The 56,548-nt window shown below is 71.1% G+C and carries 40 protein-coding genes and 1 pseudogene; 19 read left to right on the top strand and 22 right to left on the bottom strand.

Going from position 1 to position 56,548, the window contains the following annotated elements; genetic code table 11:
* The coding region (locus AB0M35_RS27390) for a non-reducing end alpha-L-arabinofuranosidase family hydrolase (RefSeq protein WP_363748893.1) at positions 1–477 on the top strand (477 nt) is incomplete at its 5' end.
* Positions 478–586: 109 nt separating this feature from the next.
* On the opposite strand, the gene AB0M35_RS27385 is transcribed toward AB0M35_RS27390, so the two are convergent.
* The 6 genes from AB0M35_RS27385 to AB0M35_RS27360 all read right to left on the bottom strand — a co-directional run bounded on the left by AB0M35_RS27385 (position 587) and on the right by AB0M35_RS27360 (position 7,633).
* Positions 587–1,456: a manganese catalase family protein gene (locus AB0M35_RS27385; protein WP_363748891.1), complete on the bottom strand. Its 870-nt coding sequence runs from the start codon at positions 1,454–1,456 to the stop codon at positions 587–589.
* Between the two features lie 94 nt (positions 1,457–1,550).
* Positions 1,551–2,678, bottom strand: a complete 1,128-nt coding sequence (locus tag AB0M35_RS27380) for a glutamate--cysteine ligase (protein ID WP_363748889.1) — start codon at positions 2,676–2,678, stop codon at positions 1,551–1,553.
* The gene (locus AB0M35_RS27375) at positions 2,665–4,449 is read right to left on the bottom strand and encodes an N-acetylglutaminylglutamine amidotransferase (RefSeq protein ID WP_363748887.1); all 1,785 of its coding nucleotides are present in this window, start codon (positions 4,447–4,449) and stop codon (positions 2,665–2,667) included. The genes AB0M35_RS27380 and AB0M35_RS27375 overlap by 14 nt, the downstream gene beginning before the upstream one ends.
* Positions 4,450–4,552: 103 nt before the next feature.
* A complete protein-coding gene (locus AB0M35_RS27370; RefSeq protein WP_363748885.1) occupies positions 4,553–4,897 on the bottom strand; it encodes a hypothetical protein in 345 nt (114 codons plus the stop codon).
* A gap of 1 nt (position 4,898) precedes the next feature.
* A complete protein-coding gene (locus tag AB0M35_RS27365) occupies positions 4,899–5,981 on the bottom strand; it encodes a hypothetical protein (RefSeq protein ID WP_363748884.1) in 1,083 nt (360 codons plus the stop codon).
* The gene (locus tag AB0M35_RS27360) at positions 5,978–7,633 is read right to left on the bottom strand and encodes a hypothetical protein (protein WP_363748882.1); all 1,656 of its coding nucleotides are present in this window, start codon (positions 7,631–7,633) and stop codon (positions 5,978–5,980) included. Before AB0M35_RS27360 ends, AB0M35_RS27365 begins: the two co-directional genes overlap by 4 nt.
* Positions 7,634–7,892: 259 nt before the next feature.
* Between AB0M35_RS27360 and AB0M35_RS27355 the strand changes: the two genes are divergently transcribed.
* Together AB0M35_RS27355 and AB0M35_RS27350 are read left to right on the top strand one after the other, a co-directional pair.
* Positions 7,893–8,636 (top strand): hypothetical protein, encoded by a 744-nt coding sequence (locus tag AB0M35_RS27355; RefSeq protein ID WP_363748880.1) that lies wholly within the window; start codon positions 7,893–7,895, stop codon positions 8,634–8,636.
* Positions 8,637–8,705: 69 nt separating this feature from the next.
* Complete coding sequence (locus AB0M35_RS27350) at positions 8,706–9,179, top strand: DUF4913 domain-containing protein (RefSeq protein ID WP_363748878.1); 474 nt, start codon at positions 8,706–8,708, stop codon at positions 9,177–9,179.
* A gap of 111 nt (positions 9,180–9,290) precedes the next feature.
* On the opposite strand, the gene AB0M35_RS27345 is transcribed toward AB0M35_RS27350, so the two are convergent.
* Complete coding sequence (locus AB0M35_RS27345; RefSeq protein WP_363748876.1) at positions 9,291–9,806, bottom strand: hypothetical protein; 516 nt, start codon at positions 9,804–9,806, stop codon at positions 9,291–9,293.
* A 238-nt stretch (positions 9,807–10,044) separates the two neighbouring features.
* Between AB0M35_RS27345 and AB0M35_RS27340 the strand changes: the two genes are divergently transcribed.
* A complete protein-coding gene (locus AB0M35_RS27340) occupies positions 10,045–10,560 on the top strand; it encodes a fibronectin type III domain-containing protein (protein ID WP_363748874.1) in 516 nt (171 codons plus the stop codon).
* Between the two features lie 79 nt (positions 10,561–10,639).
* Positions 10,640–11,218 carry a hypothetical protein gene (locus AB0M35_RS27335; RefSeq protein WP_363748872.1) on the top strand — a complete coding sequence of 193 codons (579 nt, stop codon included), beginning with the start codon at positions 10,640–10,642 and terminating at the stop codon, positions 11,216–11,218.
* Between the two features lie 8 nt (positions 11,219–11,226).
* Here AB0M35_RS27335 and AB0M35_RS27330 read toward each other — a convergent pair whose 3' ends face one another.
* The 6 genes from AB0M35_RS27330 to AB0M35_RS27305 all read right to left on the bottom strand — a co-directional run bounded on the left by AB0M35_RS27330 (position 11,227) and on the right by AB0M35_RS27305 (position 21,302).
* On the bottom strand, positions 11,227–12,270 hold the full coding sequence (locus AB0M35_RS27330; protein ID WP_363748871.1) for a DUF916 domain-containing protein: 1,044 nt from the start codon (positions 12,268–12,270) through the stop codon (positions 11,227–11,229).
* Between the two features lie 65 nt (positions 12,271–12,335).
* Positions 12,336–12,968, bottom strand: a complete 633-nt coding sequence (locus tag AB0M35_RS27325; RefSeq protein ID WP_363748869.1) for a hypothetical protein — start codon at positions 12,966–12,968, stop codon at positions 12,336–12,338.
* A 76-nt stretch (positions 12,969–13,044) separates the two neighbouring features.
* Positions 13,045–17,220 (bottom strand): ExeM/NucH family extracellular endonuclease, encoded by a 4,176-nt coding sequence (locus tag AB0M35_RS27320; RefSeq protein ID WP_363748867.1) that lies wholly within the window; start codon positions 17,218–17,220, stop codon positions 13,045–13,047.
* Positions 17,221–17,411: 191 nt separating this feature from the next.
* Positions 17,412–18,104, bottom strand: a complete 693-nt coding sequence (locus AB0M35_RS27315) for a hypothetical protein (RefSeq protein WP_363748865.1) — start codon at positions 18,102–18,104, stop codon at positions 17,412–17,414.
* Positions 18,101–19,591 carry a type VII secretion protein EccE gene (gene eccE / locus AB0M35_RS27310; protein WP_363748863.1) on the bottom strand — a complete coding sequence of 497 codons (1,491 nt, stop codon included), beginning with the start codon at positions 19,589–19,591 and terminating at the stop codon, positions 18,101–18,103. The genes AB0M35_RS27315 and eccE overlap by 4 nt, the downstream gene beginning before the upstream one ends.
* Positions 19,592–19,622: 31 nt before the next feature.
* A complete protein-coding gene (locus AB0M35_RS27305; protein ID WP_363748862.1) occupies positions 19,623–21,302 on the bottom strand; it encodes a right-handed parallel beta-helix repeat-containing protein in 1,680 nt (559 codons plus the stop codon).
* A 172-nt stretch (positions 21,303–21,474) separates the two neighbouring features.
* On the opposite strand from AB0M35_RS27305, the gene AB0M35_RS27300 reads away from it, so the two are divergent.
* From AB0M35_RS27300 to AB0M35_RS27290, 3 genes are read left to right on the top strand one after another with little or no spacing between them, the layout of a single operon-like run.
* The gene (locus AB0M35_RS27300) at positions 21,475–21,858 is read left to right on the top strand and encodes a YwqJ-related putative deaminase (protein ID WP_363748861.1); all 384 of its coding nucleotides are present in this window, start codon (positions 21,475–21,477) and stop codon (positions 21,856–21,858) included.
* Positions 21,855–22,340 (top strand): SUKH-3 domain-containing protein, encoded by a 486-nt coding sequence (locus AB0M35_RS27295; protein WP_363748859.1) that lies wholly within the window; start codon positions 21,855–21,857, stop codon positions 22,338–22,340. Before AB0M35_RS27300 ends, AB0M35_RS27295 begins: the two co-directional genes overlap by 4 nt.
* Positions 22,337–23,620 (top strand): SseB family protein, encoded by a 1,284-nt coding sequence (locus AB0M35_RS27290; RefSeq protein ID WP_363748857.1) that lies wholly within the window; start codon positions 22,337–22,339, stop codon positions 23,618–23,620. Before AB0M35_RS27295 ends, AB0M35_RS27290 begins: the two co-directional genes overlap by 4 nt.
* Before the next feature lie 45 nt (positions 23,621–23,665).
* On the opposite strand, the gene AB0M35_RS27285 is transcribed toward AB0M35_RS27290, so the two are convergent.
* The 5 genes from AB0M35_RS27285 to eccCa form a co-directional block, all read right to left on the bottom strand.
* Positions 23,666–24,121, bottom strand: a complete 456-nt coding sequence (locus tag AB0M35_RS27285; RefSeq protein WP_363748856.1) for a hypothetical protein — start codon at positions 24,119–24,121, stop codon at positions 23,666–23,668.
* Between the two features lie 24 nt (positions 24,122–24,145).
* The gene (mycP, locus tag AB0M35_RS27280; protein ID WP_363748855.1) at positions 24,146–25,414 is read right to left on the bottom strand and encodes a type VII secretion-associated serine protease mycosin; all 1,269 of its coding nucleotides are present in this window, start codon (positions 25,412–25,414) and stop codon (positions 24,146–24,148) included.
* A gap of 108 nt (positions 25,415–25,522) precedes the next feature.
* Positions 25,523–27,250 carry a hypothetical protein gene (locus AB0M35_RS27275; RefSeq protein ID WP_363748853.1) on the bottom strand — a complete coding sequence of 576 codons (1,728 nt, stop codon included), beginning with the start codon at positions 27,248–27,250 and terminating at the stop codon, positions 25,523–25,525.
* A 36-nt stretch (positions 27,251–27,286) separates the two neighbouring features.
* Positions 27,287–27,904 (bottom strand): hypothetical protein, encoded by a 618-nt coding sequence (locus tag AB0M35_RS27270; RefSeq protein ID WP_363748852.1) that lies wholly within the window; start codon positions 27,902–27,904, stop codon positions 27,287–27,289.
* A gap of 130 nt (positions 27,905–28,034) precedes the next feature.
* A complete protein-coding gene (gene eccCa, locus AB0M35_RS27265) occupies positions 28,035–31,997 on the bottom strand; it encodes a type VII secretion protein EccCa (RefSeq protein ID WP_363748851.1) in 3,963 nt (1,320 codons plus the stop codon).
* A 170-nt stretch (positions 31,998–32,167) separates the two neighbouring features.
* On the opposite strand from eccCa, the gene eccD reads away from it, so the two are divergent.
* Complete coding sequence (eccD, locus tag AB0M35_RS27260; RefSeq protein ID WP_363748850.1) at positions 32,168–33,556, top strand: type VII secretion integral membrane protein EccD; 1,389 nt, start codon at positions 32,168–32,170, stop codon at positions 33,554–33,556.
* A 6-nt stretch (positions 33,557–33,562) separates the two neighbouring features.
* Here the strand turns inward: eccD and AB0M35_RS27255 are convergent, their stop codons facing one another.
* A complete protein-coding gene (locus AB0M35_RS27255) occupies positions 33,563–34,309 on the bottom strand; it encodes an SUKH-3 domain-containing protein (RefSeq protein ID WP_363748849.1) in 747 nt (248 codons plus the stop codon).
* A 141-nt stretch (positions 34,310–34,450) separates the two neighbouring features.
* Here AB0M35_RS27255 and eccB point away from each other — a divergent pair, with 141 nt between their 5' ends.
* From eccB to AB0M35_RS27240, 3 genes are all read left to right on the top strand, one after another.
* Positions 34,451–35,878 carry a type VII secretion protein EccB gene (gene eccB, locus AB0M35_RS27250; RefSeq protein ID WP_363748848.1) on the top strand — a complete coding sequence of 476 codons (1,428 nt, stop codon included), beginning with the start codon at positions 34,451–34,453 and terminating at the stop codon, positions 35,876–35,878.
* 159 nt (positions 35,879–36,037) lie between these two features.
* The gene (locus tag AB0M35_RS27245; RefSeq protein WP_013736416.1) at positions 36,038–36,367 is read left to right on the top strand and encodes a WXG100 family type VII secretion target; all 330 of its coding nucleotides are present in this window, start codon (positions 36,038–36,040) and stop codon (positions 36,365–36,367) included.
* A gap of 14 nt (positions 36,368–36,381) precedes the next feature.
* Positions 36,382–36,669 (top strand): WXG100 family type VII secretion target, encoded by a 288-nt coding sequence (locus AB0M35_RS27240; protein WP_363748847.1) that lies wholly within the window; start codon positions 36,382–36,384, stop codon positions 36,667–36,669.
* A gap of 153 nt (positions 36,670–36,822) precedes the next feature.
* Here AB0M35_RS27240 and mycP (AB0M35_RS27235) read toward each other — a convergent pair whose 3' ends face one another.
* The gene (gene mycP / locus AB0M35_RS27235) at positions 36,823–38,103 is read right to left on the bottom strand and encodes a type VII secretion-associated serine protease mycosin (RefSeq protein ID WP_363748845.1); all 1,281 of its coding nucleotides are present in this window, start codon (positions 38,101–38,103) and stop codon (positions 36,823–36,825) included.
* A 96-nt stretch (positions 38,104–38,199) separates the two neighbouring features.
* Here mycP (AB0M35_RS27235) and AB0M35_RS27230 point away from each other — a divergent pair, with 96 nt between their 5' ends.
* From AB0M35_RS27230 to AB0M35_RS27220, 3 genes and pseudogenes are all read left to right on the top strand, one after another.
* Entirely contained in the window at positions 38,200–38,637 is a 438-nt protein-coding gene (locus AB0M35_RS27230; protein WP_363748843.1) for a YbaB/EbfC family nucleoid-associated protein, read from the top strand.
* Complete coding sequence (locus tag AB0M35_RS27225) at positions 38,634–38,972, top strand: hypothetical protein (protein WP_363748842.1); 339 nt, start codon at positions 38,634–38,636, stop codon at positions 38,970–38,972. The genes AB0M35_RS27230 and AB0M35_RS27225 overlap by 4 nt, the downstream gene beginning before the upstream one ends.
* Positions 38,973–39,125: 153 nt before the next feature.
* Positions 39,126–44,978 (top strand): annotated as a pseudogene (locus tag AB0M35_RS27220) (toxin glutamine deamidase domain-containing protein); the annotation flags it as partial.
* Positions 44,979–47,783: 2,805 nt separating this feature from the next.
* On the opposite strand, the gene AB0M35_RS27215 reads toward AB0M35_RS27220, so the two are convergent.
* On the bottom strand, positions 47,784–48,179 hold the full coding sequence (locus tag AB0M35_RS27215) for a hypothetical protein (RefSeq protein WP_363748896.1): 396 nt from the start codon (positions 48,177–48,179) through the stop codon (positions 47,784–47,786).
* Between the two features lie 42 nt (positions 48,180–48,221).
* On the opposite strand from AB0M35_RS27215, the gene AB0M35_RS27210 reads away from it, so the two are divergent.
* From AB0M35_RS27210 to AB0M35_RS27200, 3 genes are read left to right on the top strand one after another with little or no spacing between them, the layout of a single operon-like run.
* The gene (locus tag AB0M35_RS27210; protein ID WP_363748894.1) at positions 48,222–53,285 is read left to right on the top strand and encodes a C2 family cysteine protease; all 5,064 of its coding nucleotides are present in this window, start codon (positions 48,222–48,224) and stop codon (positions 53,283–53,285) included.
* Between the two features lie 33 nt (positions 53,286–53,318).
* Positions 53,319–54,161, top strand: a complete 843-nt coding sequence (locus AB0M35_RS27205) for a DUF6406 domain-containing protein (RefSeq protein WP_363748841.1) — start codon at positions 53,319–53,321, stop codon at positions 54,159–54,161.
* Positions 54,162–54,206: 45 nt separating this feature from the next.
* Positions 54,207–55,043 (top strand): DUF6406 domain-containing protein, encoded by an 837-nt coding sequence (locus AB0M35_RS27200; RefSeq protein ID WP_363748839.1) that lies wholly within the window; start codon positions 54,207–54,209, stop codon positions 55,041–55,043.
* A 61-nt stretch (positions 55,044–55,104) separates the two neighbouring features.
* On the opposite strand, the gene AB0M35_RS27195 is transcribed toward AB0M35_RS27200, so the two are convergent.
* Positions 55,105–55,641 (bottom strand): hypothetical protein, encoded by a 537-nt coding sequence (locus AB0M35_RS27195; RefSeq protein WP_363748837.1) that lies wholly within the window; start codon positions 55,639–55,641, stop codon positions 55,105–55,107.
* Positions 55,642–55,682: 41 nt separating this feature from the next.
* On the opposite strand from AB0M35_RS27195, the gene AB0M35_RS27190 reads away from it, so the two are divergent.
* Positions 55,683–55,961 carry a hypothetical protein gene (locus AB0M35_RS27190; protein ID WP_363748835.1) on the top strand — a complete coding sequence of 93 codons (279 nt, stop codon included), beginning with the start codon at positions 55,683–55,685 and terminating at the stop codon, positions 55,959–55,961.
* Positions 55,962–56,548: the final 587 nt, after the last annotated feature.

Raw genomic sequence — 56,548 nt, 5'->3', positions numbered from 1 at the left:
AACATGTACCTGTTCTTCGCCGGGGACAACGGTCGGATCTATCGGGCGAGTATGCCGATCGGGAACTTCCCGGGCAGTTTCGGGTCGAACTACACGACGATCATGACGGACACCACGAACAATCTGTTCGAGGGTGTGCAGGTGTACAAGCTTCAGGGTCAGAACCGGTACCTGATGCTGGTCGAGGCGATCGGTTCGCAGGGCCGCTACTTCCGGTCGTTCACGGCGACGAGTCTGGGTGGGACGTGGACGCCGCAGGCGGCCACCGAGAGCAACCCGTTCGCGGGTAAGGCCAACAGCAACGCGACCTGGACCAACGACATCAGCCACGGCGAGTTGATCCGTAGCAACGCCGACCAGACGATGACCGTCGACCCCTGCAACCTGCAACTGCTGTACCAGGGCCGGTCCCCCAACTCGGGCGGCGACTACGGCCTGCTGCCCTACCGCCCGGGCGTACTCACCCTGCAACGCTAGGCGGCGATGACGCAGTCCCGCGCACCCTTCTCGGGCAACGGTCCGAAATCAGGAATGGCGTGAAGTGGGAGCGGGCGGGCTCGGCGCAGGCCGAGCCCGCCCGACGCGGTCAGGTGACCTCGCTTTTGACCTTGTTCATCACGCCCTGCACGATCCCCGGATCGGTGCCGTACAGGCGCGGGTCGCCCGGAGGCAGGACGGGTTCCGGCGCGTGCGCGCGGGGACTCTGGTCGTAACGGAACTCCCCCTTGCCGTCCGGTGCCGGTCCGGAGGCCCAGCGCCCCTGTGCGGCGTCCCCGTGCGGGGAGAAGTCGAGGTACGTGTAGCTGAACTCCCCGGTGAGGTCCGGCGAGTCGGGGAAGGCATCCGGCACCGGCATACCCTCCAGGCCGTCCTCCTTGAGCTGCTCGATGGCCGCCATCCACATGTTCTGGTGCATCGTGTCGCGGGCCAGCAGGAACCGCAGCATCTGCTTTACGCCGGGGTCGTCGGTCATGTTGAACAGGCGGGACACCTGAAGCCGGCCCTGAGCCTCGGCGGTGACGTTGAGCTGGAAATCGGCCATCAGGTTGCCGCTCGCGGTGACGTAGTTGCCGTTCCACGGCATCCCGACGCTGTCTACCGGCATCGCGCCACCGCCACCGTGGATGAAGTGCGCCGGGTTCGAGCCGCCGTAGATCGCCCCCACCATCGGGTTGCCCTCGGCAGCCTCCTGTAGGGACAGCGGCGCGTGTTCCAGCAGCCGGGTGATCATCGTGGCGATCATCTCGACGTGGCCCATCTCCTCGGTGCCGACGTCGAGCAGCAGGTCCTTGTACTTACCGGGGAGTCGACAGTTCCAGCCCTGGTAGAGGTACTGGTTGGCGACGGTCATCTCGCCCCACTTGCCGCCCAGGACCTCCTGCAGCCGGCAGGCGAAAGCGGCGTCCGGCCCGTCCGGTTTGGCCTCGAACTGAAGGTTCTTGATGTGGCTGAACACGCGGCCTCCTCGTCGTCGAAACGCTGTCGAGGTGCCTTCCCGCCCCGGTGGCATCGGTGGGCCAACCGGTGGCCCGTCGGGGCCAACCTGCAGGTCAACCTGCGACGGTCTGGGTGATCAGGTGGTGCAGCACCGCCTGGACGTCGCCGTCGGTGCCGGCCATGACCCGACGTTGCCGGGTGGCTCCGGTGCCCTCCCGGCGCAGTCGGTCGACCTGTCGCAGCACCAGGTCGAGGTCGTCGTAGCGGGTCAGGGCGGGTGCGACGGTGTCGAGCAGGTCGTGGACAAGATCCCAGGCGGGCCGGGCACCACCGCCACACAGGTCGACCAGCACCCCGTCGAGCCCGTCATGGGCGGCCCGCCAGTGCGCGGCCGAGACCAGACAGTCGCGGATCGGAACGGGTCGCACGCCGTCGCGTACCCGGTCGATCATCGTGGCGACGAGCGCCCGGACCAGTGCGGCGACCAGGACGGTGTCGTCAACGGACGGGCAGACGTCGCCGACCCGCACCTCGACGGTGGGGTACGTGGCCGACGGGCGGGCGTACCAGTAGACCATCCCGGCATCGAGCATGATTCCGGCCGTGATCAACTCTTGGACCGTGGCGTCGTAGTCGGCGACCGACTCGAAGTGCGGGGTGGGCCCGATGCTCGGCCACCGTTCCAGTTGCATGGACCGCCAGCTGTTGTGGCCGGTGTCCCGACCGTCGTACAGCGGCGAGTTGGCGGTGAGTGCCTGCACCACCGGCAGCCAGGGACGCAGGTGGTTGCACACCTGCACGGCCAGTTCCCGGTCCGGCACCCCGACGTGCACGTGGCAGCCACAGACCGCCGGGTCGTGCGCGACCGGCCCGAAGCGGCGGGACATCGCGTGGTACCGCTGTTCGTCCGGCACCGTGAGATGGGCTTCGCACACCGGTGTGGCACCCACCGCCACCAGCCGGGCTCCGACCGTCGATGCGGCGTCGGCGGCGGCGCGACGCAGGGCGATCAGGTGCTCGCGCAGTTGCGTCAGGTCGGCGCAGATCGGGGTGACCATCTCCAGCATGCTGTGCCGGAACTCCTGCCGGCTCTGCCGCCGAGCGGTGCCGGACAGAGCGGCGAGCACCTGCTCGGCGACGGGCATGCTCTCCCCGGTCTGCGGATCCAGCAGCAGGAACTCCTCCTCCACACCCAGGGTGAGGGCCTTGCCCCGTGCACCGCCGCGACTACCGGACGCCATGGGTCTGGAGCCAGAGTTCGAGTAGCCCGAGTTGCCACAGTTTGTTGCTGCCGGCAGCCGCCTGCGCCGCCTGCGGGTCGGCGAGTAACCGCTGCACGTACTCGGGTCGGAACAGGGCGCGTTGCCGTGCGGCCGATGCCCGGAGCGCCTCGACGACCAGCTCACGCACGGGCCCGTCGACGTTGCGCAACGCGGGCACCGGGAAGTAACCCTTCGGTCGGTCGATCACCTCTGCCGGCAGGACCTGGCGGGCCACCTCCTTGAGTACGCCCTTGCCGCCCTGGGCGACCTTGTGCTCCGGCGGGCAGGCGGCGGCGAGCGTGACGAGGTCCTGGTCGAGGAAGGGCGTACGCACCTCCAGCCCCCAGGCCATGCTCATGCTGTCGACCCGCTTCACCGGATCGTCGGGCAGCATGAGATGGGTGTCCAGGCGTAGGACGGCGTCCAGCGCGGTGTCCGCGCCGGGCACGGTCAGGTCCGCGCCGACCAGGTCGCCGCTGGCATCACCGGGCAGGGCGTACGCGGGGCCGACGACCCCGTCCAACTCGGCGTGCTCGTGGTCGAAGAACACCTCCGCGAACGCCTCTGCGGCCCGGTGGCGGGGTACCTCGACGAAGGGCTGGTGATAGCCGTACCCGGCGAACACCTCGTCCGCGCCCTGCCCGGACTGCGCCACCTTGACGTGCCGCGCGACCTGCTCGGAGAGCAGGTGGAAGGCGACCACGTCGTGACTGCCCATCGGCTCGGTCATCGCCGCGACCGTCCGGCGTACGGCGGGGACCAGATCGTCGTCGGCGAGCTGAATGCGTTGATGGTCGGTGTCGAACGCGCGGGCCACCAAGTCGGAGTAGTGGAACTCGTCGCCGACCTCGCCGCCCCGGCTGTCGAAGCCGATGCTGAAGGTGCGCAGGTGTTCCTGCCCCGCCTCGGCCAGCAGCGCCACGATGAGACTGGAGTCGAGCCCACCCGAGAGCAGCACACCGACCGGCACGTCGGCGACCAGTCGCCGGGCCACCGCCGTACGCAGCGCGTCGCCGATCGCGGCCTGCCAGTCCCGGGCGTCCCAGCCGGTGTGGGCAGGCTGCCGGACGTAGTCGGGCCGCCAGTAGACGCGATCCCGGCTGCGCCCGTCGGCCTCGACGACCCGTACGGTCGCCGGTGGCAGCTTCCGCACCCCCCGCAGGATGGTCCGGGGAGCGGGCACGATCGAGTGCCAGGACAGGTAGTGGTGCAACGCCACCGGGTCGACGTCGGTGTCCACCTCACCGGCGGCGAGCAGCGCCGGAAGGGTCGACGCGAACCGTAGTCGGCCCGCCGTCTCGGCCAGGTAGAGGGGTTTGATGCCGAGCCGGTCACGGGCCAGCACGAGCCGTCGCCGGGCCCGGTCGACCAGGCCGACGGCGAACATGCCGACCAGATGGTCGATGAAGTCCTCACCCCACTGCGCGTACGCCACCAGGATCACCTCGGTGTCGCTGGTGGAGTGGAACGTGTGCCCGGCGGCCCGCAACTCCTCGCGTAACTGCGGGTAGTTGTAGATGCAGCCGTTGAACACCAGGGCGAGCCCGAGGTCCTCCCGCACCATCGGCTGGCTACCGGCCTCGGACAGGTCGATGATGGTCAGCCGCCGGTGCCCGAGGGCCACCCAGCCGTCGCTCCACCGGCCCGTGCCGTCCGGTCCCCGGGACCGCATCGCCTCGGTCATCCGGGTCACCGCGGCGGCGTCCGGGGTCGTACCGTCGAACCTCGCCTCCCCACTGATCCCGCACATCAGCGGCGCGAGGTGTGGCGTCCGGCGGCGAGGGACCTTCGACGGGCGGGACGGGAAGGCCGTGGTCGACAGCTTCGATGCGGCGTCATGCCTCCCCCTCGCCTCAGGCCAGCGAACAAGCACTCGCGGAACAACGGCTGACCTCGACCGTATGTCGGCGGGAGGTGCGGCCGAGACTAGATCGGTGAGGAGGAATGTCGCCGGCGGACGAGGTCAGCCAGGTTCGTACCTGGCCGTTCTGTTGCGGCGCACCGGCGAGGGTCCAGCCCGGACCGACGATGAGGCCACCGTCGAGCGGAAAGGTGCCGGCCGGCAGGTGCAGCGTCCCGCCCGCCGCGCCGGCCAGGAGGCGTTCGATCGCCCGCCGATTGGCCGCCGCATCGGCGGTGAGCGGCACGGCCGCCGCATCGGCGGTGAGCGGAATGTCGTGGCGGTTCGGTGCGGTCATGTCAGGATTCCAGCTCGACGACCTGGCAGGCGATGTCCGACACGCGACGTCGGGCCCGCTCGGCGGTCGGGTCGGCCAGCCCGAGCAGTACCGGTCCGTCGCCGGCCCGCTCGACCAGCACGTCGAGCAGGTCCGGTCCGGCTGGGGTGGTACGCAGCGGGCAGTCCGTTCCGTCGACCAGGTGCGTGGCGCGTACGACCAGACGGTCGGCGTCCGGTGGTCGGGTGAACGGCGACGCCTCGAACAGCGCGTACCCCGCGCCCCGCTTGGCTACCCGGACGGCTTTCAGCACGGTCTGGCCCTGCTGGCGGCGTAGCCAGGGCTGGGTGGGATGACGAAACGCCTCCGGTGGCACCGAGGCGACCGTGGTGCGCAGTCGGCAACGTACGGTCGATCCGGCCGCGTTGAGCACCACGAACCGGGACCGGGCGGGGCCCTCGGTGCGTCCCCGGGCCCCGACCAGTCCACCGGCGCTGACCAGGCCGGCGAGCTGTGCGGACGCCCCGTCCAGAGGAGGCCCGCCGAGGTTGTCGGCGGGGCCCTCGACCGCGGTCACCTCGACCCGGTTGATCCGTACGCCGACCGCCGCCAGCGGGCTGAGCGCCGACGCCGCCCACGGCGGCAGGCCGGCATCCGCCAGCTCGATGATCAGCAGTTCGTCGGCGCCCATCTCCTGCGCGCCCAGGTCGAACTCCACCCAGGCGTGGGCCTCCACCATCCGCAGTCGTCCGCGCCGGCGACTGAGCAGAGCGGCGGCCCGGGCGGTGCCCTGGGCCCGGACCATGATCAGCCGGGGCAGCTCCCGTACGCCCCGGCCCGGTATGACGGCTCGGGACCAGGCCGCCTGGGTGGCGGCGTCCACATGCAGATTGACCCGTACCCGGACCGGCCGGCCGCCGGTGCGTATCTTGAGCATGACCGCGCCGGAAGCGCCCTGGACCCGTCCGACGATGGCCGCACCTCGTGCCGTCTGGTCGGCGACCAGCACCTCGGGGTCACCGCCGCTGGTGAACACGGCGGGCAGTTCACGCGGCGGAGCCGGCTCGTCGAACTCGGTGGCGAACAGCGCCCCGGTAGCCGTCACCAGGCACCTCCGGGCCGGTGCAGATCCGTCCGGGTCAACACCGGCTCGCGGCGGTTCCACATCCGCTCGACGGCCTCGAACAGCGGATCGGCGTCGCTCTCGATGTGCCGGAACGCGACCTGCACGGATTTGAGCAGGTAGTCGGCGGGCCAGACCTCCCACTGCGGCACCTGCGGGGTGAACAGGTCGGTGGCGCTGCGGTAGAACCACAACCACAACCGGGCCCGCTCGACCTGCTCGGCGGAGATCAGCTCCTCCCCGCTGCCGAGGGCGCCGATCGCCGAGTCGAGAGCCTTCCAGTACGTCTCCGGGTCGTGCACGACGGTGGACAGCCCGCACTCGCTCCACTCGGACCAACCCGCCTGGATCACCGGGATGCCGTACGCGGGCAGCTCGTTGCTCACGCTCCCGCGCACGGTCACGCCGAGGTCGACGAGGCTCCACAGGCCGTTCTTGCTGAGATCCTTACTGGGCTGGAACACCATGTGCCGATGCCGGCCGTACCGGGCGGCCACCGATTCGAAGAAGCCGGTGCTGTCGTACCGGAACTGGCTCGGATGGTCCTGGAACAGCCACTGCACCTGCGACGCGGTGCTCGCGAACTGCGCTGTCTGCTCGAACCAGTCGGCCAGCGTGGGGAAGGACTGGTGATTGGTGCCCGGGGCGTCCGACACGGCATGGTTGAACACCGCCACCACCGGACGCGCCGGGTCGAAACCCAGCTGTGCCGCGAAATGGGTACGCAGCCGTGCCCGCTCTGCGCTGTTGTTGATGTCGACCGAGGCGCTGGCGCCGCCCCGCCACCAGCTCGGGCGACCCAGGTTGACCTTCGACCGCCAGGCGACCAACTCCGCGTTGCGGCGTACCTCCTCGCGCCGTGACCAGACCCGTTCGGCGAAGAAGGCGCCGATCTGCTGGGTGAGTTCGCCACGGAAGGTGTGCTTGCCGGTGTCGGTCTCGGGAAACAGGGCGTACGCCTTCAGGCACCCGGTCTGCTGGGTGTGCACGACCGGTACGCCGGCGCGCCGGGCGGAGTCCACCGCCAGGCCCCAGTGGTCGTAGTCGACGTGGCTGGTCACCAGGGCCACCGCCGACCCGTTCCCCAGCAGGGCGTCGTACGCCGACGAGATGGCCTGGGCCAGCGCCTGCCGCCGCTGGTAGCGCGGGTCGGCGGTGGGATCCTCGGGCGCCCGGGGGCGCTTGGTCACCCGGCAGTAGGTGGCGCTGACGAACTCCGCCAGGGTCTGCTCGCTGATCGGCGGACCCGGCACCAACGGCCTGCCGAACAGCTCCAGCCGTACGCCGCTCGGGTTGGCGGAGCGGGCCGGCCCCTCGACAAGACGGTAGAGGTCGATGACCTCGCTCGCGCCGTACGCTTCGGCGAGCCGTCGGACCAGTTGCACGTCGAACTCGGTCCAGAGCGCCTCGTGCCACATCTGCTCGACCCCGGTGACGACGACGAGCTGCGCGGGCACGATCCGACGGATGGCGTTGGCGACTGCCAGGTTCCGCAGGGCCACCCGGATGTCCTGGTGGAACACCTCGACCACCAGGTAATGCTGAGAGGGTGTGGCTCCCAGGTTCTTGCGCCAGTAAACAGAAGCGGCGTCGAGGAACCCCTCGAACGCCTTCTTGTCAGCCGTGAGCCACACCCGAAATCCGTCCTCACCCCGTATCGGCAACCAGCGTCGGGACTGTACGGCCTGGTTACGCACGGCACCCGAACAGCCGATGGCCAGCCGGTGAAGACGAACCTTTCGAATCGGGCCTGGTGTCCATCAGTGAGGGTGTCTGCGCGCACAAACCGGCAAAAAGTCTATAACGGGCACTCCTGAACCGTGGGCATGGGGGATCCGTTGAAGCGGCTAGCCGGCGGCCAATCGCGGACCGCCCTTCCGCAAGGTGGGGAACATGGATCAAGACGGGCACAGAAGGCATCGGACCGAGCGGGCCGTCCAGGATGCGGGCGGGCGTTACTCGCCCAACAGTTCCGCGAGCAGTGGCCTGGAGGACGAGCGGGATTTCGTCGAGGCCTCGCTCGCCCATCTGACCTTCGAGGAGACCAGCGACCTTCAGGCGCCCCAGACGGGCCCTGAGGGCGACGGCTACCACACCAGCTACAACGCCCAGTGGCTGGTCGACAACGACATGACGCCCGAGGAGATGGTCGCTCACGAGGGCACCCACGCGGGCAACGACATGTCTTACTCGAACGACGGCATGAGTATGTGGAATCTCAACATTCCGAATGACACGCCGGAGGTCCAGGGCGAGTCGGTAAATGGGCAACGAGCAACAATGGAATCAAACATGCATAAGCTGCGGAAGGAGGCCGATCGTGACCTGGAAAAGAAGAGGATCACCCCTAAAATGCATGGGAAGATCGCGGAAAGGGTGGATTACGCCCTAGGGCAGGGCGTGGTCATCGAATATTCCACAGTCGTCAACGAGCTTGCCGAAAGATTCAACAAGAAGATGAGCAAGGAAGATCGCGACAAGACGCGGTCGTACAAATTCCTGAGAAATTTGCGAGACGAGATCAGGGGGCCGCGCGTCTCGGGAACCTCGGAACACCGCAGCGTCGATCGCTCGTATCGCGGTCCGGTGCACCGTACGCAGGACGCTGTGAAAGATGCTGTGAAGAAGCGCCGATAACCGCCAACCGGCCAACCGGAGCCGCGCCCCGGCCGGCAAGTGATTGAAAGTGGAGAGGTTAATCTCAGGATGATCGTGGCTGGAAAATCGGACGAGGTCATGCCGGAGTTCGAAACGGACGACGACGAGCCACCGCTGGAAACTCCTCTTCCTGTCTTTGTCGACGAGCCGAGCGCTCCGGAATTCATGCCCTACCTGCAGGGGCGCCGACGGTTGGAGGCCCAGCGCGCCCTGACGCAGTGGGTGCATCAGTTGCTGGTTCCGGTCTACTTGAGAGAGGTGACGTCGGCGGCGCCCTGGTGCACCCGGTGGTGGCTGCATCCTGAGGCGGTCATGCAGTTGCATGGGCTTCATCTGGCCTGGCGCGAGCTGACCGGCCCGGGAAGCGCCCTTAGCGGCCCGGCCCACTGGCATCGCGATTATCTGGGCCCGACCTTGGCCTCCCTGCGTGACCCGGCCGGCACATTCGCCGGCTGCAAGCCCGGCCGGCACCGCGACAAGCCGCCACCAGGCGCGGTCGGTGGCCAGCCGGATGCCCCGTGAACGGCAAGTTCCACCGACGCGGGATCGATGGCGTCTGACCTGCTGAAACGCTGGTCAGGCGCCATCGCGTCTCGTCCTGGGAGCGCCGTGCGGGGCGTCAGCGGGCATCCGTCACCAGCTGGGCAGCATCGAGCCGGTCAGTCGACCGCCGAAGCGGTAGACGACACACATCACGTCTCGGTCGCCGTCGGCCCAGGTCTCCACCGTCGGCATGACCGGGTAGAAGCGCAGCCCTTCGCCGAGGTCGTCCGGCCAGATCCGGGTGAACAGTTGCCGGCAGGCGTCCCAGGCGAACTCGCGCAGCGCCGCCGGATTCCAGTCGGCGTCGTCGTCGGCGTGCACGAAGCCGTACGCCTGGTTGTCTGCACTCAGTGCGCAGGGCCGGTAGATGACGACGCCGCCGCCCGCCTCCGGCAGGTCGGTCGGATCATCGAAGCACTCGCCGCCTTCGATGTTGAGAATGCCTGGTGTCTGCGCGGTGATGAAGTTCTCGTCCTTGGCCACCGCAGGGGCCGGTGTGGCACTGCCGGCCAGGGTGGCGAGAAGTGCCGCCGTGCAGAGCAGGGCGGCGGGCCCGCGCATCGGACGGCGCGGGACCTGGTCAGTGGCGGTGTCCTGGTTGGTCATAACGCGCCGATCGTACGAACGCGATTCCTGCGGGCGAGCTATCCACAGGTGTCGGCCAGGTGACGCGATGGCCAACACCGGCTGGTCGGGCCAGCGACATGGCGAGTGTTCATGTTCCGGAAAGGATCTTGTAGCTGTCCGGTTGAGCGGGACTGGGCCAATGACGACGGCGCCCCGACCGCACAACCAGTGGTCATGGGCGCGCTGTCCACCTCCTTATTGAAGGGTGACCAGAGTCGTGACCGACCAGAAGCTCCCCTGGCGCATCGGGGCCCGACGGGCGAAGATCGTGGCGATCGGCGCCGCGGCACTGCTCGTCGGGGGCGTGGCCCTCAGCCCCGCCGCCTTCGGTGATGCTCCGCCAGCCAAGTTCCCGGCCGCCGAGATTCATAAGCCGTCGCCGGTGCCGGACCGGATCATGCTGACCCCCACCGCCACCCCGTCCACCTCGCAGCGGGTGACCTGGCGGGCCGAGGCCCCAGCCGAGTGGGCACGGGCCGAGATCCTTGAGGCCCCCCGGGCCCTCGTCGGTGGTGTGCCGTCGTCCACCAGCGTGGTGACCCGCCTCGCCGCTCTCTCCAGCACCCCGGTCAACACCACGCTCGGGTACGCCTCGACCTACCACACGGTCGAGTTCACCAACCTGAAGCCGGACACCCGGTACACGTACCGGGTCGGCGACGGCACCAACTGGAGCGAGTGGATCGACTTCGCCGCCACCCTGGTCGACAACCTGATGCGTGGCCTGCGCTGACCCTCGTCGGGAGTGACTGGTCGACCGGGCCGTGCGCCACGGGGCAGCGGAAACGCCGACGGCGGTCGATACTGCGGAGATGACGCGGCTGGTTCGGATGCTGACCATTGTGGCGCTGGGGGCGGCGCTGGCCGCCTGTGACCGCGCCCCTGCGGACACCCCGTCGGCCGCACCGACGGCACCCTCACCGTCGGCATCGCCCGGCGACCTCGCGGTCCCACCTCTGCGACTGCCCAGCATGACCCCCGACGGCACCTGCCCGGCCGCCGAACCGCAGCGCTGGACCAACCCGGGCCAGGCCCAGCGGGTGCTGGGGCCGGGACCGGTTTACCCGATCGCCGACTACTTCTCCGGCGGAGCCCTGCCGCTGCGCCCCAGCGGCCGGCAGGCCGACGGCAGCTACACGGCGAAGGTGCGCTGGCTGGCCGCCGGCTACACCGGCCCGGTGCTGGTACGCGCGGGGCGCATCGACGCACCCGGTGCCGCCTCGGCCGAGTTCTCCTACCTCGGCGAGCCTCGCGACGACGGCCACCACGCCGTGCTGACCAGGCCGGAGACCGACCTGCCGGGCACTACCACGGTCGACGGTCCGGGCTGCTACGCGTACCAGGTCGACGGCACGTCGTTCAGCTACACCATCGTGTTCCGCGCCGGCTGAGGCGCAGCTCAGCCGACCGGGGTGGTCCGGCGGCCCTCGGCCCGGCCCTCTTCCCGCGCGCTGGCGAGCAGCTGAGCCAGCCGCCGCCGACGGCGCCGGGTGATGACCCGGTAGGCGAGGACGAGCAGGCCGATCAGGAGCAGCAGCGCCAGTTGCGGCCAAGGGACGATCCAGGTGGTGACGGTCGCGGTGCCGGGCCGAATCTCGGCGCCGGTCGGGTCGCCACCCTGAACGGCGGGCGTGACCGAGACGGTGGTCTTGAGCCGGCCGAGCCCCCAGACCCCGTCGACCTGGGTGTCCACCACCTGTACGCCGCCGGGCAGCGTTTCGGTGACCTGGGTCAGGTCCTCCTGCTTGACCAGGCCGAACAGTTCGCCGACGGACACCTTTCCACTGCCGGTCAGCGCGACGTTGCCGTCGTTCTTCGCGGTGTAGCCGACCTTGAGGGTGCCGGCGGAGAACGGGTTCCACGAGGGCGTGTAGGTGGTGCTGAGGTCACTGATCGCCACACTGGCGGTGACCGTGCCGCTGGCCCGCAGCATGACCCGGAAACCGACCCGGCTCTCCACGGCGACAGTGCCGCCGGTGCTGGTGACGGTGGCCGCGATGCCCGCCGGGTGGTCGCCGGGGGTGGCGTCCGCCGGCACGGTGATGGTGAACGGCACCACCTTCGTACCGCCGGCCTCGACGGTCACCTTCTCCTGCACGGTGATCCAGGTGCCACCGTCCACCGACTTCTCGTTCGAGGGCAGCATGTTGAAGCGGCCCTTGTCGGTGAGGTATCCGTCGGCCGCCTTGAGGGAGAAGACCACCGCCGAGTCGCTGAAGTTGCGGACCGCGAGGTGCTCGGTCACGACCTGGCCGGGGTCGAGGGTCCGTTCGATGAACCGGCGGCCGTCCGGGCCGTTGCGGTCGGCCGGCTGGACCGCCCAGGTGACCGTGGGACTGGTCGGTTCCGCCATTGCGCCGGCTGACGAGATCGGCACGATGGCCAGCACCACGGCCAGCACGGCGAGCATCCGGGTCAGTGCTCGCAGCAGGGTTCGGATCATGGCGGTTTTCCTTTGCGGGAGGAGCGGGGTGGGGGAGCCACGCCAGGTGGCTCCCCCCGATGGATCTACTCGAACAGGGACAGGGTCAGCGTCGAGGTGTACTTGCCGGCGGCGACATCCGCCGGGGTGCGCAGGAACAGGTTCGCGTTGACGGTGTACTCGCCACCGGCGACCGCTCCGGAGTCGAAGGTGGAGACCAGCAGTTCCTGGTCGACCAGACCCACGTTGTTGCCCGGCTGGGTCGGCTCGTCCACCACCGTCACGACCTCTTCACCCTCGCTGACCAGACCGGTGTCACCACCGTCGATCAGCTTCGGCTTCCAACCCAGGTGCCCCGCGCCGATCGGCGCCTGCTCGGCGTCACCGACGAAGTCGGAAGCGCTGCCCAGCACGGCCCACGCGGCACCCTCGGGCACCTCGTCGGCCGTGCGGGTGTCGGTGACCGTCACCGTCGGCAGGGTGCCGACGAACTGACGGACCAGCAGCGTCGACCCGTCCTCGGACAACGCCACCGAGTCGGCGGCGACGGTCATCGCCAGCACACCCGGCTCGCGGATCTCCTCGATGTCGACGGTCACCCGTACGTCGCTGCTGTCGACCGGCTCGGCCGAGGCCGGTCCGGCGAGCGCCACCGACCCGGCGAAAATGGCGCTGGCCGCGGCGGCCGCGAACAGTCGCCGGTGGTTCCTTCTGTGCATCCGTTGCTCCGTTGTGCGTGTCTGTTCAATTGGGGGTGGTGGCGGCGCCCGTTGGACGCCGCCACCTGTGGTCGAACTAGCCGCAGGTGATCGCGGCGTACGCCGACTCGACCTGCGCCGTCACCGGCTGGCCGTTGACGGTACCGGTGATCTTCACCGTCGAGGTGCCGGCCGACACGGTCTTCGCCCGGCTGTTGAACGCCTGGTACGCCGTCTTGCCCGGGGCGAGATCGGCGACGATGCGCGACCCGTACGACGTGACCAGTTCGATGCTCAGCGCCACGTCGTCGGCATTGCGGGCGCTGACCGAGACGTACGCGTTGCTGCCGATGCACTGGGTGCGGGCCTGCACCTCGACGTCCCACGCCGGACCGCCCTGGCCGATGCCGGAACGGGGGGTGGTGTCGGCGGTGACCGGCGAGTTGGCGGCGAGGTAGTCCACCAGCATGGTGAGGTCGTTGTCGCCGGTGGTCACCCGGTTGGTGCCGCCACCGAGGGTGGTGAAGTTGTCCCCACCGGCGGCGAGGAACGAGTTCACCGTCACCCGGTAGGTGGCCGCCGGGTCGATCGGTGCGCCGTCGAGCTGAATCGAGGTGATCCGCGAACCCCGTTCGGCCTGCGGATCGTAGGTGTAACTGAAGCCCTCCGACACACCCAGCCACAGCACCGGGCGGGACGCGCCCGTCGGCTGCCACTGCTGCTCCAACACCTGCTTGATCTCCGCGCCCGTGTAGGACTTGGTGACCACGTCGTTGGAGAACGGCTGGACGGCGAAGGCGTCGGCGTAGGTCACCGTACCGTCGGTCCGGTACAGCAGGTCGGCCCGCAGACCGCCCGGGTTCATGAAGGCGATCTGCGCCCCACCCCGGCCGGCGGCGGAGGTGCCCGCGAGCTGCACGTCGGCGATGAAGTTGCCCAGCGCCGACTCCTTGCCCCGGTCCTCGTTGCCGTCGGTGTAGGCCCGGCGGATGTCCGCGGTGATCTCGCCCAGCTTCCGCTGGCCCAGCTCCTGCGCCCGCACCTTGGCGGCGGCCACGATGTCGGCCACCGCCGGGTCCTGCGGCGCACCGACCACGTCCACCAGCGCCGCGTCGGCGGCGGTGACCGAGTTCGACTCCGGGTCGAAGGTCAGCGTGACCTTGCCCAGCCGCTTGCCGTAGTCCTCGGCCTGCACCACCGGACGCAGCTTGTCGGTACCCGGCACCGGGACCTCGAAGGCGTACGGCTGGTGGGTGTGACCGCTGAAGATGGCGTCGATGGTGGCGTCGACCCGGGTGAACTTGCCGAAGACCGGGTCGTTGGCCAGCGCCTCGGCGGAGTCGATGTTCTCCGTCGCGGCACCCTCATGGGCGAGCAGCACCACCACGTCGGCCTCACCGTTGGCGGGGTTGCCGTCCTTGAGCTGACCGGCGACGAGGTTGGCCTCGACGACCGGGTCGCGGAAGGTGATGCCGACGATGCCGTCCGGGCTGACCAGCGAGCCGGTCTGCTCGGTGACCACGCCGACGAAGCCGACCCGTACGCCACCGATGCTGCTGACCGAGTACGCCGGCAGCGCCCGGGTGTCGTCCCGGTACACGTTGGCACCCAGCAGCGGGAAGTCCGCCCGCTCGGTGACCCGACCGGTGAGGTCGGCCATGCCCTTGTCGAACTCGTGGTTACCGACCGCCGAGGCGATCAGACCGGCCGCGTTCAACGCGTCGATCGTCGGGTTGTCGTCGTCGATCGCCGAGATGAAGGTGGACGCGCCGATGTTGTCGCCCGCCGACACGAACGCCGTGTTCGGGTTCTGCGTACGCAGCTGGTTCACCAGACCGGCGAGCTGAGCCGCCCCACCGGCCGGCTGACCGCCCACGGTGGCCGGTGATTCCAGCCGGCCGTGGAAGTCGTTGATGCTCAGCAGTTGCAGGTCGACCGGGTTGGCCCCGGTGTTGATCCCGACGACCAGCGGGTTGTGGTCGCTGGCCCGGTACGGGTCCGGCGCGTAGAAGGCGGCCAGCCCGTCGTACTGGAAGGCGTACGACTCGACCGCGTTGATCTGCCACACGTCCACGCCGGTGACCCGGTCGGCCAGCGACGGCGAGGCCAGCGCGTGGTCGAGCGAGCCGGACTCACCGTTGAAGACGTAGCTGGTCTTCCCGGTGTTGTTGAGGTTGCGGTAGTCCCGGCCGTAGAGGACCTGCATCGGGTCCTCCTGGGTGTACGCGTTGAAGTCACCCAGCAGCAGTACGTTGTCGGTGTCGCTGTCGGCCTTGACCTGGTCCACGAAGGTGGCCAGCGCGGTGGCCTGCCGGACCCGGTCGCCGTTCCAACCACCCTGACCGTCACCGGAGTCGGCGTTGTCGCCGGCACCGGCACCGCTCTTGGACTTGAAGTGGTTGGCCACCACCACGAAGTCGAGCGGCCCGGAGGTGAAGGTCTGCGCGATCGGCTCGCGGGCGTTGAACCAGACGCTCTCGTCGTTCACCGACCGCGACGCCCCCTTGGGCTGCGCCTTCGCCGGCTTGAAGATGATCGCGGTGGTGATGAAGTCCTGCTGGGCGGCGCCCGGCAGCTCGGTCGGGGTGCGAACGTAGTCCCAGGTACCCGCGCCGTCGGCAGTGTTCAGGGCGGCGACCAGGCGCTTGAGCGCCCGCTGCGGGTCCGAGGCGCTGAACCGGACCGAGTTCTCGATCTCCTCCAGTGCGACCACGTCGGCATCCAGCGCGCTGATCGCCGAGACGATCTTCGCCTCCTGCTTGGCCAGCGCGGCCTCGTTGGCGGCACCACGCGCGTCGCCACCGAAGTGCACGAAGTAGTTCAACACGTTGAAGCTGGCCACCCGCAGGTCGCCGCCGACGTTGACCGGGGCGGCGGTACGCGGGTTGGTGATCTTGAAGGTGGTCCGGTCCGCAGGCCGGGTGTCCGCGTCGACCGGCCGAGTGGGCTGAAGGCGCCACTCGTTGAAGCCGTACGACAGCACCGACGGCCCGAACGCCTCGACCGAGTCGCCGACCCGCAGCGGGCTGTCCATCGACACGTACGGCGGCAGCAGCCCGGCGGTGGCCAGGTTGGTGGTCCGGCCGTCGTCGAGCAGGACCCGGCGGGCCTTGTTGTCGGCGGCGATCTGGCGGGCCGCCGCCGAGTTGGGCCGCGCGACGTCGGTCGGCGTCAGCGCCGGCTTGTCACCGGCGGCGAGGGCCACCTCGCCGTAGCGGTTGGTGTTGTAGACCTCGGAGACGGCGTACGCGCCTACCGGGGCGACCAGCATCGACTCGACCGACTCGCGGGCGTCATCGGTGAGCGGAAACTCCACCGGCACCGGAGTGGGCAGCGGCGCGCCCTGCTCGCACACCTGCACGTCGCCCCTGGCGGCGATGGTGAGCTGGGTGAGCCCGTTGAACTCGTTCGCCGTACCGCTGACCCGGACCCGGTCACCGATGGTGACCGCCGGGTGGTTGGCGGTGTTCGTGGTCAGGTAGACGAAGATGCCGTCCGAGGCGGTGTCGGCGGCGACGGGACGCTCCCCGCCGCTGCCCGCCGTCTGCACGTACACGCCGTTGTAGCCACCGGTGCGGTGGTCGGCGGTGACGATGCCCTCGACGGTGACCCGGGTGCCCGGCACCGGTGTGGCGGCGCCGGTGCCCTGGACCTGGGCGATGGTGTGGCTGACCGCGACGTCACAGCCGACGGGCGGGTCGCCCGGCCCCGGGTCGCCCCCGGCGGTGTTGCGGACGCCGAAGCTGTTCGGTGCGGGCGCCTTCCAGACGCCGTCGATCTTCTGGAGCGAGTGCCCGACGGGGGTGTTGCTCGACTCCTTGACTCCGATGTCGGTGCCGGCCAGACCGTTCGCCGGCCCGCCGACCGCGGTGAAGGTGCCGCCGTAGGTGATGAACTCGGTTACCGAGTTGCTGGGCGAGACCAGTGCGACACCGTCGGGATCGCCGTTCTGGATGCCGTTGACCGGGTAGTCGGCGACGACCACACCGGACTCCGGCACCATGCCGGTCAACGTCCTGGTGTTGTACGCCGTGCCGTTTCCGCCGTTGTAGAGGACGATCTGCCAGCCGCTCAGGTCGAAGCCGGCCGGCGCCTCGATTTCGATCGCCTCGCCGACGTCGGTGCCGGCGTTGTCGTAGTGGATCTCGCTGAGGAACGGTGTGGCTGACGCGGGCGCGGCGAAAGCGGTGGTGCCACTGCCCAAGAAGAGCGCAGTGGCGGTGACCAGTACGCCCGGAATTGTGAGTTGCCGCCTGCTTTTTCGTAGCTGCATCTGCTGGGCCTCCGCGGGGCCTCCGAGGGTGTTAGACCGGTGGAGGATAAGCGGCGCAAGTGTCCGCGCGGGAGCCACCAGATGTACTTATTCGCGAAAACAAGGTGGTCACTGGCCTGCGTGATTGTGCTCGATTCGCGGAATGTGGACACCGGGCCCGGCGGGGGCGGCGACCGGACGGCGTCGGCGGCTCAACTACCCCGGGCGACCGGCCCGATGAGCTGACGTTCGGTGCCGGTCATGCTGAGCATGACCCACTGCACCTTGCCCTTGGTGATCAGGCCGACCATTTCCGGATGGAGCTGGGTGAACCAGCTCTGCACGCTGGCCAGGCCGAGGGCGTTCGCCGCCGTGGCCGCCTCCGGCTCGGTGAGCCGCTGGAGCACCACGATGTCACTGCGTACCAGCAACTCGACGTCCCAGCCGGCCAGATCGTCGCGGACCACGAGGGTCGCCCGCCAGGGCGCGCTGAGGTTGGTGTCCGGCCCGGTCACCGGCCCGGTGTCGATCACGACGAGCTGCGGTTCGGTCGGCGTCGCCGGCAGCGGTGGAGGCACCCCCGGCGGAAGGAACGAGGCGATCTCCCGGCCGATGACGCAGCGGCGCAGGAAGGCGTCCCACTCCTGCTCCCGGGCGGTCTGGATGAACAGTCGAGCGCCGAGCGCCAGGGCCCGGAAGGCGAGCAGTTCCGCGACACGTACCCCGCCGGTCAGCATCAGCCGGGTCGGCTCGGCCCGGAACACCCGCAGACCCACCGGCTCCTGCTGGCGATTGCGGCCCACCACCAGGCCACCGCCACCGGCGACCAGGCGCAGACCGGCCACGGTGGGACCGTCGGTGACGTGCAGCCCGATCCGGCTGCCGGGGAAGGCGACGTTGTTCACCGCAGGAAGCCTCCGAGCGGCAGGGTGGCGGCCACGCCCCGGGCGTGCTCGCCGTCGAGTCGTTGCAGCCGACCACCATGACCACGGATCGCCTCGTGCAATGCGGTGTCGGCGGCGGTCAGGGCGGCGGCGTCCGTACCGATCAGCCGGAAGGCCACCTCGACCACGGCTTCGTCGGCACCGTGGCGACCGGGCTCCCGGGCCAGCGCGATCGACACCACGCCGGCTGCGGCGGGCAGCCCGCGTAGCAGCGGGTCCACGTCCCAGGCATGGTCGGGCCAGTCGAGCAGCCGGTGGCAACTCTGCGGGGTGCCCTGTGCCGACCAGCTGCGCCAATTCTCCCGGGCCAGCGGGCGATCCCCGCCCACCGGCTCACCGGTGAGGTGGGTCAGGTTGGCGACGGCGGCCAGCACCTCGTCACGGTTGAGCAGCCGGGCGGTAACCCGCTCCTGGCGAAGCTGGCGCCGGGTCCGGCGGATCGCCGCGGTCAGCGCCGGACGCAGGTCACGGTCGGCGTGGAAGTCCGGGGTACGGGGTGCCTGGAGCACCACCCAGGCCTGCCGGCTGGCAGGCACGTTCCCCTCGGTCAGCTCGCGGTACGCCCGCTCCACCGCCGCCGCGCGGACCCGGGGCGCCGGGGTGACCTGGATCAGCACCTGCACCGTCACCGGCGGAGTCTTGGGGTCGGCCGCCGGAAGCAGGGACACCGGCGACGGCAGCGCCTGCGGCGCGCCCACGAGCAGCGCACCCTCGGTCGGGTCGACCTCCAGCACGGCACTGAGCCCACCCCGATGGGTCAGCAGCACCGCCGGCTGGTCGTCGATCTCGACCTGTTCCAGCTCCACGCTGCCTTCCAGGTGGGTCAGCAGCTGCCATCTGGTGTCCGGTCCCGTTGCGTTGAGCTGCCGGCGCCGACCCCGGTAACTCCACCAGACCGCCAACCACTGGTAGATCCACCGGCCGCGGTACCGCAGCACGGTCGGCGAGAGCAGCAGCAACACGGCAGCGGTCACCCCGACGGCCAGCGGGGCGCCGTGCCCGGTGGCCGCCAGCACCGCCGCCCCACCGGCCTGCCAGGCCACCAACTGGGCGACGTGGATGCCGGCTACCCGAAGCGGCCGCCGGTACGGGCGTACCACCGGGGCGGGCGCTGCCGTGGGCTGCGGGCCGCTCACCGCCTCCGCCGCCGTCGGTGCGGTGGCGGCGGTCGCCCGCCGGGCGGCGGGCGCGGCCTGGACCGCCGCAGCGGTCTGTGCGGTCGCAGTGGCCTGCGCGGCGGTGGCGGCCTGGCTGCTGTACGCGGTGCCGGCGGTCGCCCGTCCCTGCCCTCGTTGGGTGGCCCAGCTGTGCACCGACCCGGTCCCGCCGACCGTCGGTGCCGGTGCACCGGCCTGCTGCGGCGGTGTCGTCTGCTGCTGCGGTGCCGTTGCTCCCGGGTGATGCTGCCAACCCGGATCGCCCGGCCGTGCCGCGCCCGGATGAGTCACCGCGCGCCCCTCCCTGACCGGCCCGGCATGATCAGCGCCCGATCGCGGCACGCACGTCGGCGACGGTCACGGTACGCAGTTCATCGAGGCTGGGCCGCTGCCCGGACTGGCGCAGCCGCTGCGCCTGCGCCTTGCGGACGCCCTCGAACAGCTTTCGGGCCTCGCGGGCGTTGCCGAAGTTCTGGTCCCGCTCGATCGTGCCGAAATGCTCCCCGAGCACGTCGGTGACCCCCTCGGCGAGCAGGTACTCGTCGCCGCCGGCCATCCGCTCCACGATGACCACGAGCTGCTCCGGCGTGTAGTTGCCGAACTCGATGGTCTTGGCGAAACGGGAAGCCAGACCGGGGTTGGCGTCGAGGAACTGGAGCATCTCCCCGGTGTAGCCGGCCGCGATCACCGCGATCTCGTCGCGGTGATCCTCCATCAGCTTGACCAGCGTGTCGATGGCCTCCTGCCCGAAGTCGCCGCCACTGCCGGAGGACCGGGACAGGGTGTACGCCTCGTCGACGAACAGCACGCCGCCGCGCGCCTGCTCGAACGCGGCGGCGGTCTTCTCGGCGGTGTGACCGATGTACTGGCCGACCAGGTCTCGCCGGGACACCTCGCGAAACGCGCCACCGGGCAGCGCACCCAACGCGGCGAGCAGGTCACCGTAGATGCGAGCCACGGTGGTCTTACCGGTACCGGGTGCCCCCGCGAAGATGAGGTGATGGCTGACCGCACCGACCGGCAGCCCCGCGCTGCGTCGCCACTCGTTGACCTGGATCTCGTCGATGAGGGCCCGAACCTCTTCCTTCACCGACTCCAGCCCGACCATCTGTTCCAGTTCGGCCAGCAGCTTGTCGACCCGGGCGGTGTCCTGCTGGGTGACAGCACGGGCGGCGTCCGCGCCGTAGGCCGCCTTCCGGCTCGCCGTACCGTGCACGATGGTCGGTGCGGCCCCGTCGGCGACCTCGATCGCCGGCTGTGCGGTGTTCTCGGTGGTGCACTCCTCGACCGTGCCGTGGCAGCCGCGGGCGAAGGAGATCGCCGGACCGCGTGTGTCCCGGATCCGGCAGCGCCGCAGCACCGGAGCACTCTGATGCACCACCGCCACCCCGGCATGACCGGTCTGCGAGATGTCGCAGGCCTCGATCGTCGGCCGGCCGTACTGGTAGATGTAGATGCCCCGGTTACCGCAGCGAGTCACGGTGCTGGTACGAATCGTCGGGGCGGCGCCGATCCGTACGATGATGCCGTCCTCGCTGAGGTCGGTGAACTCGCAGCCCTCGACGGTGCCGTCGGAGTCCTCGACCACCAGGCCGTACCGTCCGCCGGTGACCCGGCAACGGGTCAGGGTGAACTCGGACCGGCCGGCCACCTGGATCGCCGCACCGAAGCCGGCGCTCAGTGCACAGCCGCTCATGGTGAGGGTGGCCCGGTCGCCGACCACCACCGGCGCGTCGCCCGCCTTGAGCACCAGGTCGCGCAGCTCCAACCGACCCGAGTTGCAGGACACCGTCGGGTACGCCCCGGAGGATGCGTCGATGGTGACCGTCCCCGCGCCCTGCGCGGCGACGACGGTGACCGCCCGGTCGTTGACGAACAGCGCCTCGTAGTAGGTGCCGGGACTGACCGAGACGACAGTGTCGTCGCTGGCCACCGCCAGGGCCTCCCCAATGGAGGGGTAGGCGCCGGGCTGATCCGGGGAGACGAGAAGGGTGCGCGTCATGACTCCGGGCTTCGTACGGCGATGAGGGCTGGGCCGACGATATCCCAGGCGGCCCATGCCATGGAGCCCCGGACCGAGTCACCGGTCGACGGTGCACCCTGCTCGCTAGGCTGCGTTCGGGCGTGCCCGGCCGACTCCTGGCGCCGGGTCCCCGTCGACTGCGGGAGGACCGATGTCCCAGCTGCGGATGCTGCCGCTGATGGCGGGCGCGATGCTGGTCGACGGCACCGTCCACACCCACACGTCGGTGCGTGGCGGAGTGGCACCGGAGTTGCATCCGATCGTCCGGCGGTTCCTGCACGGGCTGCCGGTCGAGCAGCGGGAGCGGTTCGCCGGCTGGTGTGCCGAACCGGTGCTGATCTCCGACCGGCTGTACGCCGCAGAGGCCGACGGCCCGCCACTCGACTCCGCCCGGGCCCGCGCACTGCTGTGGGGCGCGAAGGTGCGCCTCACCCGGGTACGGGAAGAGGGCGACCCGCGGCACGGCGAGGTCCAACCGCCCTGCCGATCGTGCGCGGCCCTGCTGGACTGGTTCGGTATGGAGGCGTTGACATGACCGAGCGCTTTCCGCCCCTGGTGGCCGAGATCCTTGCCGCGGCCGGCTGGTCACCCGGGCTGCGCGACGACGGCCGAGCTCGCGAGTGGGCGCTGCGCCTCGCCGCCGACGCCACCCCCGACGGCCGCCAACACGCCATGACAGCTGCCGCCGTGCAGGCGTACGCCGAGTTCGGGGGATTGCGGCTACGCCCGCAGGGTGCGGGTGAGCAGATCGCGCCGAGTGAGGTCCACCTCGATCCGTTCCGGGTACGACACACGGTGGCCACGCTGGCGGAGTTGGCCACGGTCATCGGGGTGCCGCTCAGCCCGCTCGGTGAGGAGGGCGGCGGCACCGGCATCCTCGCCGTCGACGAGCAGGGCCGGGTGTTCGTACTGGACCACACCGGTGACTGGTTCCTCGGCGCGAGTGTCGACGCGGCGCTGAGCACGTTGCTGCTCGGCCGCCAGCCGGCGCGGGTCCGCGAGGACGGCAGCTGGTGACCGGCCCGCAGCCGACCACCGTCACCGGCTGGCAACCGACCACCGTCACCGAGCGTGCGCTGCTGACCGCCGTCGAGAACGACGACGACCCGGCTTTCCTCGCCGCGCTCGCCAGCGGCCCGCTGCTGCTGCCGGTGCCGGCGGCGGCGACCGCCGGCGAGCCGCCCGCCTGGCCGACGGGTCATCACGAGGGCGTTACCCACGTGATGGCCTACACCTCCCCGGCGGCGATCGCCGCCGGTCTGCCCGGTCAGGCCGTCACCTACCGGGTGTCGGTGCTGACCGACCTTGCCGTCGACTGGCCCGACGAGCGTTGGGTGCTGGCCGTGGACGCCGGGTTGCCCATCGGCGTACGACTGACCGCCGACGAACTCGCCGCGCTCGCCGCCGCCGGGGTCGAGGCGGAACTGCCGTTACGCGAGGCGGTCCAGCGCCAGGATCCGGACGCCCTGATGTCCGCGCTGCTGCGAGCCGAGCTGGTGCTCCCCCTGCGGCCGGACGGCCCGACGACCCGTGACCTCGGCGATCCGGAGTTCCCCTGGTGGTGCCTGCCGGATGAGCAGGGGCGGCCGGCCGTGCCGGTGTTCACTTCCGAGGCCCGGCTGCGGCAGGCACTCGGTGATCATGACCTGGTGGTGGTCAGCAGTCTCCAGCTCACCGAGCACTGGCCGGACGCATCCTGGCAGTTGTCGCTCAACCCGGAGACCCCGCTGGCCGCGGCGCTGCCCGGCGAGGCGCTGTTGACGCTGCGTGACTGGCTCAGCGAGTTGCGTGACGTCCTCGATGATGCCGCCGAGCAGGAGCGGAGCCGCCGCGTGAGCGCTGCGTACGCGGACCCGTCGACGGTGGGCGTACCGGTGCCGCGATCAGCTGCGGAGCCGACGACTGACGTCGACGAGGGACCCGATCCGGACATCCCGGTGCGGCTGCAACTGGTCATCCCGCACCGGTATCTCGCCTCCTATCTCGACGACGGGTACGACCGGGCGGCCGGTCTGGTGCACGCCTGGCACGGCCCGGGCCGGGACACCCCGGTCCGGCTCTACCGACGGCTGGGACTGCTCGGTACGGGCTCGCCCTTCGAGGAGTCGGACGAGTGGGTGGCTGTGCTGCGCTGGCCGCCGACCGACGGTACGCAACAGGAGTGGGCGCAGGGTCAGCCCCGGATGGAGTCGTTGGTCGTTCCGGACGACACCGAGCTGCACTGCCTGCATCAGGACGGCCGCGACGAGATCCTGGCCCGATTCGACGCGACCGCCCGCCGTTGGACGCCTGCCTGACCGGTGCCGCTACGGCATCGACCGTCGCCTGGGCCGGGCGACGGTTCAGCGACGGCGGCTGGCGAACCAGGCGCGCGCCGGCCGACTCTTGATCAGGGCGAGTGCCACACCGGCCAGCCCACCCACGACCAGCGGTGTGACCATCGTCGGCTCGAAGCTCAGCTTGCCCTGCACCAGCAGGACGACGATGACGACGACGAACAGCCCGAAGGTGAAGCCCGCCGGTACGGCCAGCCCCTGCGCGCTGTCGCCGGTCCACGCCATCAGCGTCCCGAGCGCGGCGAGCAGCACCACCAGCAGTGCTATCGCGAGCACCCCCGCGCCGATGCCCACCACCAGGACGCGACCCAACCCGTCGCCTTCGGCGCCCAGCATGGCGCGGAAGAAGGCGATGCCGGCGATCAGCCAGGTCACGATCGACGGCAGCATCAGCAGGGCCGCCAGCGTCACGACCACCGGCCGCCGAACTGGCGGCTTCGCCCCGGCTGGGATGGTCGACATGGACGTCTCCTCAGGTCCGAGCGCTCAGCCGGGCGGCCGGCGCCACACGTCGTCGGAGGCTTCCGCAGGCTGAGCCGGGTCGTTCGACGGCCCCGCACCGGGCGTGAAGTTCGCTCCCACGGATGCTGGTTGATCCTCGTCCATGAGTTCGGCCTGCCGACGCCGTGACCGGTTGCGCAGCATCCAGACGGTGGCGACGGCCCCTCCGACGATCAGGACGAACGCGGCGATGATGGCCGCCCACACGAAGATCAGAATGCCGTCCTCGCGCTCACGCGGGTTGGCCTGCCACGGTTCGAGCTGGGCCGACGGCGGGGCGCTGGCGCGCGGGCTGGCCCGGCCGTCGGGCTCGCCCGTCAACGCCGTCCGCAGGTCGAGCACGCCCCACCCGTACTCCAGGTCCCGACCGGGCGCACCGGCGTCGCGGGCGGTCTCCAGCAGCCGCTCGAACATCTGGTACGCGGTCAAGTTCGGGTACTTGGCCTTGACCAGGGCCAGCGCGCCCGAGACGAGCGCGGCGCTGCTGCTGTTGCCGAGCGAGGTGACGTACTTGTCGCCGGGCGCGGCCCGGACGATGTCCTCGCCTGGCGCGGCGATGCTTACCTCCTCGGCCGGCAGGGCGGCCTCCTTGCTGATGACGCCCCTGCGGTCGGTGCCGTTGACGGCGATCGTGGCCGGGTGGCGGGCCGGGTTACTGATGATCAAGTCCTCGCGGTTGCCCACGGCGGCGACCACCACGATGTTCTGCTGGTACGCCCGGGCGACCGCGCGGTCCAGTTCCTCGTTGAAGCTGCTGCCGAGCGACACGTTGATGATGTCCGCGCCGTTGTCGATCGCCCAGTTGATCCCGGCGGCGACCGCCGTGGGCGCGATCAACGGGCTTCGTTCGCTCTTGATGGTCACCGGCAGGATCTTGGCCTTCGGTGCGACCCCGAGCACCCCGTCGCCGTTGCCCGGTCCGTGCCCGTGCCCGGCGATCAGCGACGCCATCCCGGTGCCGTGGCCCACCCGGTCGACACCACCCTTGGTGTCGTCGTCGTAGAGATCCATGCCGGGCAGGACGTTGCCCTTCAGGTCCCGGTGTTTCGCGTCGACCCCGGTGTCCACCACCGCCACCACGACTCCCTCACCCTGGGTGATTTTGTGGAGTTCGGGGAGTTCCAGGGCCTTGACGTGCCAGGAGTTGTCTCTGGTGGAGTCCGCCATGGCCGGTATTCCGGGCAGGGCCAGCGTCGCCAGGACACTCACGGTGCTGAGCGCCATGACGGCAGCCGGTCGGGTGAGGACACGCATGCCCGTACACCATCCTTTGTGCTTCGTCACGAATCGGCCGAGATCGGGGTGTTCACCGCATGGTACGGGCCGGCCACCCCATGCTGCGGTGACCTGGCCCGTCCGTGTTCAGCTCTGGCCGAGCGCTTTGCCCTGCTCCCGGGGGCGGTGCTCCACCGGTGCCTCGACGGCACCGACGGCGGAGGACTCGGTGACCCACAGTTCGTCGTCGCCGTCGCCGTACTCCCAGGTCTCCTGCTCCAGGCCAGGCTGGGTGCCCTTGCGTGGGCCCGGCACGGCCGGTCCACCGCGTCGACCGCCGAGTGACGGTGCCGGGCCGGCGGTCGGTGCCGGCCGCGCGGCACCGGTACGACCGTTCAGATCGGGCCGACCAGCACTGCCCGGAGCACCCGGCCCGCTGGTCCGGCCACCGGCCGGTGTGGCGGGCCGACCGCCCGGGGTGCTCGCCCGGGGCGGGGTACCCGGAGCCGCACCGCGCTGACCACCGAGGCTCGGCGGTGGCGATGCGGGACGCCCGGACGGGGCGCCACGCTGGCCGGGGCGTGCCGTGGAACCTGGCAGGCGCGGACTTGACGGCGGGGTCGCCGATGGTGCCGGTCGAGCCGACCCGGTACCGGGACGCCCCGGGGCTCCGGTGTTACCCGGCAACGTCGGCCGGTTCGGCGCGGGACCGCGCCGGCCGCTGCCCGGCGCTCCGGAGCCGCTGCCCGAACCGCCCGCGCCGGGCAACGTCGGCCGGTTCGGCGCCGGGCCGCGACCGCCGCCCGGCCCGGGAGGGCCACCCGAGCCCGGCAGGGTGGTCCGGGGGGCGTTCGGTCGGGTGCCCGGGTTCGGCGAGGCCGGGCCGGGGGCACCCGGCCGCTGCCCCGGCGGCACCACCGGCGGTACGGGTGGGCCGGGTGTCACGGGCGCGTTCGGCGTGGCGGTGACCGGCGGCGGGGTGGGCGCCGGCCCGGGCGGCGGGACGGTTGCGGTGCCACCGGCGAGGTCGACGCCGTCGGGCAGCTTCGGCACAGCCGGCTGGGACGGTCGATCGCCGACCCCCGGCTGGTTCGGCGTGTCCGGGCGGTTCGGCATGTCCGGACGAACGTTCCTGACGCTCGGGGGAGGGCCGGAGCCGGGCCGGGGCGGCCCGCCGGGACGCCCCGGCCCGCCCGGTAGGCCCTTACCGTCGAAGAGAGCCGCCTCGGTCGGGCCCTTGAACTTGCCGCCGCGCGAGATGTTCGAGATGTACACGTCGATGTACATGTCGGCCAACGGCTTGGCGATGTTCTTGGCGCGCTGGTGGAACTCCCGCTGGACCTCCTCGTACGTCTTGTGCTTGTCGCCGAAGATGTCGCTGATCGTGATCTTCTCTTTGTCCTTCTCGAAGACTTCCTGCTGGTGCTGCTGCTCGGCCTTGTACTCGCGCCACAGCTGGGTCATCTCGCGCTGGGCGGTCGAGATCTTGCTCGCCAACTGGTCCAGACCGGTGGCGTTGCTGCTTGCCACGTTCTTCCACTCGTCCAGCGAGTGCAGGGTGGCACCCACCTTCGACATGAAGACCCGAGAGGCGGGGGAGTTCCACTTGGCGCCGAGCGCGTCGGCGTGGCGCTTGAGGTTGTCCCGGGTGGACTCCAGCAGGCTCGCCGCTCGCCGCCACATCTCGGCCAGCGCCGTGGTGCGTTCGTCGCTCTCGTTGCGGACGTACTCCCACATCTGCTCGATGTTGACGCTGTCCCACTTGGTGGGCTCGTACGGTGTCGCCTGGGCGGCTCGGTCGGCCGCGTAGTCGTCCCTCATCCCCCCGTACTGGGGGTAGCTGATCGGCCTGTAGCCGTAGTAGTCGTCGGTCATCCCCGCTCCTCAGGTCCCCCGCTCCTGGCAGCCCCGTCATCGCAGGTTGGACTGGTCCAGCCGGAATTCGTCGCCGTGCATGCGTTGGTCCTCGCCCTCGATCTTGTACGCGCCCGGACCATCACCCACGGTCTCCGGCGCGGCCCACTGGGGCGCCTGCTCACGGGTGTCCTCCGTCGGGCAGGAGTCCATCCCGTGGTAGGGCCCGACGGGCTCCGGATTCCTCGCCTGCTCGGGGATGGTTTCCGTCGGGTCGCCCTCCTGCTGCCATTGGCCACTGAGGGTCTTCTGGCCGTCCACCGCGTTGAAGGCGTTGTACACGTCGTCGTTCGTGGCCTCGGCCAGCGCGTCGCCCAGGAGGTACTCCCCGGAGATGGAGGTGGCCGCCGCACTGAGTGCGGTCAGCCCCTTGATCACATCGCCCATCAGGTGCGACACGGCCATCCGGCTCTCGTCGTGCCGACCCCGGAAGAATGCGGCCTCTTTCATCCCGCCGCCGCCGAACGGAGCCTGCACGGTGAGCATCGGGCGCAGACCGTTCTCGAAGCTGGGCTGGAAGTTGGACTCCAGCTCCTTCTGAATGGCCTTGGCGAAGTCCTGCAACTGGTTGACGTCGACGTCGATGTTTTCGTTGACGAGCCACTCGCCGCCCATGGTCCCTCCCCCGTTTCGCTCACACGGTGTTGGCGCGGCTCACCCTCACTCCGATAACGGAGTGGCACAGCCGCGCACCGCAGGTCCACTCTGGCCGACGGTAGACCGGTCAGGCAACCCCGTACGCTGCTTAGCCACGCGGCGGGAGATTCACCAACTGCACCAGCCGAGTGCCACCCCGCCTGGACACCAGCCAGCCCCGACCCGGCGGCAGCGGTCCGGGCCGCACCGTACCGAGCAGCACGCCCTCGTCCCGGTTGCCGGACATCACAATGCCGGGTGTGCTGATCTCCCGCAGTCGCATGAGCACCGGCTCGTAGAGCGCCCGGCTGGCCCCGCCGGTGCGCCGGGCGACGACCAGATGCAGACCGATGTCGCGGGCCTGCGGCAGGAACTCCAGCAGGGGGGTCAGCGGATTGCTGCCCGCACCGGCGACCAGGTCGTAGTCGTCGACCAGCACGTACAGGTCGGGGCCCTTCCACCAGTCGCGGGCCCGCAGCCGTTCCGCGTTGATGTCCGGCGGTGGCAGTCGGTCCCGCATCACCGCGGCGACCTCGGTCACGATGCTCTCGGTGACCTGTGCCGTCGAGCCGTACCCGATCAGGTGCGGGGAGTCGATGTCGCCCAGCAGGCTGCGCCGGTAGTCGACGAGGACCAGCCGTGCCTCGGTCAGTTCGTGGCGGTCGACGATGGTCTGCGCCAGCGCCCGCAGGAAGGTGCTCTTACCCGACTCGCCGTCACCGAAGAGGATGAAGTGCGGGTCGGCGGCGAAGTCCAGGTGCACCGGCGCGAGGTCGACCTCGGCGATGCCGATCGGCACCCCGGGGCACCCGGTGCTCGGCAGACTGCCGTACGGGACACTCGGCGGGAGCAGCCGGATCGGTGGCGCGCCCGGCCCCTGCCAGGCGGCGGCCAGGTCGGTGACCAGCTTGCGCGCTCCCTCGGGCAGGGTCTCCGTCTCCTGCGCGCCGTCGGTGCGCGGCAGCGCCGCGAGAAACTGCTGCCCGTCCGGCGTGATGCCGCGTCCCGGTGCCTTTTCCGGCACGTTCATCGCCGCCCGGCGGTCCAGGTTGGAATCGCTGGCGTCGGCCAGCCACAGTTCCAGCCGGGTACCGAAGACGTCCCGCACGGCCGGGCGCAGGTCCATCCAGCGTCCGGCGGTGACGATCAGGTGGATGCCGAAGGAGAGCCCTCGGTTGGCGATGTCGTTGATGGTCGGTTCGAGGTCCTCGAACTCCGACCGTAACGTCGCCCAGCCGTCGATGACGAGGAAGACGTCGCCGAACGGGTCGTCGTCGTGCTGACCGTGCCGCCGGGCCCGCCGGTACTCGGCCATCGAGTCGACGCCGCGCTCGGCGAAGCGCCGCTCCCGCTCGCCCATCAGCAGTTGCAGCTCGGCGACGGTACGCCGAACCAGGCCGGCGTCGAGCCGGGTCGCCACCGAACCGACGTGTGGCAGGTCCCGCAGCGACGACAGCGCGCTGCTGCCCAGGTCGAGGCAGTAGACCTGGGCCTCCCGGGGGGTGTGGGTCAGCGCCAGCGAGGTGACCATGGTCCGCAGCAGGGTGCTCTTGCCGCTCTGCGGTCCGCCGACGATCACCGCGTGGCCGGCCGCTCCGGCCAGGTCGAACCAGAGCACGTCCCGGCGCTGGTCGAAGGGCTTGTCGACGATGCCGACGGCCACCTGCAACTCGCCCAGCAGACCGGCGTGCGCCACGGTCACCCCACGGGCCGGGTCGGCGGTCAGCGGCGGCAGCAACTGGTCCAGCGTCGGCGGCTCGGCCAGCGGCGGAAGCCACACCTGGTGGGCCGGTTTGCCCCGACCGGTGAGCCGCCCGACCAGGATGTCCAGCACGCTCTCGCCGACCCCGTCGGCCGGCTCCGGCGCCTCCTCCTCCTTCGGCGTACGGGTCACCGGCGGGGCGACGTAACTGGTGGTGTACTCGCGTACCCGGTCCTCGCCGTCACCGGCCGCCACCGCCGCGGCGGTCTTGCTGCGGTAGGCGCCGGAGACGTACGCGGCCTTGAACCGCACCAGCGGCTCGGTGCCGAAACGCAGGTAGCCGTGCCCGGGAGAACGGGGCAGCTCGTACGCGTCGGTGGCGCCGAGCACCACCCGCGACTCCATCGCCGAGAAGGTACGCAGACCGATCCGGTACGACAGGTGGGTGTCCAGCCCTCGCAGCCGCCCCTCCTCCAGCCGTTGCGAGGCGAGCAGCAGGTGTACGCCGAGAGACCGGCCGACCCGACCGATCTGCACGAACATGTCGATGAAGTCGGGCTTCGCGGTGAGCAGCTCGGAGAACTCGTCGCAGATGATGAGCAGGCTCGGCAGCGGCGACAGCGGAGCACCCGCCGCGCGGGCCTTCTCGTAGTCGCGCTGCGAGGCGTAGTTGCCCGCCGACCGAAGCAGTTCCTGCCGGCGTACCAGCTCGCCGTTGATGGCGTCGGTCATCCGGTCCACCAGCGGCAACTCGTCCGCCAGGTTGGTGATCACCGCGCTGGTGTGCGGCAGCCCGTCCAGCCGGGTGAAGGTGGCGCCACCCTTGAAGTCGACCAGGACGAAGTTGAGGTTCTCCGACGAGTGGGTCGCGGCCAACGCCAGCACCAGGGTGCGCAGCAGCTCGGACTTGCCGGAGCCGGTGGCGCCGATGAGCAGCCCGTGCGGGCCCATGCCGTCCTGCGCCGACTCCTTCAGGTCCAACTCCACCGGCCCACCGTCGGTACCCACCCCGATCGGCACCCGCAGCCGGTCCCGGTTGGGTCGCGGCTGCCAGGCCCGGTCGACGTCGAATTCGTACGGGTCACCGATGTCGAGCAGCTCGGCCAGGCCCAACTCGCTGGTGAGCGGGGTGTCGCCACCGCCACGGGAGGCGGCCGACAGCCGCAGCGGGGCCAACTGCATGGCCAGTGCCTCGATCTCCGCCACCCGACAGTCGTCGGCCCGGCCGATCTCTGCCGGACCGTCCACGGTGAGGCTGTGCAGCTGCCGATCTGTGGTCACGTCGAGCACCAGGCGCGCCCGGTCGAGCATCCGGGGTGCCGGGGTGGACAGGTCGAGCAGGGTGACACCCTCCACCCCGCCGTCGGTCATCAGGTGATCCGAGCCCGCGGTGTCGCCGCCGTCGATGATCACCAACACGTGCGGCCCACCGACCTGCGCTGGTCCGCCGCTGGCGTTGAACCGGGGCCGACTGGCCAACACGTCGTCGAGCATCGCCTCCAGGCCGGTCACCGAGGGCGACACCAAGCGCAGTTGACCGAGTGCGTCGGTGCGCGACGGGTGTAGCGCATGCGGCAGCCACTTCGTCCACTCCCAGTCGGCCCGACGGTCCGGGGAGACGCAGACCGCGACGAGCATGTCGTCGGGGGCGTGGAAGGCGGTCGCCTGGGCGAGCACGGCGCGCACCATGCCCCGGGCAGCGTCGATGTCGCCACGCAGGTGCACCCGGGCGAAGCCGTTCAACGCCATGGTCACCGGCAGGTCCGGCACCTCGCCGTAGGTGGTGAGGAACCGGCGCAGGGCCAACGCGCACATCGGTTCCAGCTTCTCCAACGACGTCGCCGGCGGCGGCACCAGCGGAGTGGCCAGTTCCTGCGGCCCGAGACCGATCCGGACGGTGGCGAAGTCCACGTCGCCGCGCCGACGTTCCCACAGCCGTGGCCCCAGCGGCAGGGACCACAGCGTGTCCGGATCCGGGTGCCGGTAGAAAGCGGCCTCGCGCTGCCGGCGGACGGTCTTGAGGACCCGACGACGCTGCCGGGACAGGTGCGTCATGTACTCCCGACGCTTCTGCAGCATCTCCTGCTTGCTCGGGCCACCGGAATTGTTGGTCAACTGCGCGCCGAGCATGCCGATGGCGGAGAGCCCGAACAGACCGCCGGTGACATAGCCCAGGGTCGACCCACCGCGCCCGGCGAACATCAGGGCCATCGCGAAGGAGCCGGCGAGCATCGGCAGCAGCATCATCATCTGCCCCCACGCCTTGCCGCTCGGTGCGGGCACCTCCGGCGGTGCCTCCAGAAGCACCTCGCCAGAGGGATACTCCGGTTCCGGCTGCCGGGCGGGTCGTTTGACGACGACCGTGCTCACGTGACAGACCTCCGTTGCCTCTCGTGGGCGTGGTAGCCACGCCCGGCACCCCCGTACGCTCGGCCGCCGCCGCGAACCGGCACCCGCGTCACCGGCACATGGTAGGTAGCCTTCTCCCGTCAGGACAGCCGCGGGCCGCTCGGCCCGCTCCTCGTACCGAGGGGTCGTCAGTGGTCACCCAGGCCGGAACCGGACTCGCGCGTATCGCCGTCGTCGCCCCGAACCGGCGGCTGGACCTAGCCCTGCCCGAGCATCTGCCCCTCGTCGGGCTGCTGCCGGCGGTGCTGCGTCAAGCCGACGAAGAACCCTCGGACGGCACCGCCCATGGTGGCTGGATGCTGCGCCGCAGCGACGGCAGTGCGGTGGATCTGCACCGTACGCTGGCGGCACAGAACGTCCGCGACGGAGAGACGCTGCACCTGGTGCCGCGCCGTACCGAGTGGCCGGAGTTGGCGTACGACGACCTGATGGAGGCCGTCGCCGACGGTGCCCGGCGCCGTGGCGTGGCCTGGACCCCGTTCGCCACCCGGCTGACCGGCCTGATCGTGGCCGGCGTGCTGCTGCTGCTCGGCCTGGTGGTGATCGTGACCTCCGAGCAACCCGGTTGGCTCGGTGGTGCGGTGGCCCTCGGTGCCGCCGCCCTGCTGCTGCTCTGCGGCATCGTGCTGTCCCGGGCGATGGCCGACTCCCTCGCCGGCGCGGTGGTCGCCGCTGCCGGCCTGCCTTACGCCTTCGTCGGCGGGGTGCTGGTGATCGGGACCGGCGAGTCGGTGTGGGCGCTGGGCGCACCGCACATCCTGCTCGGCTCGGCCGTGCTGCTGCTGTCCGGCCTGCTCGGCCTGCTCGGGGTGGGAGACGCGACCCGGGTCTTCGTGGCGGCGGTCTTCGTCGGCTTCTGGGGCATGGTGGGTGGGTTGCTCGCCCTCGGCTCGATGGACGCCGCGCAGGGCAGCGCCATCGTGATCAGCGCGGTGGTCCTGCTGTTGCCGGCCATGCCGCTGCTGTCGGTGCGACTGGGCAAGATGCCGATGCCGGCGTTGCCGCGTACCGCCGAGGACCTGCTGCGCGACGATCCGCAACCGAAACGGGAGGTGATCTACCAGGCCACCGCGCGGGCCGACGAAGTACTCACCGGCATGATCTTCGGCGCGTTCCTGGTCACCATCGGCTGCCTGGTGGTGCTCACCGCGACCGGCACGTTCGCTGCGCTGCTGCTCGCCGCCGTGATCTCGTTGGGCTACCTGCTGCGGGCGCGGCTGGTCCCGACCGTCCGGCACCGGGTGCCGATGCTCGCCGTCGGCCTGGTGGGTCTGGGCCTGCTCCCGCTGGTCGGAGCCGCCGACGCGTCGACCGCCGCCCGGGTGCTGGCCGTGCTGCCGGTGGCGTTGGTCGCGGCCGGGATCTCGGCCGCTGCTGGGCTCGCCTACAGCCGGCGTGCCCCGTCACCCCGGCTGGCCCGGCTCGGCGACATGCTCGACATCCTGCTCCAGCTCGCGGTGGTGCCGGTGGCGTGCAGCGTGCTGGGCCTGTACGCGTTCATGCGGGCGATCAACGGCTGACCGGGATCACCAGTCGAGGTCGCTCGCCTCGGTCATCTCGCCGCCCCGGATCAGGTTGACGACGGCCGAGTCCAGATCCGGCCCGACGAGGAACTCGTCGGCCCAGTGCAGCAGGAAGACCCGCCCCTGGGCGTCGATCACCAACTCGGACGGTCCGTCCTCGTTGTTGCCGAGCGGGTAGACCGGGGTGTCGTACTCCTCGATGAAGCCCCGGGCTCCCTCGGTCGTCACCCCGCCACGGGTGGGGTGGAGGTAGCTGGTGAAGCCGCCGCCGGGTCGGCCGGTCTTGCCGAACTGGGGCAGGGTCAGGCCACCGAACTCGATCAGCGCCGCCCGCGCAACCGGCGGACAGTCCAGACCCGCCAGGTCGTCGGCGAACCGGACCATCCAGTGCTCGACCGCCGAGGTGACATCACGGCCGGGAAACCACCCGGCGGACTCCAGCACATGGCGTACGTCCGGCGGGAACCGGCCTTCGGCGGCGCGGCGACTCGCGTACCGCTCGGCGATCATCTGCTCGGGCAGGGACGGCCACTGGGACACCTCGCCGGTCTCCCGGTCGATGACCGCCCGGGGGTAGCCCGTCGCTGGTGGTGGAGCCGGCGGCCCGTCGGTGGCGGCAGGTGCCGGTTCGGCTCGCCAGGCCACGTAGCCCAGGTCGAACTCGTGCAGGAAGACCTCGGGCGCGGGCTCGGGCCGGCCGGCTCCGGCCCACTGGCGGGCGATCGCCAGGGCCTCGTCGCGGCTGATCATCGTTGCACTCCTCGGGCTGCCGTCGTCGCCGTCAACGGTCGGCGCCGGGTGCGGAAACCGGCCGGCTCGACATCGTGCCTATGGTAGGCACCGCGGTCCGACGATCGTGACCGTGTCGGCGTACGCCAGGGGGAGGGTGCCATGCCGTCGCGGCGGGACCAGGTCCAGTCGTACCAGTTCTTCGTGCAGCGGATGACCTCCGCCCTGGTGGCGCGCGAGCCGGACCCGGAGGCGGCGCCGTTCCGCCGGCTGGGTGGTGCCGGCTTCGCCAGCGTCATGGTGGCGGTGCTCTGCCTGGCGGCCGTGGGCGTGTACGGGCTGCTGCGCCCGGGTGGGGCGACCAAGTGGAAGGACGGCGCCGGGGTCATCCTGGAGAAGGAGACCGGCACCCGGTACCTGTATCGGGAGGGCCGGCTGCATCCGGTGGTGAACTACGCCTCCGCCCTGTTGGCCATGGAGTCGGCCGCACCGACGGTTTCGGTGTCCCGTAATTCGCTGGTCGGCACGCCCCGCGGTCCCCGCATCGGCATCCCGGATGCGCCGGACGCGCTGCCGGCACCGGGCCGCATCCTGGACGGCCCGTGGACCCTGTGCACCCAGCCCGCCCGGGACGCGGCCGGCGGAGTCGTCGCCACCACCGTGCTCACCGTCGGCCGGGCCCCCAGCGGCGGCCGGGAACCGGGCGACGCCGCGCTGCTGGTACGCGACCGCAAGACCAAGCGCCTGCATCTGGTCTGGCGCGACCACCGGTACGAGATCCGCAACGAGAAGGTCGTGCTGGAAGGTCTGGTGATGACCGCCGAGCCGGTGGTGGAGGTCGGCGGGGCGTGGCTGAACGCGCTGCCCGCCGGTGAGCCGATCACTCCCCGACGGGTGGCCGAACGTGGTGCTCCCTCCACGGCCTTGCCGGAGGCCCGGGTCGGTCAGGTCTACGTGGTCAAGAGCCAGAACGACAGCCGTCAGTACTACGTGGTCGAGCGGGAGCGGCTGGTCCCGATCACCCCCGTCCAGGCGGATGTCCTGCTGGCCGACGGCGAGACGCAGGCCGCGTACCTGGACGGTACGAAGCCGGTCCCGATCGAACTCGCCGCCGGCACGGCCGCCGCTGCGCCCAAGGCGTCGGCACCGCAGCAGGGGCGGCACCGCGCACCGGAGCAGCGACCCGAGATCGCCCGGCTCAGTGGCAGCGATCCGGCCGTCTGCGCCGCCTACCAGCCCGGTCAGGACGAGCCGACGGTGCTGCTCGACGCTCAGGTCGAGCCGGTACGTGAGCCGGTGCGCACCCGGGAGCAGACCGGCAGCGGCGTCCCGCTGGCCGACCGGGTCGTCATCGAGCCCGGCTACGGTGTGCTGGTCGCCGCGCTCTCCTCGCCCGACCAGGCCGGCGGCACCCTCAATCTGGTCACCGATCTGGGCTACCGCTACCCGCTGGCCTCGGAGGGCGTGCCGGCGATGCTCGGCTACTCGGGAGTGCAGCCGGTACGCCTGCCCGCCAGCCTGGTGGTTCGCCTGCCCGCCGGGCCGGCGCTCGATCCGACGACCGCGAAGCAGGCCCTCGACCCGGAGTGACGATCACCAGCCACAATGGAACCGCAGCCTGGTCAACGGCTAGCGCGGGCTGGATGCGACCCGATACCGTTTCGAGCGACGATGGTGCGTAAGCGCCGACTGAAAGACCGCCCCCGGGCGACGCGGGGCGATCCAACGAGGACGGGGGTGACTTCCGCCATGTCGATGCGTACCGACACCGGCTTGATGCTGAAGACCGAGGGTGACGTCGATGCCGTCGCCGATCGGCTCACCAGCAACCTCAACGGGCTGATGGACCAGCTCGCGCCGCTCTACGACCAGTGGAAGGGCGCTGGCGCGGGTTCGTTCCAGCAGGTTCGTGAGCGGTTCGACCAGGACATGGCCCGGCTCAACGTCGCGCTGCGCGCGATCGCCGAGGCCGTCGGTTCGGCCGGTAAGGACTACGACGTCAGCGACGAGGAGATTCGGGCCGACATGGACAGCGCCGGTGCGACCGCCGGCCAGATCACCGCGGCACTGAAGCTCTGACGGGGGGAATCACGATGGAAATCCGGTACAACTTCGCCGGTCTGAACGCGGCGGCCGACAGCTGCGGCAGTTCGGTCCGGAACCTGACCAGCGAGCTGGAGGGCCTCAAGTCGGGCATCGCCCCGCTGCTGGCCACCTGGGACGGCGACGCCCGCGAGGCGTACTTCCAGCGTCAGCGCGAGTGGGAGTCGGCCGCCAACGACCTGCGTGACCTGCTCGGCAGGATCGAGCGGGCGCTGCGCGAGTCGGCGGGCAAGATGCAGGCCCGCGAGGCGGCCAACCGAGCCAAGTTCGGCGGCTGAGTCGCAACCGCTCTACCCGATGGCCCGGCGGATCGCCGGGCCATCGTCGTCTGCTCTGCCGGTCGGTCTGCCGCCGGTCTGCTCTGCCGGTCGTCCGCCCTGGTGGCGGGGAGCGGGCGCGGTCGGGGCGACGGGGTTGCGCCGGTGGCGCCGTCAGCCGCGCGACGTCGAGGTCGGCACCCGGAAGAACGCCTCCTCGGGCTCGTCGATCTCCGGCTGAGCGGCCGGGGACGCGGCGGGTCGGGCGGGTCGCCACCGGGTGCGTCGACCGCGCGGCATCAGTGCCGCCAGCACCGCCACGCCGATCGCGAGCGTGGCCAGACCCAGACCGATCCAGAGGGCCAGCCGACCGGACAGTGCCCAGCGTTCGGCGCGAGCCTGTGCCGCCGCGTCCTCAGGCACCTCCGGCAGCGGCGGCTGGGTCACCGGCTTCGCGGTGGTCAGCCGCTCGGTGACCGCTCGGTACGGGTTGACCACTCCGCTGCCGTAGCCGCGTGACGCGTCGCCCCGGGCCGGGTCGGCGGTGGCCAGAATCCGCCGGGTGACGTCCTTCGCCGACAGGCCCGGCTCCGCCGCTCGGATCAGCGCGGCCGTCGCGCTGACCATCGGAGTGGCGAAGCTGGTGCCGTCGTACGCGGCGTGGCCGGTCAGCCTGGTGGCGGCGACCACCGCTCCACCCGGCGCCACGATGTCCACGTACGACCCGACCTGGGACTGCCGGATCCGGGCGCCGTTCTGGTCGATGGCGCCCACACCGATCACCCCCTCGTAGGCGGCGGGGTAGGGCACCGGGTCGGGCCGGGCGCCGTCCTGATGCCGATTGCCGGCGGCGGCGACCAGCACGACGTCGTTGTCGACCGCGTACCGGATCGCTCGCTGCACGTCCGGGTCCGGGCGGTAGAGCGTCACCGACATGTTGATCACGTCGGCGCCGTCGTCGACCGCGCGCGTGATCGCCTGGGCGAAGACCGCGCCGCTGACGGTGGCGCCGGCAGTGTCTGCGCTCTCGTTGGCGTTGCGTTCGCTGACCCGGATCGGCACGATCGTGGCGTCCGGCGCCAGGCCGTGGAAGCCCACGCCCTCCTGCCGGGCGGCGACGATGATGCTGGCGACCGCCGTACCGTGCGAGACGCAGTCCACGTCGCCGCCCGGTGCACCACGCAGCGCGTCGAAACCGCTGGCGACCCGCCCGACCAACTGTGGATGGCTGCTGTCGGTACCGGAGTCGATCACGGCGACCCGTACCTGGGCTCCGGTGCTGAACGGCCACACCCGCTGCGGCGCGAGCCACCGCTGGTGCCAGGGTGTCTCGGTGTTGACCTCGCCGGGATCGCTCGGATTTTGACAGATCGCCGGAGCGGCCTGGGCCAGCGCCGGAGCGGGAACCGCCAGTGCCGTGGTCAGCACCGCGCCCACCAGAGCGAATGCCGCCATAGGACGGTTGTGGGCCATGCGTGCTCACCTCCGGTCGGCCGGTGCTGGTGAATCCTAACGACCGGTCGCCCATCCCTGATCTCGCGCACATTCAGTATGGTCAAGTCGTCACGGGCTGGCGCGCGACGGGGAGGACACGCCGTGGACGTACAGGCGCTGCGCGCTCGCGCCGACGAGCTGATGGCCCAGTTCGAGCGGATGCGCTCCGGGGTCGGTGACCTTCAACAGCAGCTCAAGGCTGTGGAGGCGACGGTCACCTCTGACGACGGTCTGGTCACTGTGACCGTCGGGCCGCGCGGCCAGGTGACGAAGGTCGAGTTCGACCCGCGTATCTATCGGCGGCCGAACTCCAAGGAGCTGTCCGCTACGGTGACCGAGACCATCCGCCGCGCGACCGCGAAGGCGATGGCCGACGTCGAGCGGCTGCTCCGACCGTACGTTCCGGACAGCCAGTTCCAGGCCTACATCGACCATGACCTCGACGGCATCTTCCGCCAGTTGGACAGTGACCTGCCCGGGGAGGACAAGCGATGACCGAGCTTCGCGAGACGTTCGTCAAGCCGGATGCCGCGTTGGACGGCGCCAACACGCTCAGCGCCGCCGGTGCCCAACTGGCCGCCCGCTGGCGGGGCCTCGCCAGCACCATCAACACGCTCAACGGTGCCCGGCCGTGGGGCGACGACGAGCCGGGCAAGGCGTTCAACAAGAGCTACCTCGACGGTGACCAGCCGGCGCAGAAGGTCCTCGACCTGACCGGCGACATCGTGCCCGTGGTCGAGCAGATGGGTCCCACGGTCAAGGGTGCCGTGGAGGGCACCGTCGACGTCGACGACATGGTCAAGACGCTGTTCGGGGGCGACGGCAAGTAACGGTTCACCGGGCGACGATCGACATCGGACAAAGGGGCGCACGGGGTGGCGGTACCCAATCCGAAACACTCGCTGGGCGAGTACGGCTGGGTCTGGGACGCCATTTGCTGGGTCAGCGCCGGTGAGGCGTGGCCCACCGGCGACGAGGACCGCATGCGCGAGCTGGCCGATGCCTGGCAGGCACTGGCCGATCTGGTCAGCGAGACGCTGACCGAGGCCGACCCGGCGGTCATGAAGATCCTGCAGAGCTGGGGTGGCGGGGCTGGTGAGGCGTTCGGTGGACTGTGGAACCAAATCGGCGTCGACCCGAACACCGGCCTGCCACTGATCCAGGAGATCGCCGCCGCGTACGCAGCCGGCTGCGACCAGGCGGCTCTGGAGATCGAGTACGCCAAACTGACGGTGCTGATCGCCGTCATCATCACCGTCATCGCGGTGTTCGTCGCGTTGCTGATGGCCTGGCTCGGCGGCGTCTCGGCGGGCGCGATCCCCGGCATCCTGGCCGCCGGTCGGCAGGCCGTCACGGTCGCCTTCCGGCGGCTGATCGCCCAGATGGGACGGCAGCTGCTCACCCGGGCGGGAATGCAGGCGGCGCTGCGGGCCGCCGGGACGAAGGTCGGGCAGATCGTCACGAGCCAGGGCTTCCGGCAGGGCCTCAACCGGCTCGGTCTGGAACTGCTGGAGGAGATCGGCGAAGAGCTGATCATCGACGTCGGTGCGCAGGCCTACCAGATGCGCAGCGGCGAACGGCGTGAGTGGGACGGCAAGCGGACGCTCACCGCGGGTGTGGGCGGTGCGTACGGCGCGGTGCTCGGTTCCGGCATGAACTGGGCGGGCCGGCGGGCGGCTCCCCGGATGCCGTTCTCGTTCAGCCCGTCCCGGCTGTCCTTCCCGGGCAGCGGCCTGGTGCGCTGGGGCAGCACCAGCATCGCCTCGGGTGCCCAGAACGCACTCATCTCACCCGCCGCGAGCGTGCTCGCCAACGCCAGCGTCAACCAGCAGTTCGCACTCCCCGGTGCGGACGCCTTCCTCGGCGGCTTCGCCAGCGGTGCCGGCCGCACCGGCGCGACCCTCGCCGGCGGTGCCACCGGCAACATGGCGGCGAAGGTCACCAACCTCGGCCTCGACCGGCTGAACGTCTCGACCACCCCGGGCGCGGGCCTCGGAGCGGGGATCGATCCGTCGCTCGGTGTCGGCGGCGTGGACCTCGGCAACCTCGGCAGCACCGGTGGTGCCACCAGCGCGGACGGAGGTTCGTCCGGCGGTTCCGGCCGCGGAACCACCGACACCGACATCGGTACGGGTCAGCCCGGCGGCACCGTACCGCAGAGCGGCTCGGGCTCGATCAGCCTCGCGCCGGCGACGACCGATCCGACCGTCACGGCGCCTGCCGACGGCGCCACCTCGACCGGCGGACCAACCACGACGACCGGCGACGTGGACCTGGCCAGCGGCGCCACCGACCCGAATGCCACCGAGACCACGTCCCGCGGCGACGAGAGCAGCGCCGCGCCCCCGCGCGACGACGCGGCCACGACCGGCGGCAGGGTACCGACCGAGGGCACCCCGGCAGCGGCCGAGCCGGCCGTGGACGGGAACCGGGACAGCGACGCGGGTGACCCGGGGACACCGGTCAGCGAGGCGCCCACCACCGAGCGCCCCGCGTCCGGTTCGACCGACCAGAACGGCCCAGCGGACCGGGTCGACGGCGGGCCGCCGGCCGAGCGGACAGCCGCCGGGACCCAGGACACGACGGCCGACACCACGGGTGACCGGGCTCAAGGTTCCCCAGCCGACACCACGGGCGACCGGGCCGAGGGTTCGCCTGCCGACACGTCGGCCGGTAACGCCGGAGGTGTGCCTGGCGACGCCTCGCCCGGTCGTACCGTCGGCGCGGGCCCGGTTCTGGACACCGGCGGCGTCGGTACGAGCGTCGACGGCACGCGCGGCCCGGCCGTCACCGGGGCTGACCCGCTCGCTGCGGACGTCGCCCCCGCGATGCTGCCCGGTGCACCACCCGTCGGCGCTGTGGCGGGACCGACCTCGGGAAACGTCACACCGACCACCACGTTGAACCCGGCGCCGGCAACCGTCGTGCCGACCGCCGGCAACTCCGCCCCCACCCCGTCCACCTCCGCGCCCACTCCGTCGACCTCTGCCCCCACTCCGTCGACCTCGGCGCCCGGTACGCCCACCACCGCCGCGCCCAGCGGTACGCAACCCGCGCCGGCTCCGAGGGCACCGGCCAACACCACGGCCGCGAACTCGGCGGGTTCGATCTCGCTGGCCCCGCCGCCCAACGCCACCCCGGTCACGCAGCCCGACACCGGCCCATCGGTCGAGCCGACCGTGCCGACCGAGACGGCAGGCGCCACGGCGAACGTCACCCCCGCGCCCGCGAGTACCGACCCGAGCCACACCCCTGCGTCCCCGGTCACCGATGCGGACGTTGCCCCTGCATCCCCGGTACTCGGTGCGGACGTGACCCCCGGGTCCCCGAACGGTGCCCCGGACCCGGCGGCGGACCGGGCGGATCCGGCCGACCGGTCGGCGACCGGTGGGCCGGTCGTCATCGCGGCACCGGTCAGCACGGGGACGCTCCAGCCTGGTGATCCGGCCGTGCCGGGCACCGACCGGGGACCGGTGAACCCGGACAGCCTTCGCCGCTCCGAAGGACCGACCGGGCGTGGTACGCACAGTTGGCAGCTGGACCCCACGGCCGTCGACGGCGACCCCACGGGCCCGGAGGCGGAGCGGGCCCTGATCGAGGCGTCACGGACCCTCGCCGAGAGCGCCCGGCGGGCGGTCAAGGACGGCACGATCTCCCGGGCCAAGCAGCCCGGCACGTCCGGTGCCCTGCTGATGCCCGACGGTGGCATCACCACGCACACCAGCATGACCGCGGACAAAGGCACCAAGCCGCCGACCCAGCCGTCCGTGCACCCGCTCGCGCAGGCAGCGCTGGACCGCACGAAGGCGGCGTTGCCGGACGGGACCGGCAGCGGGCACGGCAAGTGCGCCGAGGTGGCCCTGGTTTCGGACCAGCTCTACCGGCTCGAAGCGCAGTGGCGCGACGCGGGCGAGCCCGGCCGCTTCGAGCAGTACGCGCTGGACGCCTTCAACGGCGCCAAAATCCTTACTCATCAGGTCAAACCGGCTCGACAGAACGACATCGTCTACGACCTGGGGCACCACCGGCCGCCCTGCCGTTCCTGCGCACACTTCCTGCCGCAGTTCGCCATCGAGCCGGTCGCGGACCCGCAGCGGGACACCCAGACCTACCTGCCGCCGGTCCCGGGTGTGGTGGGTAACGGCCTGCCGCTGAACGACAGCCGGCCGTACGGCCACCCCGACGGCCTCGTCCCTCCGGACCAGGCCGACCAGCAGGCACTCGACGCGGCCGTGCCGCGCGACCCGGCGACCGGTCGACCGCTGGTCCATCCGGACCCGCGCGTCGGGCAGTGGGCGGGGTTGGTCAACGACGGCGGTCCGACCGTCCCAGGGCGGGACAACAACTGTGCGGACGTCGGGCTCTCCGTGCTGGCCACCTGGTTCGGTCGGCCAGAGGTGGCGGCGCCGACCGCTGCCTCGGCCGAGGTGGAGCTGGGCAGCACGGCGCGGCAGGAGCAGGCGCTGCGCAGCGAATTCGCCCACCAGGGCACCGGCACGGCCGGGCTGGAGGCGGTCGCCGACGCGCTCCGTACCGCCGGACCCGGCTCGGCGGCCCTGATCATCACCACTCGTCCGGACGGCAACGGCGCACACACCTGGAATGCGGTCAACCACGACGGCACCATCATCTGGCTCGACGGTCAGAACCAGCTCATCTCCGACACCGACCCGGTGCACGGCGAGCCGGGCAACGTCTGGTCGATCGTGCTCGACGCCGAGGGCGACCCGCACCGTCCATCGACGACGGACACCGAAACCCAGCCATCAGTGCCGCCCGACTCGACATCGCAGGACGCGGACGGGCCGGTGTGGCGGGATCCGCAACTTGCCAGCACCACCACCGATCCGGTGCCTGGTGACTATGTAGGACTGACGCACAACCTGTGGTCGATGGAGGTGCAGCCCGGCCATGTCGATGAGCAAAGACGAAGCCCGGCAGCTGATGACCAGGCTGCTGGGGACGGACAACCCGGTGAAGCGGTACGCGGCGGCACGCCGGGAGGGCCGGATAACCGGCCGGTAGGTCTGGCCGGTACCGGATCCGACGGCCTGAGTGACTCCGGCGCCTCGACGCCGGAGGGTGATCCGTCGGCGAGCCCCTACCTGGACGGGCTCGCGGAGTCGGATCAGGCGACCCTGCACGACGCGCTCGCCGACGCGCAGCGGGACGCCGACCAGATCCTGGCCGACCTGCACGGCGTCAACGCCGAGGTGAACGCCCGACTCGGGCTGACCGGACCGGACGCGCTGAGCACGCTCGGCGAGCAGCACCGCGTCAAGGGCGCCGAGTCGTTGGCCCGCAAGTTCCGTACCGAGTTGGAACCGCTCGGCTACGACCTCGGCTCCGCGCTGGACACCGTCAACGACGTGGTGCGGTTCTCGGTACGGGGGCCGGAGACCGAGGCGTACGGCCCGTCGGTGGACGCCGTCCTGTCGTCGTTGGAGGAGCAGGGCTATCAGGTCACCGACCTGAAGAACTTCTGGCACCCGGGTAACCGGTTCTTCGGGCTGAACTGCACCCTGACCTCGCCGACCGGGCGCACCTTCGAGTTGCAGTTCCCGACGGCGACCAGCTACGCGATCGGCAAGCAGACCCACGGGCCGTACGAGGTCATGCGTGATCCGGCGCAGTCGCCCGGCGCCCGGGTGAACGCGTTTCTCGACATCCTCGCGATCAACAAGGCCAACGGCATCGCGGCGAGCATGCCGGGCGGGATGGACACCGCGCGGTTCGACACACCGAAGAACACCAGCTTCGCGAAGTGGATGTCGTCACCCCGGCAGGCGAGTATTCGCCAGTCGTACCTCGACTGGCTCGGGCAGCAGGGCCAGACGTTCGCCGACGTGCTCGCCGCGCGAGGATTGACGGCGTCCGACCTGCCCGGTCTGGATCCTGACCTGATGGGGGGCCCGCATGGCGGCGCTGACGTTCGGCTACTTCCTCCTCCGGAGACCGGACGACCCGGCGGGCCCGCCGGTCAACCTGATCGTGGAGGCGGAGAGCGCGGGGCCGACCCAGGCGGTGATCTGGGACCGTCCGACGGGCGCCTGGACGTTTCGCCCGGACGTGGCGGCGGCGATCCTCTGGGCGAATCCGGAACGTCACGAGATCGAGCGGGTCGATCGGGTGACCGCGGAACGCCAGGCGGCGCACTTCACGACGGTGCCGTTGCCGACGGAAGCCGAGTTGACGGAGATCTGCCGCCAGGCGACCTGACCGCAGGGCCCGCGCCGTCGCTCGAGGAGAGCCGGCGGTTCGGGCCGGGCGAGTTGGCGCCGCTGGAGGACGCCCGCTTCCACGATGACCTGGCCGCGAGCCTGGTCACCCCGCACGGGTACGCCGTGTTCGCCGACCCGTCCACCCATCCGTACGGTCGGCTGGTCAACGACGGTGGGCCGGACCAGCCAGGTCGGGGCAACAACTGCCTGGACAGTTCGCTGTCGGCGTTGGCCAGCTTCCACGGTGATCCGCAGGTGTCGCGGCCACGTTGGCCGGATCGGCTGGACGACGGCTCGATCGACCGGCTCTCCGGCGAGCGCGGTGGGTTGGAGCGGGCCGAGGCGTGGATCGGCGGGCAGTGGACCGGGGGCCCGGACGATCTGCCCACCGACCTGTCGTCCCGTACCGACGCGGTGGCCGCCCAGTACGCCGACCTCTACCAGCGGGTGGCCGACGCCGGTCCCGGAGCATCGGCGCTCGTGGTCGCCGACTGGTTGCTGCTCGACGCCGCCGGCAACGTCGTCCTCGACGGCAACGGCCAACCTCAGGTCGACGGTTCGCACGCCTTCGTGATCGTCTTCCCGGCCGACGCCGACGCGCCGGTGTGGTGGGATCCCCAGACGGGAACGGCGTCGGTGGACATGCCGGCCGCCGACGTGCGGGACACCCATGCGCTCTGGGCGATGATGGTGCCTGACGGAGAGGGGCGAGTTGACCGAGGACGAGGCGCTGACGCTGATCAGCCAGTTGCTGGGGACCCGGAATCCGATAGTGCTTCGGGAGTTCGAGTTCGGCTGGCTGGCCCGGGAGAGACTCTCGGAGCAGGAACGGGACTCGGGGATGCACGTGGGTCAGGGCAGCTACATCATCGACCGGACGGGAGTGATCACGGCGCACTCCAGCCTGCCCCCTCGGCGGATCATGGAGGAATACACCCAGGCTCGACGCGAGGGCCGGATCAAGGGTCGGCAGGTCTGGCCCGAACCGGAACCGACGGCCTGACCGACTCCGCCGGGCCCGACCTGCGGCAGGCCGCCGCCGGTACGACCTTCGGCGGTGCGCTGCTCGACACCGATCCCGCCCGTACCGCCGAGGCCGTGCAGGCGGCGCTGACCGATGGCCCGCTGCCCGAGCAGGCGAGCGTGGACCCGGCCGCCGCCACCGTCACCCTGGACACGGCGGACGGCCCCTACCAAGTACGCATCGAGCTGACCGACCCGCCGGCAGGCGTACCGGCCGTGCCGGTCGCCACCGTCGGGTACACCGCCGACGGTGCCGTGGTGCAGGTGTCCACCGGCGCACACCCGGACCATGTCCGGCGGGCCGTGTCCGCGATGCTCGCGGAGGTGGACACGGTCGCCCAGGAACGCGCCGTCGACCTGCGTACCGACGCCACCAGCGCGCTCGCCGAGGGCGCCCGACCCGAGTACGACGGCAACCGCGTCCTCACCGCGCGGGACATCGGTCGCCTCGCCGAACTGCGGGTCGTCCTCGCCGACAGCACCACGACCACCGATCCGGCGCGCGCCGGTCAGCTACAGGCCGAGGCGTTGAGCCTGCTCGTCGCGTCCGGTCTGCTGGAGCAGGACCCGACACATGCGGTACACGGGCTCGGTGGCAACGTGCCGACGGTCGGACCGGAAGCGGCACAGGCCCGACTCGAACTGATCCGGAGCCACCTGGGTCCGGCCGCCCCGACGGTCGAGAACCTGATCGGCCTGGCGACCGGTGACAGGCAGCAACTCGTCGCGGACCTGCGGGCCGCGCAGTCGGCGATCCGCGCCGAGGCCCGTACCTGGGCGCAGCAGGCCACCGCCCTGCGCAACGCCGCCGACCTTGCCCTGACCACCAGGGTGGACGCGGCTCTGGACGTCGCGCCCGAGCACGTCTTCGGCCGGTTGGTGATCGGCGGAGGCTGGGCCGCCACCGCCGACTTCGTCACCATGGGAGCCGCCGCCGACACCGGGCACGGCCTACCACCGGTGCTCTGCGTGTCCCAGGGTCACGACCCGTGGGCGGATCGACAGGCCCTCCTGATGGGTCAGATCCCGTCGGAGTTGGAGCTTCCCGGGATGCCGTTCCAGCCGGCCGACCTGGCCGAGGAGGGCACCCAGTTCACCCCCTCCGACGTCTTCGCCGACGCGGTGGGTGCGGCGCGGGCGTTGAGTGGGATGCCGACCTACCAGGGCACGGCGACGGCGATCACGCCCCGCCCGGCCGATGCCGTGGGGTGGCCGGACGGCGCGAACTACCGGGTGACGGTTGGCGGGCGGCCGTTCTTCACCGCGTCCGTCGATGTCGCGTCCGGGCCTGGGCCCTCCCGGGTGCCGAACGCGCCGGCCACCGCAGGCGGCCAGTACGTCGACCCGACGAGCGGCTACCGGGTCGACCGGTCCGGACCGACCCCGGTGTTCCGCGCCCCCGACGGCAGCCCGGTCGACCCGGACACCCTCCCTGCGACGGTACGGACCGTCCTCGGTGCCAACGGCTCCGCCGCACCGCTGCTGGCAGACCTTGCCGGTCGGCCGACCGATCCGCTGGTGGTCGATCCGAGCTCCGGCTACGCCGTCGACCCCGCCACCGGGCGGGTCTTCGACCCCGACGGCGGACCGGTGGACCTCGACACCCTCTCCGACGAGGTACGCGCCCGGCTCGGTCACGCCCCGGACGGCTCCTTCGGCGACCCCCGTCCGTCCGCACCCGCCGTCGACTTCGGCGGGCAGAATCTGGCGGACGCCTACCGTCCCGGTGACCGGGTGCTCGTCTTCGGTGCGGGTGCCTCCGGCGCGTGGGACATCGAGCAGGCCGTGGCCTCCCCGGCCAGCAGCGTCGACTGGTCGGCCCGGGCCACGGAGCCGCCGCCCGACCAGTTGACCGGCGACCCGGTCCACGACGCCGAGGTGCGGCTGCGGTACAGCTTCGGCGGCGGCTACAACCGGCGCAACACCCTGCCCGACGTCGGTGCCTACGCCGATTCCGTACGCGAGCAGGCCGAGCAGTCGTTGCGGGAGATCGTCAGCCTGCGCCACACGGTGGACGGCGGATTCCTGGTGGAGTTCACCGACGGCAGCCGACAGGCGTACGACCGGGTGGTCTTCTCGATCGGTCAGGCGCCCGAATATCCGGGGGGCGTCGCCGACCTGCTCTCCGAGGTGAGCCTGTCGCCGCTCGACGGACCGGCCACCGCGCACGACGGCCCGGCCGACGTGCTGGGCCTGCGCGACGCCAGCGGCCGGTTGCGCGTTCTCGGCGGGGCCGGCGTGGCCGGTCCGCTGTTGGCCAAGGTGGGCCCGGCCCTTCGGCAGACGATCGTGGACCAGGCCACCGCGTTGCCGGACGATTCGCGGGGCATCCCGCCCAGCATCCGGTTCCACGCCCAGCGGGTCGCCGAAGCGAACCTGAACACCCCGCCCGCGCCGTCAGACCTCGTCCCAGCGGGCAACGCCCAGCAACCGCCAACCCCACCGGATGTCGAGCCAGGGCAGGGGGCCGTACCGCTCGTCGAGTTCCCGGCCGAGCGGCGGCATCTCGACCCCGACGGGCTTGCCGTCGATGTCCTGCCCGACGCCCTTGGCGACGACCTCGACGGGGTTGCCCCACATCTCGACGTAGCGCAGGGCGGGGAGGTTGCCGCTGGCGGCGAGGGTCTCGGCGCCGGTCGGCCCGATGCCACAGTTGGCCAGGCCCAGCCAACGCAACCGGCCCAGGTACGGGGAGCCGGCCAGCGCGGCGAGCCCGTCGTCACCGATCGGGTTGTTGCTCAGGTCGAGGGCGACCAGACGCCCCAGGCCGGCGACGCCGGCGACTTCCGGCATCAGCCCGGCCGCGTCGACCAGGGTCAGGTGGCGGACGGGAAGATGGGCGAAGACCTCGGCACCGTGGTCGACGAAGACGCGGGCGGTCATGGTGACCAGTTCGACCAGTCCGTTGCGCAGCTTCCAGTCGGCCAGCAGGTGGGCGACCGGCGCGGCGAGACGCGGGACGACTCGCCGGTACCGCAGAGCGGCGGCTCGGTCGGGCCGGGCTCCCGCCAGGTCGATGCGGATCACCTCGGCGTGGTCGGGGTCGGTGGCCTCGATGGCGTCGGCGTAACGCCGGCGCAGGTCGAGGTCGTCGGGGTCGGCCAGGATGGCGGCGTACAACTCGGCGGGCGTGGCCATGACGGCAGCGTATCGACGGCCGGCTCGGTCACCGCCGGTGCCGTACCGGGCTCGACCTTCCACGGGCTGGGCCGACCGACCGCCGACCCGACCGCGGTGCTGGATGTGGCGCGGGTCGCGCTGCCGGAGGTGGCGCCGTACGCGCAGGTGGACGCGGTGGTGCCGGTCGGCCCCGACCGGTTCGAGATCCGGCCGTCCGGGCAGTACCCGTTGACCGTGCGGCTCGCCGCCGGGCCGTTGGCCGACGGCGTGGTGGCCCAGTCGGTCCGCAACCCCGACGGGACCTTCACGGTCACCGTGTCGGACCGAGCCGCGAACCATGCGGTGGTACGGGCCCTGGCGCACGAGGTGGCCGAGCTGGTGGCGCTGAACGAGTCCGGTCGGGCGCTGGTCGGCCCGCTGGACCCGGGCAACGTACGCGGTCCGATCGACGCGTCCGGACTCACCGCCCACGATCGCGGCCGGCTCGCCGAGATCCGGCTGCTCGCCGCCGGGTACGCCACCACCGACGCCCTGGGCCGGCTGGCCGTACGCGCCGAGATCGACGCCCTCGCCGACGACCTCGGCCTACGGGTGGGTGACGCTGGCGTCCGGGCCCGATGGGCGTTGCTCCCGCGCGACGTGCTGGCCCACCTGATGCAGCTCAGCGTGCCTTCGACCGCCCCCGAGACGGTTTCGGCGGTGCTGGCGGGGGCGCCCACCCTCACCGAGGTCGAGCGGATCCGGATGATCGACTACCGGTCCCGGCTGGCGCCCGACTTCCAGGTGCCGCAGTCGGCGGAACTGACCGCCCGACTGCGGGAAATGGCCGTCGAGGCAGAACACGCACAGTCCGGCATGCCGAGAATGCCCGCCTTCGCGGGACAGATCGTCGGCATCCCGCCCGCACAGCTCGACCGGATCCGGGCGGTGGACCCCCAACTCGCCGACCGGCTCGCCCGTGAAGGCGTCTACGTCGACCTGACCGGCCGCTACGACCTGCGCCCGTACATGGTGGCGGACGTACCGGCGATCGACCTCGGTTCGGCGCGACCAGCGTTCGACCTGAGCACGGAAGCCGGCCGGCAGGCCCAACTGCACGAGGACCGGCAACGCTCCCGGGCCGCCCTGCGCCAACTGCGCGGCGACCAGGCTGCGGCACTGCTCGCCGACCACGAGTTCCACTACCAGGGCACCGCCCGGTGGATGGGGCTGGTACCGGACGTCCTGACCGACGTGCTGCGCAGCATCACCCCCGTCCCGCCGACCCCGGCGCAAAGCGCGTCGACGCACGGGCCCTCCGGCGACACCCGGGCGGTGGCCGACCGGGTGACCCTGCCACCGGACTCACCCAACACGCCCGGCCCGGTCTACGGTCCGGCGAGCGACGCCCGGACGGGGCAGCCGGCACCGCTGTTCGACGGTCCGCCGGTCCGCGAGGACGTGCAGCAGGGCGCGCTCGGCGACTGCGGCATGATTGCCGTGATCGGGGCGGTCGCGGGTCACCTGCCGGACACGATCGCGCGGATGTTCCACCCCAACCCGGACGGCTCGGTCGACGTGCTGCTGCACGAGGCGAGCGGTCCGGGGCAGTCGGTCACCCCGACCGGACGCCAACTGCGGGTCACTGTCTGGCCGGACGTGCCGCTGCACCCCAACTCGAACGGTCGCAGCGCGTACGCCGACCAGTCGACGGTCGGCACCTCCTGGGCATCGCTCCTGGAGAAGGCGATCGCGGCGGTGGACCGCACCTGGACCCAGCAGCGACACGACCTCTGGCAGCAGCAGTGGAGCGCCCGACCCGGCGTGGACCCGCACCAGGCCGCCCCGCTCGGCTACGCCCGCCTGGGCAACGGCAGCAGCCGGCTGGTGCAGGTGGAACTGCTCACCCAACTCACCGGCCTGTCCAGCAGCGTCAGTCAACTCGATCCGACGCCCGGCCGGGAGGCCGAGGCCGAAGCCCGGTTGGCCACTCTGCTCGCCGCCGGAAGCCCGGTGATCACCGGAACCCTGCCGGCCGCCCAGTACCCCGGCAAACCGCCGTACGGGCTCATCCCCGGTCACGCGTACGAGGTCGTGTCGGTGGCGAACGGTGAGGTGCAGCTGCGTAACCCGTGGAATGCCAGCCACCCGACCCCGATGCCGGTTCGCGCCTTCCTGGACCTGATGAGCCCCTGGTACGGGCACGTCGAGGTGGCGCAAAGCAGTGTGGCGGCGCTGCCGGATTCCGACTTCCACGGGCAGGGCCGACCGGCGGCTGATCCGACGGCGGTGCTCGACCGGGCCCGGCTGGTGCTGCCCACCCTGGCCGACACGATCGGCGCGGACCAGGTCGTCGCCGTCGGCCCGGACGTCTTCGAGGTGCGGGCGGGCGGTCTGGCACCGCTGCGGGTCCAGGTCAGCACCGGCGTGCTCACCGACACGACGGTGGCACAGACGACTCGCAACCTCGACGGCACCTTCACCCTCACCGTCTCCGACCGGGCCGCCGACGCCGTGGTGGATCGCGCGATGGCCCACGAGCTGGCCGAGTTGCTGGCCCGGCACGAAACCGGCCATGCCCAGGTCGGGCTCTTCGACCAGGGCAGCGCCGAAGGACCGATCGACCCGGCCGGCCTCACCGCCCGCGACCGCGGCCGGTTGGCCGAGCTTCGCCTGCTGGCCGCTGGGTACGCGAATTCCGACCCGAGCACCCGGCTGTTCCTGCGCCGCGAGATCGACGCGCTGGTCGACCGGCTCGGCCTGCGCTGGGGTACGCCCGAAGCACCGGCCCGCCTGGCGCTGCTCCCCGCCGACGTGTGGCACCACGTGATCCGGCTGAGCGTGCCGACGATCACGCCGGAGGCGGTGGCCGGGGTGCTCGCCGCCAACCCGGACCCGAACCGGGTCGAGCGGTTCCGGGCGATCGACTACCGCGCCCGGCTGGCGTCGAACTTCCAGCCGCCCTCGGCCGCCGAAATCATCAACAAGCTGCGCGAGCTGGCTGTGCACGGGGAGCAGACTCAGTCCTCGCTGCCCCGGATGCCGGCCCTGGCCGGGCAGGTCATCGCCCTGCCGCCGGCCGCACTGGACTCCATCCGGCAAACCGATCCACGGCTGGCCGACCGGCTCGCCGCCGAAGGCGTCTACGTCGACCTGACCGGCCGCTTCGACCTGCGCCCCTACACCCTCGACGGCGCACCGGAGTTCCCACTGACCGGGTCGGCCCCCGCGTTCGACCTGAGCACCGAGGCCGGTCGCAGGTCACTGCTGGCCGAGGACCGCAGCCGGGTCGCCGCCGCCTTCCGTGCCGCGTACGGATCCAACCCCGCCGCGATGGCGGTGCTCAGCACCCACGGCTTCCACTACGTGACCGACGCGCGGCTGATGGCGCTGGTCCCGAACGCGTTGACCGACGCGCTGCGGGCGATGCTGCCCCCCGATCCCAGCACCATCGTCGATGTCGAGATCGAGGTCGAGCCGTCGGTCAGCGGCAGCGAGGTGGCCGTGGTCGCCGACCGGGTCACCCTGCCCGACCCCGACCCGAACTCCCCGGTCGGATACGGCCAGGCACTGGATCTGCGGACCGGGCAACCGGCGCCACTCTTCGACGGCCCGCCGCAGCGCGAGCAGGTGCGCCAGGGCGCGCTCGGCGACTGCGGGATGCTCGCCACCATGGCCGCTGTCGCCGGCCACCGCCCGGATGCGCTGGCCCAGCTCTTCCAGCCGAACCCGGACGGCACTGTCGACGTGCTGCTGCACGAGAGCCTTCTGCACGGCGGTACGTCGACTCCCACCGGACGGCGCCTCCGGATCACCGTACGGCCGGACGTGCCGCTGCGGGCCGGCCCTCCCGGCAAATCCGCCTACGCGGACCGGTCCCGGAACGGTTCGGGCTGGGCATCGGTGCTGGAGAAGGCGCTGGCGGCGGTCGACCGGACGTGGACCATGCAGCGTCGCGTCGCCTGGCAGCAGGACTGGACCGCCTGGCAGAGCAAGGACGATCCGCATCGGGCGGCTCCGCTCGGCTATGCCCGGCTGCATGTCGGCAGCACCGGCCATCTCCAGGCCGAGCTGATGACCCAGCTGACCGGCGCACCGAGCCGGTCGTCGCGTTTCGATACCAGGCCAGGGCAGGAAGCCGCCGTCGCTGCTCGACTCGCCGCACTCCTGGCCGCTGGAAGCCCGGTGATCGTCGGCACCTTGCCTGAGAAGAGCTATCCACCGGGACTCACCACCCTGCCGTTCGGGCTTTACGCCGGGCACGCCTACGAGGTGGTGTCGGTGGCCAACGGTCTGGTGCAACTGCGCAACCCGTGGGGGGTTGAGGATCCCGCGCCAATGCCGGTGCGGGACTTCCTGAACCTGATGGCGCCTCACCACGCCCACCTCGACGTGGGTGGCACGAGCAGCGCCCCGCAGACCGTCACGGCGACGAGCCCGGATGTCCCGCCGACCCCGCAGGCGATGCCGCTGACGCCGCCGATCCCGGTGCCCCGGTCGGCGGAGCCGGCGGCGAGCGACAGGCCGCGCCGACACACCCTCGGCCGTACCGACCTGGAAGACGAGCGGGCCGACATCAGCTACCTCGCGCTTCTCGACGGTAGCGGTACCGTGATCGGCTTGACCGTCCTGCTGTCATCGGGAAGCGGCCAGCGGGAGGCTCGCTGGACCACCACCGGAGAGCCTGGCATCGGCAGGTCGGTGGCCGTCGGTCGGGGGGAGGCCGAGCGGATCGCCCGTGAGGTGCTCGGGTTTAGGCTGCCGGAGGAATCCGCGCTGCACGAGATGATCGACGGCTGAAGATGCCGGCCGCAGGGACAGAGGGGACAGCCGTTGCGATCTTTCACCGCGAAAACCGCCATCCGTAACAACATCCCCACCGACATCGGCCCGGCTCGCCTCGGAGCGCGCTGGGTGGACGTCGGGCCACCAGTGCGGGCCGAGATCGTGGTCATGCCGGAGTGGGATGAAGACGTCTCACGGTACGAGGTGACGCTCGGCGAGACCTTTCCGGTGGGCGAGGAGACTTGGCGCTTCGCAGATCTCGACATGACCAGCGCTAACGACTGGCAGGTGAAGATCCGTCGGGTCGACGAGAACGAGGCGATGGAGCCGCCCACCGGTCACCTCTGGAAACGGGCACAGTTGCGCCCGTACGGCGAGCTCGACGAGGCACAACTCCAGTCGGTGGAGGCGGCTCTCGGGCACCCGCTCCCGGCGGACTACCGCGACTGGCTACGCCGGAACAACGGCGCGCAACCCGAGGTCGAGCACCACATTCCCGGTAAACCGTTCTCGCTGCTGCCCGAGCGTCCGCTGTTCGGGGTGCACCCCCAGTACCCGCCCTTCGACCTGGTGCACGCGCAGCGCATACATCGGGATCCGTGGTTTTCGCGCGACTGGTTGGTGATCGCGAACCCGTTCGGTGGGCTGCTGGTGATCCCCGCACTGACGGGCATCCCAAACGTCTATTTCGTGCACGAACTGGATCTGCTGGGTCCGCCCGGCCCGGCCGGCTCAGCCGTACGGGAGCGGAAGCTGCGTGCGGTGGCCTGGTCGATGGGCGAGTTCATCGGGTTGTTGACCCCGAAGGAACTGGACGATCAGCCGCCGGTCCAGATGTTGCCGCCCGGCACCTTCACCGACCCCCGCAACTACCAGGACGGGCCGTTCTGACCAGGTCCACCGTCGCGCCCAGCCGGGAGAACCGGGAGACAAGCGTTGCGCTCGTTCACTGATGTCGCCGTCATCGCGAACAATGCCACGGCGATCGTGGGACCGGCTCGGCTCGGGGTGCGCTGGGTCGACGTCGGGCCGCCCGTACGCGCCGAGATCATCGTCACGCCGTCCGGGGACGAGGCGGACTCCGCCTACGAGGTGACGCTCGGCGAGACCTTTACGGTCGGCGAGGAGACCTGGCGTTTCGCCGACCTCGACATGTCCAGCCTGGACGAGTGGGAGGTCACCGTCCGCCGGGTGGACCACAACGAGGCGACGGAACCGCCCACCGGCCGGCTGTGGAAACCGGCGCGCTTACGCCCCTACGGCCAACTCGACGAGGACCAACTCCGGTCGGTCGAGGCAGCGCTCGGAGTCCGGCTACCGCCGGAGTACCGCGACTGGCTGCGCCGGAACAACGGGGCGCTGCCCGAGGTCGAACACCACATTCCCGGCGTTCCGTTCACCCTGATGCCGGAACGTCCGCTATTCGGGGTGCACCCGCAGTACCCGTCCTTCGACCTGGTGCACGCGCAGCGCGTTCATCGGGATCCATGGCTGTCGCGGGACTGGCTGGTGATCGCCAGACCGTCCGGGGGCCTACTGCTGGTCTCGGCGGCAGAGACGGGCGACGACATGATCCGTTTTCTGCACGAGCAGGACATGCTCGGTCCGCCCGGCCCGTCCGCATCCGTTGCCCGGGAGCGCAAACTGCGCCCGGTGGCCGGGTCGATGCCCGAGCTCATCGGTCGACTGACTCCGCTGGACCTGGCGCATCTTCCGCCCGCCCAGTTCGCCCCGCCCGGCCCTGCCGCCGATCACGAGAACGGGCTGCGGTGAGCGGCACCGGGCTGCTTCGAGCCAGGTCAGCGGGCTCGTTTCGCGCGATGGGCCGAGCCGCTCAGCCGAGCCGCGCCAGCAGTTCGGCGTACGTGTCACGGACCGCGGCGAGGCGGTCCCGCCGGAACCGGCCCGGCTCACGCTGGTGCAGTTGCCGACCGCGTTCGCTGACGAAGGCGTCACCAGGGACTTCTTCCCCGTCCGGGGCGAACTTGGCCACCTCGTCCAGCGCGGCGACCGCCCGGGTGAGCGCGGCCCGAGCCCGCTGACCGGCCTCGCCGGTGGATTCCGCCGGCACCGATCCGGCGTACGCGTCGGCGACCAGTAGCCATTCGCCGGGATCCAGCAGCTGCGACGGTTCGGCGCTGCCGTAGTGGAAGCCGCCGCCCGTACTGCTCGGCGTGGGTGCAAGCCGGAAGACGAACTCACGTTCCTCGCCGCAGCCTTCACAGGCGCCGGTGTAGCGGCTGGCCAGGTCGCCGTCGGCCAACGCGACGACGGCACTGTGCCGAGGGAACCGGGTCGACCCACACGAACAGGCGTGCAGATCCATGTAGAGGTGCGCCTCCGCGTTGGTACGGCTAAGCGGCGGATTCATGCGGTCAACCGTACCGATCGGTCAGCTTTGGAGCCGCCCCGGTGGCGCCGCTGGCATACTCGCCGACCATGGTGTTGTCGCGGGGCTGGGCGGTCTTCCTCACCGGGGTCGGGGTCTGGACCTGGGTGATCTGGCCGCGCTTCGCGCTGGCCATCTGGAACGACCCGAGGTCGTGGTCCAGCGGGGTGGTCGGGGACTGGCCGGCCACGGGGTTCCTGTGGGTGCATGCATTGCTGATCGGCACGTCGTTGGCCATCGGCACGACCGTCGGCCTGCTCGGTGTCCGCGCCTGGCAAGCAGCACGCCGGCGTACGCCCTGAAGCCCGAGCGTCGGGTCGACGTCGACGGGGTCGCGTTCCACTTCGTACCGGGCCGGTGTGCAGGTGTGACGGGCACCGCTCCCACTCGATTTGACGATCAATCCGCCAGCCGCGTAGGTTTCTCTCTGCCAGCGCGGAACGGGCGAAACGGGGCGAAACCTCCGGGGAGCCAGATCCGCGAGGGCCCAGGTTCTCCGGGGTTCACTCCTCGGCGGACGTGGCCGGGTGGTGCTCGCCCGATCTGCCAGGAGGCGGATTTGGCGGAGCGAAACCGACCGGGTAAGGTTCACGTCCGGCAGGGCACCGGGCGAGCTTGCGGGAGACCGCAGCGGCCGGCCTGCCAAATCCGATGAACTGGCGAAGCGGATCTCCGCTGCGCCGGATCGCGGGTGCCGAACCGCATGAAGCGTGACGGACCGGGACACACCGGTTGACACGGGACAGACGGTGAGGTAACGTAGTAAAAGTACCCGGCGCGAGAGCGGCGGGTGTGGGATACGGAACGGATGCCCCGGATGGTGGCCCTGGTGGGTTGTCTGATGGTGTGTGGTTGTTCTTTGAGAACTCAACAGGGTGCTTGATAAGCC

Origin of the sequence: Micromonospora sp. NPDC051196 (genome assembly GCF_040682415.1) — a bacterium.
Taxonomy (GTDB): domain Bacteria; phylum Actinomycetota; class Actinomycetes; order Mycobacteriales; family Micromonosporaceae; genus Micromonospora.
This window is presented reverse-complemented; position numbering and strand designations above follow the sequence as displayed.

Bases quoted from the DNA above. Each gene is read 5' to 3' on its own strand.
- AB0M35_RS27380 (WP_363748889.1), bottom strand. From the start codon at position 2,678: ATGGCGTCCGGTAGTCGCGGCGGTGCACGGGGCAAGGCCCTCACCCTG.
- AB0M35_RS27375 (WP_363748887.1), bottom strand. From the start codon at position 4,449: ATGTGCGGGATCAGTGGGGAGGCGAGGTTCGACGGTACGACCCCGGAC.
- AB0M35_RS27370 (WP_363748885.1), bottom strand. From the start codon at position 4,897: ATGACCGCACCGAACCGCCACGACATTCCGCTCACCGCCGATGCGGCG.
- AB0M35_RS27355 (WP_363748880.1), top strand. From the start codon at position 7,893: ATGGATCAAGACGGGCACAGAAGGCATCGGACCGAGCGGGCCGTCCAG.
- AB0M35_RS27350 (WP_363748878.1), top strand. From the start codon at position 8,706: ATGATCGTGGCTGGAAAATCGGACGAGGTCATGCCGGAGTTCGAAACG.
- AB0M35_RS27345 (WP_363748876.1), bottom strand. From the start codon at position 9,806: ATGACCAACCAGGACACCGCCACTGACCAGGTCCCGCGCCGTCCGATG.
- AB0M35_RS27335 (WP_363748872.1), top strand. From the start codon at position 10,640: ATGACGCGGCTGGTTCGGATGCTGACCATTGTGGCGCTGGGGGCGGCG.
- AB0M35_RS27330 (WP_363748871.1), bottom strand. From the start codon at position 12,270: ATGATCCGAACCCTGCTGCGAGCACTGACCCGGATGCTCGCCGTGCTG.
- AB0M35_RS27325 (WP_363748869.1), bottom strand. From the start codon at position 12,968: ATGCACAGAAGGAACCACCGGCGACTGTTCGCGGCCGCCGCGGCCAGC.
- AB0M35_RS27320 (WP_363748867.1), bottom strand. From the start codon at position 17,220: ATGCAGCTACGAAAAAGCAGGCGGCAACTCACAATTCCGGGCGTACTG.
- AB0M35_RS27305 (WP_363748862.1), bottom strand. From the start codon at position 21,302: ATGACGCGCACCCTTCTCGTCTCCCCGGATCAGCCCGGCGCCTACCCC.
- AB0M35_RS27300 (WP_363748861.1), top strand. From the start codon at position 21,475: ATGTCCCAGCTGCGGATGCTGCCGCTGATGGCGGGCGCGATGCTGGTC.
- AB0M35_RS27295 (WP_363748859.1), top strand. From the start codon at position 21,855: ATGACCGAGCGCTTTCCGCCCCTGGTGGCCGAGATCCTTGCCGCGGCC.
- AB0M35_RS27285 (WP_363748856.1), bottom strand. From the start codon at position 24,121: ATGTCGACCATCCCAGCCGGGGCGAAGCCGCCAGTTCGGCGGCCGGTG.
- mycP (WP_363748855.1), bottom strand. From the start codon at position 25,414: ATGCGTGTCCTCACCCGACCGGCTGCCGTCATGGCGCTCAGCACCGTG.
- AB0M35_RS27275 (WP_363748853.1), bottom strand. From the start codon at position 27,250: ATGACCGACGACTACTACGGCTACAGGCCGATCAGCTACCCCCAGTAC.
- AB0M35_RS27270 (WP_363748852.1), bottom strand. From the start codon at position 27,904: ATGGGCGGCGAGTGGCTCGTCAACGAAAACATCGACGTCGACGTCAAC.
- AB0M35_RS27255 (WP_363748849.1), bottom strand. From the start codon at position 34,309: ATGATCAGCCGCGACGAGGCCCTGGCGATCGCCCGCCAGTGGGCCGGA.
- eccB (WP_363748848.1), top strand. From the start codon at position 34,451: ATGCCGTCGCGGCGGGACCAGGTCCAGTCGTACCAGTTCTTCGTGCAG.
- AB0M35_RS27245 (WP_013736416.1), top strand. From the start codon at position 36,038: ATGTCGATGCGTACCGACACCGGCTTGATGCTGAAGACCGAGGGTGAC.
- AB0M35_RS27240 (WP_363748847.1), top strand. From the start codon at position 36,382: ATGGAAATCCGGTACAACTTCGCCGGTCTGAACGCGGCGGCCGACAGC.
- mycP (WP_363748845.1), bottom strand. From the start codon at position 38,103: ATGGCGGCATTCGCTCTGGTGGGCGCGGTGCTGACCACGGCACTGGCG.
- AB0M35_RS27230 (WP_363748843.1), top strand. From the start codon at position 38,200: ATGGTCAAGTCGTCACGGGCTGGCGCGCGACGGGGAGGACACGCCGTG.
- AB0M35_RS27225 (WP_363748842.1), top strand. From the start codon at position 38,634: ATGACCGAGCTTCGCGAGACGTTCGTCAAGCCGGATGCCGCGTTGGAC.
- AB0M35_RS27215 (WP_363748896.1), bottom strand. From the start codon at position 48,179: ATGCCGGAAGTCGCCGGCGTCGCCGGCCTGGGGCGTCTGGTCGCCCTC.
- AB0M35_RS27210 (WP_363748894.1), top strand. From the start codon at position 48,222: ATGGGCGAAGACCTCGGCACCGTGGTCGACGAAGACGCGGGCGGTCAT.
- AB0M35_RS27195 (WP_363748837.1), bottom strand. From the start codon at position 55,641: ATGAATCCGCCGCTTAGCCGTACCAACGCGGAGGCGCACCTCTACATG.